Origin of the sequence: Xenorhabdus thailandensis (assembly GCF_037996785.1) — a bacterium.
In the GTDB taxonomy this organism is placed as follows: domain Bacteria; phylum Pseudomonadota; class Gammaproteobacteria; order Enterobacterales; family Enterobacteriaceae; genus Xenorhabdus; species Xenorhabdus griffiniae.
This window is the reverse complement of sequence record NZ_JBBMXF010000008.1, coordinates 1-57,531: the sequence shown is the minus strand read 5'-3', so window position 1 is coordinate 57,531 and position 57,531 is coordinate 1. Positions and strand designations below refer to the sequence as shown.

58 protein-coding genes, 9 tRNA genes and 5 pseudogenes (1 of these 72 only partly in view) are annotated in these 57,531 nt (G+C 41.4%); 35 read left to right on the top strand and 37 right to left on the bottom strand.

The features are described 5' to 3' along the window. The 7 genes and pseudogenes from AAC853_RS08115 to AAC853_RS08085 all read left to right on the top strand — a co-directional run. Positions 1–120, top strand: partial view of a hypothetical protein gene (locus tag AAC853_RS08115; RefSeq protein WP_340614223.1) — the final stretch only. It extends 597 nt beyond the left edge of the window; only the last 120 of its 717 coding nucleotides appear in the window; its start codon lies off the left edge, out of view; it ends in the stop codon at positions 118–120. Between the two features lie 11 nt (positions 121–131). Then, positions 132–737, top strand: coding sequence for a hypothetical protein (locus tag AAC853_RS08110; protein ID WP_340614222.1), 606 nt, complete (start codon positions 132–134; stop codon positions 735–737). Positions 738–1,128: 391 nt separating this feature from the next. Beyond that, entirely contained in the window at positions 1,129–1,686 is a 558-nt protein-coding gene (locus AAC853_RS08105; RefSeq protein WP_340614221.1) for a hypothetical protein, read from the top strand. A gap of 140 nt (positions 1,687–1,826) precedes the next feature. Further along, a pseudogene (locus tag AAC853_RS08100) lies at positions 1,827–1,973 on the top strand (ClpX C4-type zinc finger protein); the annotation flags it as partial. A 799-nt stretch (positions 1,974–2,772) separates the two neighbouring features. Continuing rightward, the gene (locus tag AAC853_RS08095; protein WP_340614220.1) at positions 2,773–2,985 is read left to right on the top strand and encodes a hypothetical protein; all 213 of its coding nucleotides are present in this window, start codon (positions 2,773–2,775) and stop codon (positions 2,983–2,985) included. A gap of 293 nt (positions 2,986–3,278) precedes the next feature. Further along, positions 3,279–3,527 (top strand): annotated as a pseudogene (locus AAC853_RS08090) (tyrosine-type recombinase/integrase); the annotation flags it as partial. A 452-nt stretch (positions 3,528–3,979) separates the two neighbouring features. Beyond that, on the top strand, positions 3,980–4,858 hold the full coding sequence (locus AAC853_RS08085) for a phage tail protein (protein ID WP_340614219.1): 879 nt from the start codon (positions 3,980–3,982) through the stop codon (positions 4,856–4,858). An 89-nt stretch (positions 4,859–4,947) separates the two neighbouring features. On the opposite strand, the gene AAC853_RS08080 is transcribed toward AAC853_RS08085, so the two are convergent. Then, a complete protein-coding gene (locus AAC853_RS08080; protein ID WP_340614218.1) occupies positions 4,948–5,241 on the bottom strand; it encodes a phage tail fiber protein in 294 nt (97 codons plus the stop codon). Positions 5,242–5,324: 83 nt separating this feature from the next. Here AAC853_RS08080 and AAC853_RS08075 point away from each other — a divergent pair, with 83 nt between their 5' ends. Next, a complete protein-coding gene (locus AAC853_RS08075) occupies positions 5,325–6,707 on the top strand; it encodes an MFS transporter (RefSeq protein WP_340614217.1) in 1,383 nt (460 codons plus the stop codon). 189 nt (positions 6,708–6,896) lie between these two features. Here AAC853_RS08075 and AAC853_RS08070 read toward each other — a convergent pair whose 3' ends face one another. The 8 genes and pseudogenes from AAC853_RS08070 to AAC853_RS08035 all read right to left on the bottom strand — a co-directional run bounded on the left by AAC853_RS08070 (position 6,897) and on the right by AAC853_RS08035 (position 14,358). Further along, on the bottom strand, positions 6,897–7,751 hold the full coding sequence (locus AAC853_RS08070; protein WP_338884991.1) for a tagatose bisphosphate family class II aldolase: 855 nt from the start codon (positions 7,749–7,751) through the stop codon (positions 6,897–6,899). A 9-nt stretch (positions 7,752–7,760) separates the two neighbouring features. Then, positions 7,761–8,195, bottom strand: coding sequence for a PTS galactosamine/N-acetylgalactosamine transporter subunit IIA (gene agaF / locus AAC853_RS08065; protein WP_340614216.1), 435 nt, complete (start codon positions 8,193–8,195; stop codon positions 7,761–7,763). Positions 8,196–8,204: 9 nt separating this feature from the next. Further along, positions 8,205–9,047, bottom strand: coding sequence for a PTS system mannose/fructose/sorbose family transporter subunit IID (locus AAC853_RS08060; RefSeq protein WP_340614215.1), 843 nt, complete (start codon positions 9,045–9,047; stop codon positions 8,205–8,207). After that, positions 9,037–9,825: a PTS N-acetylgalactosamine transporter subunit IIC gene (gene agaW, locus AAC853_RS08055; protein WP_273571926.1), complete on the bottom strand. Its 789-nt coding sequence runs from the start codon at positions 9,823–9,825 to the stop codon at positions 9,037–9,039. Before agaW ends, AAC853_RS08060 begins: the two co-directional genes overlap by 11 nt. Before the next feature lie 10 nt (positions 9,826–9,835). Beyond that, a complete protein-coding gene (gene agaV / locus AAC853_RS08050; RefSeq protein WP_273571924.1) occupies positions 9,836–10,318 on the bottom strand; it encodes a PTS N-acetylgalactosamine transporter subunit IIB in 483 nt (160 codons plus the stop codon). A 25-nt stretch (positions 10,319–10,343) separates the two neighbouring features. Further along, positions 10,344–11,501, bottom strand: coding sequence for an SIS domain-containing protein (locus tag AAC853_RS08045; RefSeq protein ID WP_340614214.1), 1,158 nt, complete (start codon positions 11,499–11,501; stop codon positions 10,344–10,346). Further along, on the bottom strand, positions 11,498–12,781 hold the full coding sequence (locus AAC853_RS08040; protein ID WP_340614212.1) for a D-tagatose-bisphosphate aldolase, class II, non-catalytic subunit: 1,284 nt from the start codon (positions 12,779–12,781) through the stop codon (positions 11,498–11,500). The genes AAC853_RS08045 and AAC853_RS08040 overlap by 4 nt, the downstream gene beginning before the upstream one ends. A 608-nt stretch (positions 12,782–13,389) precedes the next feature. Then, positions 13,390–14,358 (bottom strand): annotated as a pseudogene (locus tag AAC853_RS08035) (IS30 family transposase). A gap of 773 nt (positions 14,359–15,131) precedes the next feature. Between AAC853_RS08035 and AAC853_RS08030 the strand changes: the two are divergent. The 8 genes from AAC853_RS08030 to AAC853_RS07995 all read left to right on the top strand — a co-directional run bounded on the left by AAC853_RS08030 (position 15,132) and on the right by AAC853_RS07995 (position 20,160). After that, complete coding sequence (locus AAC853_RS08030) at positions 15,132–15,293, top strand: hypothetical protein (protein ID WP_340614211.1); 162 nt, start codon at positions 15,132–15,134, stop codon at positions 15,291–15,293. An 11-nt stretch (positions 15,294–15,304) separates the two neighbouring features. Then, positions 15,305–15,925, top strand: a complete 621-nt coding sequence (locus tag AAC853_RS08025) for an amino acid--tRNA ligase-related protein (protein WP_340614210.1) — start codon at positions 15,305–15,307, stop codon at positions 15,923–15,925. A 158-nt stretch (positions 15,926–16,083) separates the two neighbouring features. After that, positions 16,084–16,503 (top strand): hypothetical protein, encoded by a 420-nt coding sequence (locus tag AAC853_RS08020; protein ID WP_340614209.1) that lies wholly within the window; start codon positions 16,084–16,086, stop codon positions 16,501–16,503. After that, on the top strand, positions 16,473–17,024 hold the full coding sequence (locus AAC853_RS08015; RefSeq protein ID WP_340614263.1) for a TauD/TfdA family dioxygenase: 552 nt from the start codon (positions 16,473–16,475) through the stop codon (positions 17,022–17,024). The genes AAC853_RS08020 and AAC853_RS08015 overlap by 31 nt, the downstream gene beginning before the upstream one ends. Beyond that, a complete protein-coding gene (locus AAC853_RS08010; RefSeq protein ID WP_340614208.1) occupies positions 17,021–17,215 on the top strand; it encodes a hypothetical protein in 195 nt (64 codons plus the stop codon). Before AAC853_RS08015 ends, AAC853_RS08010 begins: the two co-directional genes overlap by 4 nt. A gap of 518 nt (positions 17,216–17,733) precedes the next feature. Further along, on the top strand, positions 17,734–18,258 hold the full coding sequence (locus AAC853_RS08005; protein ID WP_340614207.1) for an ATP-grasp domain-containing protein: 525 nt from the start codon (positions 17,734–17,736) through the stop codon (positions 18,256–18,258). Next, a complete protein-coding gene (locus tag AAC853_RS08000; protein WP_340614206.1) occupies positions 18,239–19,456 on the top strand; it encodes an MFS transporter in 1,218 nt (405 codons plus the stop codon). Before AAC853_RS08005 ends, AAC853_RS08000 begins: the two co-directional genes overlap by 20 nt. Beyond that, a complete protein-coding gene (locus AAC853_RS07995) occupies positions 19,456–20,160 on the top strand; it encodes an aspartate/glutamate racemase family protein (protein ID WP_340614205.1) in 705 nt (234 codons plus the stop codon). Before AAC853_RS08000 ends, AAC853_RS07995 begins: the two co-directional genes overlap by 1 nt. A 16-nt stretch (positions 20,161–20,176) precedes the next feature. On the opposite strand, the pseudogene AAC853_RS07990 reads toward AAC853_RS07995, so the two are convergent. After that, a pseudogene (locus AAC853_RS07990) lies at positions 20,177–21,013 on the bottom strand (IS5 family transposase). Here AAC853_RS07990 and AAC853_RS07985 point away from each other — a divergent pair. From AAC853_RS07985 to AAC853_RS07970, 4 genes are all read left to right on the top strand, one after another. Further along, on the top strand, positions 20,972–21,565 hold the full coding sequence (locus AAC853_RS07985; protein ID WP_340614262.1) for a glycosyltransferase family 9 protein: 594 nt from the start codon (positions 20,972–20,974) through the stop codon (positions 21,563–21,565). The pseudogene AAC853_RS07990 and the gene AAC853_RS07985 sit on opposite strands and share 42 nt — an antisense overlap. A gap of 273 nt (positions 21,566–21,838) precedes the next feature. Then, entirely contained in the window at positions 21,839–22,738 is a 900-nt protein-coding gene (locus AAC853_RS07980) for an IS982 family transposase (protein WP_340614201.1), read from the top strand. 124 nt (positions 22,739–22,862) lie between these two features. Continuing rightward, positions 22,863–23,228, top strand: a complete 366-nt coding sequence (locus AAC853_RS07975; RefSeq protein ID WP_338884985.1) for a YkgJ family cysteine cluster protein — start codon at positions 22,863–22,865, stop codon at positions 23,226–23,228. Positions 23,229–23,315: 87 nt separating this feature from the next. Next, positions 23,316–23,477: a class II aldolase/adducin head domain-containing protein gene (locus AAC853_RS07970; protein WP_338884984.1), complete on the top strand. Its 162-nt coding sequence runs from the start codon at positions 23,316–23,318 to the stop codon at positions 23,475–23,477. A gap of 88 nt (positions 23,478–23,565) precedes the next feature. Here AAC853_RS07970 and AAC853_RS07965 read toward each other — a convergent pair. The 7 genes from AAC853_RS07965 to AAC853_RS07935 all read right to left on the bottom strand — a co-directional run bounded on the left by AAC853_RS07965 (position 23,566) and on the right by AAC853_RS07935 (position 24,303). Continuing rightward, positions 23,566–23,641 (bottom strand) — tRNA-Val (locus AAC853_RS07965). Positions 23,642–23,663: 22 nt separating this feature from the next. Continuing rightward, positions 23,664–23,739: transfer RNA gene (locus AAC853_RS07960), tRNA-Lys, on the bottom strand. Positions 23,740–23,769: 30 nt separating this feature from the next. Beyond that, positions 23,770–23,845 (bottom strand) — tRNA-Lys (locus AAC853_RS07955). A gap of 30 nt (positions 23,846–23,875) precedes the next feature. Beyond that, positions 23,876–23,951: transfer RNA gene (locus AAC853_RS07950), tRNA-Lys, on the bottom strand. A 46-nt stretch (positions 23,952–23,997) separates the two neighbouring features. Further along, a tRNA-Val gene (locus AAC853_RS07945) sits at positions 23,998–24,073 on the bottom strand. Between the two features lie 45 nt (positions 24,074–24,118). After that, positions 24,119–24,194 (bottom strand) — tRNA-Val (locus AAC853_RS07940). Between the two features lie 33 nt (positions 24,195–24,227). Continuing rightward, positions 24,228–24,303: transfer RNA gene (locus tag AAC853_RS07935), tRNA-Val, on the bottom strand. Positions 24,304–24,572: 269 nt separating this feature from the next. Between AAC853_RS07935 and gltX the strand changes: the two genes are divergently transcribed. The 3 genes from gltX (at position 24,573) to AAC853_RS07920 (ending at position 26,404) form a co-directional block, all read left to right on the top strand. Then, a complete protein-coding gene (gene gltX, locus AAC853_RS07930) occupies positions 24,573–25,988 on the top strand; it encodes a glutamate--tRNA ligase (RefSeq protein ID WP_340614203.1) in 1,416 nt (471 codons plus the stop codon). Positions 25,989–26,190: 202 nt separating this feature from the next. Further along, positions 26,191–26,266: transfer RNA gene (locus tag AAC853_RS07925), tRNA-Ala, on the top strand. Between the two features lie 62 nt (positions 26,267–26,328). Then, positions 26,329–26,404 (top strand) — tRNA-Ala (locus AAC853_RS07920). Between the two features lie 130 nt (positions 26,405–26,534). Here the strand turns inward: AAC853_RS07920 and AAC853_RS07915 are convergent. The 3 genes and pseudogenes from AAC853_RS07915 to AAC853_RS07905 all read right to left on the bottom strand — a co-directional run bounded on the left by AAC853_RS07915 (position 26,535) and on the right by AAC853_RS07905 (position 28,547). After that, positions 26,535–27,287 (bottom strand): SDR family NAD(P)-dependent oxidoreductase, encoded by a 753-nt coding sequence (locus AAC853_RS07915; protein ID WP_340614202.1) that lies wholly within the window; start codon positions 27,285–27,287, stop codon positions 26,535–26,537. A gap of 158 nt (positions 27,288–27,445) precedes the next feature. Next, a pseudogene (locus AAC853_RS07910) lies at positions 27,446–27,631 on the bottom strand (DUF3820 family protein); the annotation flags it as partial. A 16-nt stretch (positions 27,632–27,647) separates the two neighbouring features. Continuing rightward, complete coding sequence (locus AAC853_RS07905; protein ID WP_340614201.1) at positions 27,648–28,547, bottom strand: IS982 family transposase; 900 nt, start codon at positions 28,545–28,547, stop codon at positions 27,648–27,650. Positions 28,548–28,604: 57 nt separating this feature from the next. Here AAC853_RS07905 and AAC853_RS07900 point away from each other — a divergent pair, with 57 nt between their 5' ends. Next, positions 28,605–28,766 (top strand): hypothetical protein, encoded by a 162-nt coding sequence (locus AAC853_RS07900; RefSeq protein WP_340614200.1) that lies wholly within the window; start codon positions 28,605–28,607, stop codon positions 28,764–28,766. 6 nt (positions 28,767–28,772) lie between these two features. Here AAC853_RS07900 and AAC853_RS07895 read toward each other — a convergent pair whose 3' ends face one another. The 3 genes from AAC853_RS07895 to zipA form a co-directional block, all read right to left on the bottom strand. Continuing rightward, the gene (locus AAC853_RS07895) at positions 28,773–29,963 is read right to left on the bottom strand and encodes a NupC/NupG family nucleoside CNT transporter (protein WP_338885539.1); all 1,191 of its coding nucleotides are present in this window, start codon (positions 29,961–29,963) and stop codon (positions 28,773–28,775) included. 176 nt (positions 29,964–30,139) lie between these two features. After that, entirely contained in the window at positions 30,140–32,158 is a 2,019-nt protein-coding gene (gene ligA / locus AAC853_RS07890; RefSeq protein WP_340614199.1) for an NAD-dependent DNA ligase LigA, read from the bottom strand. 63 nt (positions 32,159–32,221) lie between these two features. Further along, positions 32,222–33,157, bottom strand: coding sequence for a cell division protein ZipA (zipA, locus tag AAC853_RS07885; RefSeq protein WP_340614198.1), 936 nt, complete (start codon positions 33,155–33,157; stop codon positions 32,222–32,224). 220 nt (positions 33,158–33,377) lie between these two features. On the opposite strand from zipA, the gene cysZ reads away from it, so the two are divergent. The 5 genes from cysZ (at position 33,378) to crr (ending at position 38,435) form a co-directional block, all read left to right on the top strand. Further along, a complete protein-coding gene (cysZ, locus tag AAC853_RS07880) occupies positions 33,378–34,154 on the top strand; it encodes a sulfate transporter CysZ (protein ID WP_338884976.1) in 777 nt (258 codons plus the stop codon). Between the two features lie 220 nt (positions 34,155–34,374). Then, on the top strand, positions 34,375–35,328 hold the full coding sequence (cysK, locus tag AAC853_RS07875; RefSeq protein WP_340614197.1) for a cysteine synthase A: 954 nt from the start codon (positions 34,375–34,377) through the stop codon (positions 35,326–35,328). Positions 35,329–35,769: 441 nt separating this feature from the next. Continuing rightward, positions 35,770–36,027, top strand: a complete 258-nt coding sequence (gene ptsH / locus AAC853_RS07870) for a phosphocarrier protein Hpr (protein ID WP_047767271.1) — start codon at positions 35,770–35,772, stop codon at positions 36,025–36,027. Positions 36,028–36,152: 125 nt separating this feature from the next. Further along, the gene (gene ptsI, locus AAC853_RS07865; protein WP_340614196.1) at positions 36,153–37,880 is read left to right on the top strand and encodes a phosphoenolpyruvate-protein phosphotransferase PtsI; all 1,728 of its coding nucleotides are present in this window, start codon (positions 36,153–36,155) and stop codon (positions 37,878–37,880) included. Between the two features lie 45 nt (positions 37,881–37,925). After that, the gene (gene crr / locus AAC853_RS07860; RefSeq protein WP_047767273.1) at positions 37,926–38,435 is read left to right on the top strand and encodes a PTS glucose transporter subunit IIA; all 510 of its coding nucleotides are present in this window, start codon (positions 37,926–37,928) and stop codon (positions 38,433–38,435) included. A 148-nt stretch (positions 38,436–38,583) separates the two neighbouring features. On the opposite strand, the gene cysM is transcribed toward crr, so the two are convergent. The 9 genes from cysM to AAC853_RS07815 form a co-directional block, all read right to left on the bottom strand. Then, positions 38,584–39,465: a cysteine synthase CysM gene (cysM, locus tag AAC853_RS07855; RefSeq protein ID WP_340614195.1), complete on the bottom strand. Its 882-nt coding sequence runs from the start codon at positions 39,463–39,465 to the stop codon at positions 38,584–38,586. A 132-nt stretch (positions 39,466–39,597) separates the two neighbouring features. Beyond that, positions 39,598–40,686 carry a sulfate/thiosulfate ABC transporter ATP-binding protein CysA gene (gene cysA / locus AAC853_RS07850; protein ID WP_340614194.1) on the bottom strand — a complete coding sequence of 363 codons (1,089 nt, stop codon included), beginning with the start codon at positions 40,684–40,686 and terminating at the stop codon, positions 39,598–39,600. A gap of 14 nt (positions 40,687–40,700) precedes the next feature. Then, complete coding sequence (cysW, locus tag AAC853_RS07845; protein ID WP_338804790.1) at positions 40,701–41,534, bottom strand: sulfate/thiosulfate ABC transporter permease CysW; 834 nt, start codon at positions 41,532–41,534, stop codon at positions 40,701–40,703. Further along, positions 41,534–42,364, bottom strand: coding sequence for a sulfate/thiosulfate ABC transporter permease CysT (gene cysT, locus AAC853_RS07840; protein ID WP_422824196.1), 831 nt, complete (start codon positions 42,362–42,364; stop codon positions 41,534–41,536). Before cysT ends, cysW begins: the two co-directional genes overlap by 1 nt. Continuing rightward, a complete protein-coding gene (locus tag AAC853_RS07835; RefSeq protein WP_340614193.1) occupies positions 42,364–43,401 on the bottom strand; it encodes a sulfate ABC transporter substrate-binding protein in 1,038 nt (345 codons plus the stop codon). The genes cysT and AAC853_RS07835 overlap by 1 nt, the downstream gene beginning before the upstream one ends. A 267-nt stretch (positions 43,402–43,668) precedes the next feature. Then, positions 43,669–43,992 carry a DUF1131 family protein gene (locus AAC853_RS07830; RefSeq protein WP_340614260.1) on the bottom strand — a complete coding sequence of 108 codons (324 nt, stop codon included), beginning with the start codon at positions 43,990–43,992 and terminating at the stop codon, positions 43,669–43,671. Next, on the bottom strand, positions 43,943–44,065 hold the full coding sequence (locus tag AAC853_RS07825; RefSeq protein ID WP_340614192.1) for a DUF1131 family protein: 123 nt from the start codon (positions 44,063–44,065) through the stop codon (positions 43,943–43,945). Before AAC853_RS07825 ends, AAC853_RS07830 begins: the two co-directional genes overlap by 50 nt. Then, positions 44,040–44,435: a DUF1131 family protein gene (locus AAC853_RS07820; RefSeq protein WP_340614191.1), complete on the bottom strand. Its 396-nt coding sequence runs from the start codon at positions 44,433–44,435 to the stop codon at positions 44,040–44,042. Before AAC853_RS07820 ends, AAC853_RS07825 begins: the two co-directional genes overlap by 26 nt. Positions 44,436–44,913: 478 nt before the next feature. Continuing rightward, positions 44,914–45,336 carry a GNAT family acetyltransferase gene (locus AAC853_RS07815; RefSeq protein WP_340614190.1) on the bottom strand — a complete coding sequence of 141 codons (423 nt, stop codon included), beginning with the start codon at positions 45,334–45,336 and terminating at the stop codon, positions 44,914–44,916. A 140-nt stretch (positions 45,337–45,476) separates the two neighbouring features. On the opposite strand from AAC853_RS07815, the gene hemF reads away from it, so the two are divergent. The 6 genes from hemF to AAC853_RS07785 all read left to right on the top strand — a co-directional run bounded on the left by hemF (position 45,477) and on the right by AAC853_RS07785 (position 51,389). Then, entirely contained in the window at positions 45,477–46,385 is a 909-nt protein-coding gene (gene hemF, locus AAC853_RS07810) for an oxygen-dependent coproporphyrinogen oxidase (RefSeq protein ID WP_340614259.1), read from the top strand. Positions 46,386–46,637: 252 nt separating this feature from the next. After that, a complete protein-coding gene (locus tag AAC853_RS07805) occupies positions 46,638–47,708 on the top strand; it encodes a M4 family metallopeptidase (RefSeq protein WP_340614189.1) in 1,071 nt (356 codons plus the stop codon). Between the two features lie 439 nt (positions 47,709–48,147). Beyond that, positions 48,148–49,062 carry a M4 family metallopeptidase gene (locus AAC853_RS07800; RefSeq protein ID WP_340614188.1) on the top strand — a complete coding sequence of 305 codons (915 nt, stop codon included), beginning with the start codon at positions 48,148–48,150 and terminating at the stop codon, positions 49,060–49,062. Between the two features lie 7 nt (positions 49,063–49,069). Continuing rightward, positions 49,070–49,207 (top strand): hypothetical protein, encoded by a 138-nt coding sequence (locus AAC853_RS07795; RefSeq protein WP_340614187.1) that lies wholly within the window; start codon positions 49,070–49,072, stop codon positions 49,205–49,207. Between the two features lie 229 nt (positions 49,208–49,436). Continuing rightward, positions 49,437–49,658 (top strand): protealysin propeptide domain-containing protein, encoded by a 222-nt coding sequence (locus AAC853_RS07790; RefSeq protein WP_340614186.1) that lies wholly within the window; start codon positions 49,437–49,439, stop codon positions 49,656–49,658. Between the two features lie 270 nt (positions 49,659–49,928). Continuing rightward, a complete protein-coding gene (locus tag AAC853_RS07785) occupies positions 49,929–51,389 on the top strand; it encodes an amidase (protein WP_340614185.1) in 1,461 nt (486 codons plus the stop codon). A 306-nt stretch (positions 51,390–51,695) separates the two neighbouring features. Here the strand turns inward: AAC853_RS07785 and der are convergent, their stop codons facing one another. The 5 genes from der to ispG all read right to left on the bottom strand — a co-directional run. After that, on the bottom strand, positions 51,696–53,189 hold the full coding sequence (gene der, locus AAC853_RS07780) for a ribosome biogenesis GTPase Der (protein ID WP_338884955.1): 1,494 nt from the start codon (positions 53,187–53,189) through the stop codon (positions 51,696–51,698). A gap of 150 nt (positions 53,190–53,339) precedes the next feature. Then, positions 53,340–54,512, bottom strand: a complete 1,173-nt coding sequence (bamB, locus tag AAC853_RS07775; protein ID WP_338884954.1) for an outer membrane protein assembly factor BamB — start codon at positions 54,510–54,512, stop codon at positions 53,340–53,342. Positions 54,513–54,528: 16 nt separating this feature from the next. Then, positions 54,529–55,149, bottom strand: a complete 621-nt coding sequence (locus AAC853_RS07770) for a YfgM family protein (protein WP_338884952.1) — start codon at positions 55,147–55,149, stop codon at positions 54,529–54,531. A 14-nt stretch (positions 55,150–55,163) separates the two neighbouring features. Continuing rightward, complete coding sequence (hisS, locus tag AAC853_RS07765; RefSeq protein ID WP_340614184.1) at positions 55,164–56,441, bottom strand: histidine--tRNA ligase; 1,278 nt, start codon at positions 56,439–56,441, stop codon at positions 55,164–55,166. Positions 56,442–56,544: 103 nt separating this feature from the next. Next, positions 56,545–57,531, bottom strand: a 987-nt coding sequence (gene ispG / locus AAC853_RS07760) for a flavodoxin-dependent (E)-4-hydroxy-3-methylbut-2-enyl-diphosphate synthase (protein ID WP_340614183.1), incomplete at its 5' end; no start/stop codon positions are given.

The following is a 57,531-nucleotide window of genomic DNA, read 5'->3' as shown; positions in this document are numbered from 1 at the left end:
GAGCAAGCTCGCAAGCAGGCCGATCAGGAATATCAGGAAGCCATCGCAAAAGCGGCTGAGAAATTACGTGCAGCCTATTCTAAAACAGGTATCAGACAGGCGGATTACGGCACCTACTGACAGGGGGGAGTATGAAGTCTGACTTATACGGCTTTAGTCATTTATGCCCTGATGCTAACTGTGCCCGTGGTTATACCGGGCGTTATGCGTTAAGACGCTCACCGAATGCAGAGCAGCAGGAAGAACACACCACTGACACACACAGTCATGCTCACTGGATAGCCAGCAGTCAGGAGGCCAAGAACAATCCTGTTTATGCACTGCACCTTATTGATAATCACACATCACACCAACACGCAATCACCATGCTCAGTGAGAGTTATCGCCACCTCAGTCAATACACCACACGCAAGATGGAAGCAGTCTGTTCAGGCTGGGAGCTGCTAGACGAGGAAGATAAGAATCTGGAAACCTTCAACTACAGTCTGAGAACCAATGATGCGAATGGATATCATGCCTCACTGAAAGCCGCTTGTGAGAAGCTGGAAAGCTATATCGAACCCATGACAGAGGACGAGATACAGGCATTAATCCAACGGACGAGTGACGTTATGCGCCGTAACAATCCTCACTCACCTGAGAGCACTGCAGAGCGTCAACGGCAAGAGGAAGCGGAGAAGCGCAAGGTTGATGAAGAACGGGAACGGCAGAGACAGGCATTCAGGCGGCTACATTGAGGCTAAAACTTTCTGGGTCCTTCCTAACTAATTGATATTGAAGGGGCATTGCGCACCCTGATATTTCACTAGTTTTGAGATTTGAAATTTGTTTTACACATTTGACACTTTTCCCCCGCAAACCCGCACTCCACCGTGGGATCACTTGACAAAAAAGTGTCAAGTCAGTGTCAAGTGTAAAGCTCCATTTGACACTTTACAGTTTGCTCCGGCACTCAGGAAGTAAAACGATGATAAATAGACAGGACATTACAATGTTATCGCAGACACAAAAATCAAACCCATGTTGTCCAATGGTTGCGGAATTAGCCACAAGGGTTCGGCTTCGTTCTGAGCAAACGAAAGCTCTGTTTCGTCAGCAATTAATAAAAACAGCCGGAGTACTCAAGCCATGAAAACCCTGAGCATCTCAAAGTATGCAGAACATGCCGGTGTCACTCGCCAGACTATTTACGACTGGGCTAAACACGAAACCTTTCCACCGAGGGTAGGTAAGTACATTAATGTCGAAGCGGCTGACGCATGGCGCAGGCAATATATTGATAGCACCGATCCCCGGGCAGAGAACGCGAAGAAAGACAGCTACTCAGAGGCTGAGTCTCTGGAGGTGCGTGCAAAGGCAGTTTATGACGAATTGCACGATGGTAGTGTTCAGGTTCGCCCCATAGAAGAATCCAAAGCCATCAAAGAGCACTATCTGGCAGAATTGGTCAAACTGGAACACAGTATCAAATCTAGTGAGGTTTTGCCTTGGCGGGATATGGTGAACAAGGTCGGTGAAGAGTACGCCCGGATACGCACCCGACTGATCGCGATTGCCCCCGAACATGGCCCACGGCTCAAGGCTACGGCGTTCAGCTCAACCGATGCTGAATTTGTGGCAGCGTTGCAGGAGATTATCTATGAGGCCATGTATGAGCTGAGCCTTGATGAGGTCGCTACGGTGTGATAAGGGTAGTATGCCTGCCAGTAAGAAACAGTTCATACACACCACACAACCAATAAGAGAGCGTAAAATTAAGCTATCCCTTTTACCTTCTGCGCTTGTCTTTTAGAATAGTGGAAACCATTAACTATCAAGGTGTTGTTATGGCAGTAGAGCTACATTGTTCTTTTTGTGGCAAATCAAACAGTGATGCCACGGTATTAGTAGCTGGCCCGAGTGTTTATATTTGTGATCAGTGTATCGATATGTGTCAGGAAATCTCGTTAGAGCATAAAAAAGTCAAAGAGCTGGAAACAGTAGATAAAAGTGCCGCTGACCTGTACCGCTTTATCTATGGCTCTTCCTCTGGGGCATTTGATCGGGCGGTAGTATGTCCTCATGCGCTATTACAAGAACAAACTGGTCTTGATAACGCGCAAATAAACGCCGCTATAACCCTGCTGACTGAGCGACATATGTTACAGGTTATTCCCTATGGCAACGATTGCTCGCTTTATCTGGTGGGCGGTCTTCCCGCTGAAACTCAGTTTAACGATCTGAGTCAATCATACACTGTAAAAGCTAATGTATTGGTAAAACCGAACCCAGATATCAAACTGTTCTCATAGACGGTATTTAGCTAACTAATTGATATTACTGATAAACTGCATGGAGAGGGAATTTAGTATAATCAATTGGTTACGTGAGATATTGTTATAACTTATTGATTTTACTTATTTCAGGCACAGGAGCGGAAATTAAGGAAATCAAAGGGTTAATCAACTATAACGAAAATCGTTATAGTTGCGAGTAACTAATAGTTACGCTCAGATTTTGCCCGACGAACTTTATTGTCCGAACTAAACCTCTTAAAGAGGTGAGCCTATCAGGTGAAAAATATTTTTCAATTGCTTTTGGTCAATCTGACGGTCAGCGGACAAATCAATGAGTTAATCAACTATGGCGGAAATCACCATAGCAGGAGAGCTTGAGTTTAAGCCGTCCTGCTATGGGTTACTAAATGTGACTGAGTACGTATTACGTTCGCAGTGATTTAACTTATTGATTATTATCATGGTTGAAAAACCAACCATCTACAGGTGGTGGAACATGGCACGAAAACAGAAGAAGAATGCACCTTCAATAGTCGCCACGGTCACAGGGAAGATTACCGTTTCTCCCAAACGTATCAAGTGTCAGATAGGTAAAGTGATGGCAGTTGCTACGATGCAGGTACAGAGCGATAAGCGCAGTGGTTATCCTTTGTGTGTCGTGGGCTTTGATGAGATGGCGCTATCGGTGATGTTATTACAGAAAGGTTAGGTGATTACTGTTAGGGAAAGGCTTCTTACTGGCAGGGCTATCAGTTGGCTGTCAGTGCTATCGCTTAATAGCTTCCGACGAAATACGTCGCAACCTCTTCACAAGGTTGGTACGTTTAACGTACTGACCTCGTTTTATTGAGTATGGAGATACCAGACCGCGGCTACAAACATATCAGCTATACAATGAAGCTGGTGAGATGCCTTAGTATAATGTAAGTTGTATAGAAATTTGTATATATTTTAATATATAACAAATATTTTTATTTAAAATCAATTAATTAATAATCAAGTTCTATTCCTGCAGGCCTAATGAAAGAACGTCGATTATACATAGTCCCGATGTCCAATCAGGTTGTTAAATTGCTCCAGTTACTGAATGAACATGAATTTAATCATGATGTGATCGAGAAACAGCTAGCTCATGTTGTTGGTAATAAAACGAGAGGAGTGTATAACCATGCACAGTATTTAGATCAACGCCGCGAAATAATGCAATGGTTCGCTGACTACATTGATAAGATATCGGGAGTAAAGTGGTAACCACCTAGATTAGTAAAACCACTATCGATTTCAACCAACCTGCTAATAGGTAGGAAGGCTTCTGGGTGAGATTGAGGACCTCCTTGCTGACGAAAATTATAACCCACAAAATTTTCGTATTTTAACCTCTAAGATTGATGATTCCTTAACCTCAAAGGATTCCTAGAGTAACTCACTGAATCTGTTTCAAACAGAAGTGTGTTGAATTAAAGACGGGAAACCCTAATCTTACTGTACTAAGTTTCATCAGCTACCTGATAAATTTAATTAATTCCACACCTGTTATTTTATGTCATTCTGCCATCAAAACATGCATCTCACCCATTGAAGTAAAATCAAGATGTACTCTCCAGTATTGATGAACCAATTTTATTGACGTTCACAGGCGGAGAAGTCCCCCACCGCCTTCATGTTACTTAGCAATGTATTGTTGATTAAATGAGGGAATAAACATGAGTACTCAAGATAAAAAATCTGAAACACAATTCTTGGAAAATGACGGTCTTGTTGTCGTTCCAACGCCGGAATATGTCAAAGATGCCATTGAGGAACACGCTCAAAGCCGCAATCATCCAGATGCAACACTGCAAGATAAAGGCTTTGTTGTCCTGAGCAATGATGCTGGTAGCGATAGCGAGACTATGGCAGCAACACCAAAAGCAGTAAAAGCGGCGTATGATTTAGCGAATACAGCTAATCAAAATGCTAATAATGCAACCAATCTTGCTAATGTTGCAAATGAAAATGCAAATTTAGCCTTGCCCGTTGGCGTTCCTGTCCCTTGGCCTACAGAAAACCCACCTGAAGGCTGGCTGATATGCAACGGTGATTCATTTGATAAAGAACGATATCCGAAACTTGCTCTGGCTTATCCGTCTGGTGTGTTGCCTGATTTAAGAGGGGAATTTATCCGTGGATGGGATAATAGCGGTAAAATTGATCCTGGTCGCTCCCTGCTTAGTGTTCAGGATTTTGCCTTCGAGGATCACGCCTTAACGCTGCCTACTTCTATGGGGTATGCAGGCGTAGAAAATGGCAGTATTGAAAGTGATATCTATGCTGTAATATCGGATGCTCTTGGTTATGTGGGGGAAATTAATAGTAACGCTCAATGGAAAGATATGCAACAATCGAAAATTTATTTACGCGCTGATGGTAAGCCAGTGGGAAATAACAAAGAACTTGTGAATAGTAATATTGCGGCACACTCGATACTTAGAACCTATAGGGCTAGCACAGGATGGAATAATCCCTACTATAACTCTCCGAAAACAGCAAATGAAACCCGTCCCCGCAATATAGCATTCAACTACATAGTCAGAGCAGCTTAGTAATTATGAGCCCTCCTCCACGAGGGCGTTTTCATATCATGAAGGCGCTGAATCACTCACCCCTTACCTCAAATTCCACACCGGATCTTTCAACATCTGGACTCGGACAGAAATAAATCGACCCACAGGAATATAATCAGATCAGCGTCTGCGTGTTCACTGTGGTACGTCATTAATTTAATGGCATCATTGGGTAACACGCGATAATCAACCCAAATCAGCAGCAATTTATTTTTACACAATGGTATCTCGATACCGCCATCAACACTGCCCCATGCTACATCGGTATTGAATCCCTGCACGTTTTTGATGAGATACATTCCCTCAGACAGACGCTCTACATTTTGGTCTTGAAATGACCCCCTAGTAGCAAAAACACTCATTGGCTACCAATTCATCGTATGGAAAAGCTATTAATTTGCAAAATCTACAGGATTTTTACGGGCGCGCTTTCCGGAAGCTCCTAATGATCATGGTGCTGAATGGCCTTCACTATATCCTTTCCTATCCTGATGCTGATATCGTGCGTGAGTGGAATATCGATGAAGTATTACACATTTCTGCAGATGTCTGTTATGCCCTATATAGGTACTGGTCTATAACTTACGATGATGCTTATATGAAAGAGAAACCAATGACTTCATTCGCTGAACGCTCATCGCCTTATTCTGAGGCGTTACGCTCCCCATCATTCCGGAACTTGCTGATTGGTCAAGGTTTGTCGATGATTGGTGATGCAGTCTGTTTAGCTGCCCTTCCTGTTGCGTTGATTCATGCCAAACTTAATGGAGAGGTTTTTGGCGTCGTCATGGCTGCAGTCGGATTAGGGACAGTTATTGGAGCCGTCACTGGAGGTTTGTTAGCAGATAGAAAATCACCAAAATACACTCTCATTGCGACAGATATTGCCAGAGGGTTGGCGCAAGTTGCTGCAACAATGTTACTTGTATTAAACGCCCCATGGTGGGGATTAGTTCTTGCTTATTTAATATTTGGTATTGGCATTGGTATTTCTCGTCCATGCGCTCAAGTTCTCCTTGTAAACTTGTTACCTAAGCAAGCCTTGGTTGCCGGAAATGGCGCCATGAATTTTGTCGATAACTTTGTGGCAGTAGTTTTCCCTGCCACAGTAGGAGTTATGATCATATTGTGGGAACCAGCATGGGGAATATTGATTGATGGTATTACATTTTTCGCGGCAGCTCTTTTTACTGCCCTGATACCCGATATAGGAACTCGTGACTTCGATGATAAATTTTCTATGCGTGAAGTATTGAATGGCATCACAGTCATTACCAGTAATTCTGTTTTGTTACTCGGATTTATCGCGACATTGATCTTGAATGTGTTGTGCTTTCCTATTTTCTTGGTCGTTGCTCCATACGCAATTAGTGATCGGTTCAGTGATACGATGTGGGGGTTTTGTCTGGCAGCTTCGGGAGCTGGCGCATGTATTGGGTCTGTTATCACGGTGCTTACTGCTGGTCATCAACACCTAATACGACTTGCTGTGATCTGTGGTGGCTTTCTCTGTAGAGCAATACTTTTATTGAGCATGGGGGGCTTCGTTTGGATGGTCATTCTGGGGGCGATGTTTGTTGGAATTGTTGAAGCATCTTGGCTTACTGGCTGGGCAACAGCGATACAAATTCTTTCTCCAGAAAAAAACCTTGGAAAAGTTGTCGCGGTAGATACTTTTGTTACCAGTGGTGCACACCCATTCATTTATCTTGGGGCAGGAGTCATCGGTGCAACGATGGGATATTCTGACACACTAACCTTGACTGCAATTGTCAGTGCCATTGGCATCATTGCCATCGCATTTACTGCTATCACTCGGAAAATCTAAAAGACAATAAGCAGGTTATTGATCTATCTGAACACGTTTTCCAACAATGGCAAAATGTTTTAACAATCGGTGATCTTATACTTGCATTACAAGCTCTAGGCATAGGTTCAGGTATTAAATAGATAAAACCAATGAGTTGATTAATTAAAATTTTGTCCGATAGATTGAGGGCGGCTATCCTATTTGTGGTTACATCATTCCTGCACTACCGCAAATGCGGATTTTAGTTTCGACCACCTTGCGCATTGCCTCTTTACCCGGTGTGATATATTTGCGCGGATCGTTTGCATCAGGGTGTTCAGCAAAATAGGCTTTGACCGCGTCAGCAAAAGCGATTTTCAGATCTGTCGCCACATTCACCTTGCAGATCCCAAAATTAATCGCACGCCGAACCATCTCTTCAGGGATACCCGATGCACCATGCAGTACCAGTGGAATATCAACCTGCTGCCTGATGGCGTCCAGGCGACCAAAATCAAGGTGCGGCTCCCCGTGATACAGGCCATGCGCTGAACCTATCGCAACCGCCAATGAATCAATACCTGTCCGAGCAACATACTCTTTCGCCGCTATAGGATCAGTATAGAAGCTATCTTTGCTATCGACGACTAAGTCATCCTCCTGCCCGCCAAGTCGACCTAATTCTGCCTCAACGCTGACATCATAATTCTGGCAAAATCGGACCACCCGGGATACTGCCTCAATATTCTGCTCAAAAGGCAGATGTGAACCATCAATCATCACAGAACGAATACCAGACTGCACTTTATGACAGATATCATCATACTCTTCATGGTGATCCAGATGCAGTGCCACTGGCAGGTGGTTGATATAGGCCGCTTCACGACAGATAGACACCATATATTCCAGCCCTGCGTAGGTAAAAGTGCCAGGTGTTCCCGCCAATATTACCGGCGATGATAGTGCGGCGGCGGTTTCTACCACCACCTGCACCGTTTCAAGGTTATGGACATTAAAAGCGGGTACAGCATATCCACCCCGTTGCGCTTTTTTTAGCATTTCTCGATTAGAAATCAGATACATGTGACCTCCTCAGATACCATCAATATCCTGTGATGACGGTTTTTCACGCTGTTGCTCATGCCACAGACTGGTCAGCCCACGATGTCCGCATTCCAGTGCCATGTCGCGGAACTCAAAGGCTGTTATACCGTCACGTTCAAGCATCATCTCCACAACCATCTGCATATTAGTACCGGTAATAACCTGATATGCAGGATGATTTAATGCCAGTTGCGCAGACTGTCTGAATGGAGAACCACCGAGTAAATCGGTGAGAAAAACCAGCCCATCCCCCTGATCACATTGACCGCACGCAGCCGCCAGTGCTTTTTTCAGTGTCTCAGTACACATTCCTTCTGGAAAATCCACGGCTACACACTGCGCCTGTGGGCCAATGACCTGCTCTACTGCCTGCAACAGGCCACTGGCAAAACTGCCATGTCCGGTTATCACTACACCTAACATCTGCACCCCTTATAGAAAACCAACTAATTTACCGACAACCCCAAACACTACTGTGATACCAATCAGTTTCACCGGTGAGCTTCCCTTCTTCATCAGCCAGTACACCAGTAGAGTAAAAGCCAGGGGCAGCAGATTAGGCATCAGTTTATCCAGTACATCCGTCTGTAGAGCGACCTTCGCCTCACCCGCCTTCATGACTAACGGTGTAGAAAGATGAACGTAAGAAGCCACCAGCGCGCCTATCACTGTCATACCGACAATTGAAGCCGCATGAGAGATGTTCCTGGTGTGCGTTTTCAGCATGGCAATCGCTTTGGTACCGGCCTGATAACCGTAATGCGCCAGCCCGAAACGCAGGGCAAAGTGCACAATATTAAACATTAGCAGAAAAATAACCGGTCCGAACAAACTGCCCTGAAGTGCCAAAGATGCCCCAATGCCGGCGCAAATAGGCAGTAGAGTCAACCAGAATAGAGCATCACCGATCCCGCCTAAAGGTCCCATTAATGCAACTTTCACAGCACGGATAGTAGATACCTTCTCTTTGCTCTTTTCCATCGCCAGTACAAGCCCAGACAGAAAAGTGACGTCAAAGGGATGAACATTGATAAACTCCATATGCATTTTCATGGAGTTGGATAAATCCTGTGGATTTTTATGGATCTTGCGCAGTGCTGGTATCAGGGTATATAACCAGCCTCCTGCCTGCATACGTTCATAGTTAAACGATGCTTGCAATAATAGTGAGCGCAGCGCCATTACGTTAATATCGCGGTTTGTCAGTTCGGGAGCAGGATCACTATCAATATAGTCGTCCCGATCAACCTGACTGGTTTCCATGTTAAATGCCATCGTTCATCTCCTGTGCGGTAGTCTGAGAACCAGCACCCTGATCGTCATTGCTGTCGTTACGGGTACGATTAAAGAAATCAATCAGTGCGATTGCGAATGCGCCGAGTGCGACTGCAATAATCGGCATGTTCAGGAAAGTTACGGAAATAAAACCCAGCATGAAGTAGGCCACATAGGTTTTTTTCATCATGAGTTTCATCAGTAATGAGAAACCAATCGCGGGCATCATTCCCCCTGCGACCGCAAGGCCATCAAGCAACCATTGTGGCGCTTTTCTAACTATGGCACTCGCCGCATCTGCACCGAAATAGATAGGCAGGAAAGCCACAATAAAGTAGAACAAGAACAGAATGAGAATACCGAAGTAGTTAACCCATTCAACACCACGCCAGTTCAGTTTTTTCACCATTTCATCGCACTTGTGCATCATCGGTGAATAGATAGTGAACAACAGTGTGATGCAACCCTGTACGGCTATCGAAAATGGCACAGCTATTCCTATCGCCACTTTCGGATCGGTATGGGCCATGATCGCAAACGTTGTCCCAATCACCCCACCAATCACCACATTAGGTGGCTGTGCTCCGGCCAGTGGCACCATCCCCATCCAGACCAGTTCCAGCGTTCCGCCAACCAGCAAACCCGTCTGTACATCCCCTAAAATCAGTCCAACCAAAGGGCCGATCACGATGGGACGGTGAATATGAGTCAGTCCGTTGAACAAATCAACACCGGCTATCCCTGCCAGTAAAGCGATAAGTAGTGCGCTAGTAAGCATACTGACCTCCTCAGCTAATCAGCTTAGAGACAGATTCACCTGCTTCATCCGGCACCCGACGGATTTCACAAGTGACTCCCAATTTATCCAACTCACGGAATGCATTGATATCAGCGTCATCAACAGAAACTGTTTTGTGGATCTGTTTTTTTCCTTCCGAGAAATGCATATTTCCGACATTGACAAATTTAATAGGAACACCTCCTTTAACCAGAGTAAGCACATCCTGAGGTGTTTTGCAGACAATAAAAATTTTCTGCCTGTCCGCCGCCTTGTGGATGACATCAATTGTTTTCTGCAATGTGAAATAACGGGTCTGCACATCGTCAGAAACCACCATATCCATTAGAGATTGCGCAACAGGGTCGGCTGATGCTTCATCATTTGCCACCACCACCAAATTCGCGCCCAGTGAATTTGTCCAGGTCACGCCAACCTGACCATGAATCAGACGGTTATCGATTCGGGTCATCAATATGTTTGGGGTAGACATACTCACTCCTGTTATTATTTTGTTGTTAATAAGGGTATAGCTGGACACCTTGTACAACCCGATTGACTTCCCCTGTTGGGCAAGGATTATCGGGTGATAAGCTATGTGACAGCGAGGTATTGAATGCCAACAACTGGAAAAAGATAAGATACGGAAACATTAACCAGACATCAGAAAGCTCGCTATTGAGTTCAACAGCTCCCGACAATGGCAGGCTGCTAAGCGGAATAATCTGTTTTGCCAGTTCATCATGTTTCAGTTCATGGAGCAGATCGATATCATAACGGCGGCAATACGCTTCAGCCGACAGCATCACGACAACTAAGGTATTTTCATCGATCATAAATTTAGGACCGTGACGTACACCAAGCGTAGAATCAAAACGGGTTGCTACTTTCCCTGCGGTCAGTTCAAGCATCTTCAGGGCACCTTCTTCCGCGATGCCGGTAAAACAGCCGGAACCCAACGCCACCATTCTATTGAAACCGGACTGTGATACTTTCTGAACCTGCGGCAACCATTCTGAAAAACACTTTTCACAGAGAGTGGCCATCTTTTCGACTGACTTATCTGCCCGTGCAAAATCCAGTTTGCCAAGCAGTAGCAATGTCGCCAACGTCATGCAGCTGAAGCTGGATGTCATTGCAAAACTACGATCATGGGAACCTTTAGGCATAATCAGCGAACAGACATTGTTCTTACCCTCTGCCCGCTTCTCCTTGACATAATGGGCAAGCGCGCCATCAGGATTACAGGTAAGTATCAAGTGATAAACATCACCTGCCAGCTGATCTGCCAGCGCAATTACACCAACACTTTCCGGGCTGTTACCCGAACGTGCATAGGAGACTAGTAAGGTCGGACGCTGTTTTTCAAGATATTGCCACGGTGTCGGCAGAATATCTGTCGATGCATAGGCGCAAACATCCAACCCGCAATGTTCACGTAACCACGGAGCCATCGCTTTACCGACAAAAGCGGAAGAACCGGCACCACAGAAGATAATCTGTAAATCAGGCTTAGCTAACAATGGAGACAAAAAAGGCTGCCACTGTGCCGCGCTGGACTCCAATTCACGATAGAGTTCACGCCATAAACGGGGTTGATGGGCTATCTCCTCTGCGGTAAACAGCGCATCGTGTTCTTCCAGCCATGACTGTGAATATGACAATATCGTCTTCATGCGACAGCTCCTTCACACGCGAGTGCGTACTGAAGTAAAACGGTTCTCACTTTATCCATCACCCACACTTTCGGATCATGTTCCAGCCGCCCTGCTTTTACTGCTTCGGCCTGCTCAGGCAGGTATTGACTTAACATCGACAGAGGTATTGGGTTATTACGCAGGTTATCCAACAGCTTATTGACTGCCGCTTCTGCCTTTGGATCTGCCCAGTAATAACGGATGCGGTCACTAAAACTGTATTGGCGGTCGATATATTGCTGATGTGCATTGCCTTGGTAATAAGGATGCCAGTGCTGAGGCTGCTCATGCATGATTTGCTCCAGCGTACTGTGCAGGTGAGCCGCATTCAGCTCACCGTTCCATTCACGATCTAGCTTATCGAGAGCAAACAAACCCTCGCGCAGGGCAAACGTCAGTGCAGGCCCCACCTTTAGAATGGCAAAATGGTCACGCACCAATTCACGGTAAGCACGCGGAGTTTGGTAATCCGTAGAATGCGCCTCATAAACCAAATGGGGGACTGTTTCGATAAACTGGCTTAGTGTTTGTGCTTTCGCTGACTTGTAATGTTCAACATTATGATGATCAAATTCGACGCCAGGCTGAACCACAAGGCCAATGACCCGCGGCCAGACATCTGCTAAACCATGCTCCTGCCATGCGTCTTGATGAATTTTCAGCGTCGTTTCTGCAGCCAGAGGCGAAGTGATCTGCATCCCTGCCATTGACACTTTAGCACCTCCCGGAACAGGAACTTCAGTGCCAATCACATAAACAGGGCGTTCACCGCCGTGCGCTTTCCAACTGCGCTCAGCAACCTGACACAGCCTCGCTGCACGGGATGCTACGATTTCATCACAGAGCGGCACCGGATCATCGGCACAGGACATTGAGCAATCGAGATGAATTTTCCTGAAACCTGCCGCAACATAATCGTAAATCAGTGTTTCAGAAAGCTGCATCGCCTCTTGTGCGCTACGGTTTTGCCATGCATTAGGCCCCAGATGATCACCGCCAAGCCAGACTTTTTCGCGAGGAAGCCCTATTTTGTCAGCAATGTTCCAGACCATTGCGCGGAAATCTATCGGTTGCATTCCGGTATATCCACCGAACTGATTAACCTGATTAGAAGTTGCCTCAATAAGTATCGAAGAGCCTCGCTCTTTGGCAAAACGAATAGCACTTTCCAGCACCCAGGGATGGGCCGAGCAAACTGAGTAAACTCCAACGTTCTCGCCTGATTTATGGCGGTGGATCAACTGCAATAATGGCTGCATAGTATCTCCAGACTATTCAGATATGTTTAAAAACATTACGTTTTTAATTAAAATAGATATTTCTTATTCATCAACCATAATGACGTCGGCAGCAAAAACAATCAGTGCCTGATGATAATTCTAACTTCAAGGCCAAAACCGTTCCCCCTAGAAACAATTACAGCAGAGTAGGTCAATCTAAAATGTGATCATTATTAAAGTTCATTTTTAGACCAAAAATACTTCCCAAAAATATTTCATTTTCATTCAAATAGAAAAAACCAGACTTTTTATCCAGCTTATTCGTTCTTCTACTTAAAGGTAGTCAGGAACTGTAATTAAAGGAATTAAAAAACTAGCAAACTTTAATATTTTTTATGGCAATATCATCGCGAATAAATTCAAAATCAATCACCGCATTGATTTTATGGAATAAATAGCCTTTAGTCTTGACTATATGTAAGGTATTTACTCAGTGGTGTTAAAGAACGGTCTTAATTTATCTATAATGGAATAATTTTTATTTAAACGACAAAGTTTTTAATATACTAATTAACAGACTTGCACTAAAAATAGAACAAACTAACTCAAGTGGCAATTCTTGCATTCACATAATAAGTGCAACACCGTTATGAACGAAGTAAACGAGTGGATATTCCTTTAAATAACTCATTCGGTGTTTTGTCATCTTGTGTCTTCCGAGGACGTTTATTTAATCGATTGGCGACGAGATTTATCTCTTTTTCTGATACTTTATTAAAATTGAACCCTTTTGGGAAGTAATCTCTGATTAGTCCATTGGTGTTCTCATTTATTCTTCTTTTCCAAGGTGAATAAGAGTGAAAAAATAAATATTTATCTCTAAATTTTTACTGATAAGTTCGTGTTAGACAAATTTCAATCCGTTATTAACAGTAATGGTTTTAATCTTTTGTTTTATATGTAATAAATTTCTTGTCGCCGCTTTTGCAACACCTTCCGCAATTTTATCTTCAAGTTTAATGATGACAGTAAATAGCGATTTTCTTTTAACTCATGTTAATAAGGCACTTTTATGCTCTTTACCAACGAGAGTATCCCCCTTCTTAATCACCAATACTCTGTTTTTTTATCAACAATTTTTGGACGATTATCAATACTGATCCTGTTTTTTATTTTTCCTCTTCGTTCACCACTTCCAAAACGTTTTCGATACGGTTTTTTAGTCATCCTGAGATGCTGCTATCAATCACCACCATTAATTTTATCTTTATAAATCAACCTATAAATCGTTTCATGATGTAAAAATATTTTCTTCTCCTTTTTGAGATAACTGGCTGCTTGTTCAGGATTTAAATCCTACCAAATTAATTGCTTAATCCACTGTGTTATTTCTGGCGTGATTTTGACTGCTTTTACGGAAGAATGATGGTGTTCTGAGGCTTTAAGTTGAGCCTGTTTAGGGCAGTTTTTGGTGCCGCCCAATTTCGTCTCAATTCCCGACTAATCGTTTCTGGATCTCGACTGAGAAATGTTACAATAAGAGGTTGTTTAAAGCCGGTTTCTTTTAAGCTGAAAATCTGATATCTTTCTATTTCGGTCAGTTGTGTATAGGCTATAGTACATTTTCTTTTGGCAAGAAAGATGCCTACTATAGCAACTGACTACCTTTCGCAGAAATTGCACTTATTAGTCGAATCCAAGATTTAAAGCTACTGGAGATATATATTTCCATAAATGGAAGAGTTATACTTCGTGAAGTTGTTGTAGAGAATACATTAATTAAGAGTATTGTAATTGGTGGCTTATATATCTTCATCGTTTACCTCATAAATATTTTCATCACTTAACTTATCTGTGCATTGGATGAAACATAGTTTTTATGAGAGAAAAAACAACCTCATTGATTCTGTTATACATTTAATATAAAAATCAAACAAGTAATGATTATTGGTTTAATTCCCTAATCAATGTAAACTACTGGAAATTTTTCGACACATTGGTACTTTTTCACATTCGTTTTATTACGGTTTATAAAAGTATTTGATATGGAGAATTCTTACCTAATGCATAAGGTAGAATAATTTAAATTTAGCACATTTATATTTCGCATCATTACAATAAGTTAGATTTTCAACCTAATTTAAAGCTTATTTGTGTGACAAATATCACAGATAAATATCTATGTAACTATTAGTTTAAATTATTACTTTTGAGTAAATAAATCATTAAAAATTTATTTTATTAACTCTGTTAACAATGAAAAAATGAATAACCTGATAAATTGAAGGAGAAAAAATGTTTAAACCTACTTTATCTTATCAAGATACTTATATTTGGAGTGGATCTGTTTTAAATGGCCTAAGAAAAAGGAGCTGAAGAAAATAACTTTATGGAGATATTACCATCTATTATCTCATCCAGCTATGAGCCAGGTGCAAGACATTCAATTGCTATTTTAGGCGATAAAGATCTACCGGAAATCATTTCTAATGAACCAGGGAATATACAAATAAAAGGAAAAAAAAATATTATCTACCAGTTAGTCATGTAGTCGAAAAGCAAATGTCACTTGAATTCCTTGATAAAGTGTACTGTGTTGCACCATGCTTGAGATTAGTTATGGATGGCGAGGAAAATTCAGGAAAGCATCTATATAACTTTTTTCAATTTGAGATTGAATGGCATACCAGCAACATGACTGATGTATTTGAACAAGGTGAAGCTATCCTCATATCTCTTGCAAAAAATATTTTAGAAAATAAATTGATCACACATTCAAAAATAGGCTTGCGTAATATTAAAGCTCTAACAAAACCTGGGTATCCAACTATTACATTTTCTGAAGGGCACAGTCTTATTGGTAATTCTCCAAATTTAAAAAGAGATTTTACACCGGAAGAGGATGAAAAATTAACTAAGCTTTTTGATACTCCATTCTGGATTTATGATTACCCTGAAGGTGTACGTGATTCAATTTATCACCAAAATAGTAAAGGTTCTTATGACACTTATGACCTAATGTTACCATTTGGTTATGGAGAGCTAACGACTGGTGGTATCCGACCAAAAACAGCAGAAGAAATCCTAACACAATCAAAAAGGCTAGGTAAATCATATAGTAATATATATGCAGAGTGGAAAAACAAATCTCAATCCAAACTGCAGGATTTGGTATTGGCTTAGAGAGAATCATTCGATACATGAGCGGTTGTACATCTATACTTGATATTGTGCAATACCATGATCTTGGTCCAAATAAAACTATAAATAAAAATTTCTTTATAGAAAAAGAGTCTATCTAATCATTTACTTTATTTAACATCAATATAAATGAGGTTAAAATGCAAATCAGTAATGTAAATACTAATTTTAGTGTAGGAGAGAATACTCTCCTGATTCCTGATGAAATTAAAATACGCATTGAAAATATATCTCAATGCTACGATTTAAGATCAAATAATGAGTTACTTAATTTAAACGCTAAAGTTCGTGAAATTATAGATCCTTATAATTTAATATCAGACTCTATACGTAAAAAAGTCATAGATAATGGCTACGTTGTAATTTCAGGATTTCCGATTGATATTGATAAACCTGACACTCCTATTGTTAAAATGAAAAAGAAACCATCTGGCAAATTTATAACAGAAAAAATTTTAATATACCTATCTTCTCTATTTGGCCGTCCTTATGCGTATCAAGCTGAAAATAATGGTGAGTTTATACATAAATTTATCCCATTAAAGGTAATGAGATTATAGCATCTAGTACAGGTTCTGAGGTAAATCTTGAGTTTCATACGGAAATAGCATTTGATATTAATAAACCAGATTACTTGCTATTGACAGCTGTAAGAAGCAGAAAAGAACAAAATGTACCCACAACACTTGTAAATATATCATCAGTGCTTGCACACTTATCAAAATCAGAACTCAGTTTACTTCAAGGTAAACATTATTTTATACGGGCACCTTATTCTTTTTCTAGTGGTGATGATATTTATTATCTTAGATCACTTATTGATTTGAATAATAAAAGAAAATATTCTTTTAATTTCAATCCAGGTGTAATCCATTGCAGCACTCAAGAATCTAAAATTCTATTTGAAAAAATCAGAAAACTATGCAATGAATATGCATTCGAAGTTTTACTATCTCCAGGATCTGCATTAGTTATAGATAATAATAAAATGCTCCATGGTCGTTCATTATTTAAGCCAAAATTTGATGGAAAAGATCGTTGGTTACAGCGCCTTTATGTGAAAAATAATGAGGTAATATGAAAAAATATATTATTGTATCTGAAGCATCATTTCTAGGTATTTCATACATTTCTAAAGCTATCAAAAATTTGGGCTATGAACCTATATTTATTACAAATTATCGTTCTCAAGAAGGTGATGCGCTAAGCCAGCTTGCTCAAGAAAGAGCTATTTTTGCGAAACAACAGAAAATGAAGATATTAAAGAAATAGAAATTCCTTGGGAAAAGGAAAATATTATAGGTCTAACAACTCTTTTAGACAGCCGCTTAGCTATTCTTGCAGAAGTTAACAAAGAATTAGGTCTTCCTGGAGTATCTCATAGTGTTATTAATTTAAAAGATAAATCTTATGTTAATAAAATAATTCCTGAATATGTTCCTAAGTCATTTTCTCTAGAGTGGGGAGTAACCTCAGAAATAAAAATTAGAGAATTTATTAACTCTTCATCTATAGAAAAATTTATTGCCAAACCAAGCTTAACTGCAGGAGCTATAGGTACTTTTACTTTTAAAAACTTTGAACAATTTAAATTTGAGATTCAAAAATCATTAAGTAAAATACCAAATTATCTCTCACCAAATAAATATGTCATTCAAGAATTTTACAATGGAGAACTGGTAAGTATTGAAGGACATATTTGTAATAACATTGTTGAATTTATTGGAGCCACAAAGCGTTTCAAGTACGGAAATACAGAGATAAAACATCAGTTTCCTTATCAATATGAAATGGGCAGTGATGTTTATGAAAAATGTAAAGAGATTACTAGGACTTTGATTTCCAGATCAAATTATGAGTATGGTTTTTTTCATATTGAATTTATTATAAATAAAAATAATATTAAGCTAATTGATGCTAATATGGGTAGGCCAGGAGGCACGAATGTTATGGAATTAATTGCATTCGCTTATGGCATTGATCCAGTAAAAATATTTGAGCATGCAATTAGTATTTCGATATTAAAAAAACCTGTGATAAAAAATCAGTTTTTTATCGAAACTCGTTGTCAAGATATAACAGGAATTTTATATGGGCAAAAAGAAACGGCAAGACTACTTAGATTTGAACTTCTAAATCCTAAATCTTCTCACCATTTAGCAGTCAATATGGGAACAACAGTTCCTGGGTTAGGCGAAAGTAACTGGTCTGCGATTGGAACATTAACAGGTAAACCAGAACACGTTTACGAAGATTTAAAAAAAATCAAGCTATTTACTGATAAAGGTGAATGTGGTGCAATACTTACCAAATAAAAATTTCAATAGTATTTTGATTGGTATTATTATTGTTTTATTAGTTGCTATGGGACAGTTTAATAATACATTATTTATTCCATCATTGCCGCATATGAGTGCCCCTTTGGGGGCATCTGATTCTTTTCTTCAACTTTCAGTAACTCTAACTTTATTTGCTTTTGGTATTTCTCAATTAATATATGGACCTTTATCAGATTATTATGGTCGGCGACCAATTGTTTTAATTGGTTTAATAATATTTTTATTCGGAAATTTTATTTGTTTTTTGGCTACTTCTGGAGTTGTTTTTTTAATTGGAAAAGTTATAACTGGACTTGGGGTTGGTTGTGTAGGGCCTATAGCTAGATCAATTGCCAGAGACCTTTCTAGTGGTAAAAATCTTTTAAAATTGATGGGGATATTGGTAATGTTTATGTCTATTTTTCCAGCAATTTCTCCTATGATTGGAGGAGCTATTCAAGGATACTTCGGATGGAAAATGAATTTTATTACATTATTTATAATATCTTCCATTTTTATTATTTTTTTATATTTAATGTTACCTGAAACTAATGAAAACATAAAATTAAAAGATAATATCTTTAATTTTTCCAAGATGATTAGAAATTATTGTGAATTGCTATTAAATGGTGAGTTTTTAAGAATGGCCCTTTTCAATATGTTTGGCTATGCAGCCGAACTGGTTTTTTTGTTATCTTCTTCTTATGTACTGCAAGAACATTTTCATATGTCACCACAGAAGTTTGGCCTTATTCCTATTATTATTGTTCCTTGTGTTATGGTGGGGAATTTTATTGTTACTAAGTTATCTTCACGTTTTAATGTATATACAATCTGTACTATTGGTATTTCTCTTATATTATTTGGTTCAGTTCTTATGTTTTTTTTCAGTGAGATTATGCCATCTAAAGTTATTTCGTTTATTATACCAATGATGGTTGTAGCTCTAGGCGAAGGTATTGTCACCCCCTGTTCTACAGCTAGATGTATGGATTTATATGGTAAAAAAGCAGGATATGCAGGTGCAGCAGTTGGTGCAATTGCAATGCTAGGTGCCGGAATCATCATTGGCATTTCATCTGTTAATCCTCTGAACAATCTATTCAATATTTCCATTGCTTTATTGTTAATTTCTTGTACATTAGTTATTTTATGTTTTATTAATTGGATTTTTCAAAAGAAAGAGATATTGTAATGTCTTATTCAATCGGTGTGCTTGCTGGAATGGGTCCAGAATCAACTGCTCCTTTTATTGATATGTTAGTAAACGTATCTCAGTACTTGTATGGAGCAAAATTTGATATGGATTTTCCCAAAATGCACATCATTTCTTTGCCAACCCCTTTTTATCCAGGGCAAATCATTGATGACCATAAAATGGTTCAGGTATTACAGCATGGTATTACTGATTTAGTTAAAGCTAAAGTAAATCTAATAGCTATTCCCTGCAATATTGCTCATCGATATTACTCTGAAATGCAAAATGTAAGTGCTGGTATACCAATTTTACATATCGCTGATTGTGCACTTAACAAAATAACACCTGACGATAAAAAAATAGTTATTATTGGTACAGAACCAACTATTGAAGCAGGATTTTATCAAGAACGTATTTATGCAACTGGAAAGAAAGTTATTTCAACTCCAGAATTACGTAGACATACTACAGAATTGATCACACTAATTAAAGAAAAAGGATTTGAAGATAAAAATGTAATAACAACATGGAATACTATACTAGCCAATGTAGAATCTTTAAAAGCACATGCTTTACTCCTTGCCTGTACAGATATAAGCCCTATGATAAAAAACAATATAAACCAATCATTTAAAGTAATAGATACTGCTTTAAGCTTAGCTGAAGCAACCATTCACTCATTCTATAAATTAAAAACATGAAATTAGACTGTGTCTCTTAATTATATAATCTCCGACAAAAGAGTTGAATACAGTCTAGTTTCACCATAGACAGGTAGTTTCGTACAGTCTTTTCGTAACGTTTTGCAATACGTCGGTTCTCTTTGAGAAAACTAAAACAACGTTCGACAACATGACAGTGAGATAAGCCTACTTATCAAATTGAACACCATTACTACTGCCTTTTTCATTGACTTTATAAGGAATAATGTGCTTTATCCTCAATTTGCGCAGGTCACCTCGGAGTTTCCCTTTATCTGCCGGCACGGCCTTACCACGCCGTTTCATGAAGCCATTTTTGCGTTGTACGCCAACGCCGTCGAGCAAAGGGAGCGCGGTTTGATTTTCATGGGCCTGACCAACCGTCAACGTCAGGTGGAGCGGGCATCCCTTTCTGCCAGTGGCCAAGTGAATTTTGGTATCATAACCGCCGTGCGCGCGACCCAACAATGATCGGCAGTGATATCGGGAAGTGTTTTTCGCCCCAGCAGATCTTTGCTGGCACGCACATGGTTGCCATACAGGCAAATTTTAGACCCATCTATCAAGCCTTTTTCATCCAGAATGGATAGTAATCGGTTAAATATCTATTGATAATGCCTAATTTTGACCAACAGTTAAATCGGTTATAAACCATTTTCTAGGAACCGTAGCATTCAGACAATCATACCAGGGTACTCCTGAACATAACACCCAAAACATCCCATTCATCACACAACGATGTTCAACATGTGGACTCTGCCCGCCCTGAACGGACAGGAGGTAAACAGGGTTCTATCATTATCCAAGCGTCATCAGGAATGTCGTTAGCCAAGAACAAGTCGATGGCTATCATCAAGCATTAAAGGTACTACGTATTTTTTCACCTGATGAGAATAAATTATCTCCTAAGCTTTTTCCTTGTATCAAATTTAAAAATACCCTTCAGTCTATTGAACAGCAATCACCTATGATTTTATTTTCTGTCTCTAACAATAGAAAATACAGTCTCATTAATAATGAACGCCTCACTTTGATAGCAAATAAAATCCTAGAAAATCACCCAGATACAAAATTTTTTATTTCTTCATATAAGCATGACATTCCCTTAGCTGAGGATTTAAAGTCACGTATAGGAAAAAATAGTGAAGTCGTCGTATCTTATTCTCTGAATTCTTTTTTAGCCCTATTGAACAGCATGACACTCATTGTTGTCGGTGATGGTGGTATTTGTCATTTAGCTGCCGCATTACAGAAAAAGATTGTTGCCTTTTATGGTGTAACAAGACCTGAAAATTGGGCACCAATGGCTAAAAAAGATACATTCATCACATTATATGACCCTAAAAATGTCAACAATATTGATTTAGATAAAGTTTATTCAGCGATATTTTCTTTTCTAAAATAATAAGTTATTAAATAATTTCAATTACATCCAAAATATATACCAATCTAACTTCAAGTTGCAGCTTGAAAATCAATGTGATTATTTCTATCTTCCCGCGTAGCGGGGAGATAGAAGACGCATATTGAAAGGCGATTGGTATATAAATTTATCTTGAAAATAGATCTAATTTGGTAACATAACGCGATGCTCGACTTTTATGGTGAGTTGAAATGACATAGCCGCTCCTTTATAACTTTAAGTCGCCAAACTGAGAGAAATAAAGGAACAAAGGCTATGTCACAGCAAGATTTTATCATTTGGGTGTTTTGTTGGGTAGACGATAATTTAACGGCGTTACAGCAAAGCTCTCGATTCAGAAGCCGGGGATACCCACCTAAGCTGAGCGATGCGGAAGCCATCACGATGGAAGTGGTAGGTGAATTCTTAGGCTTTTCAACGGATAAAGGAATTTGGACGTACTTTCGTGATCACTGGTGCGAGTGGTTTCCGGGACTGGGTTCACGCGCCAATTTTGCTAAACAGGTTGCGAATCTTTGGGCTGTTAAACAAAAGCTGCAAGAAAAGCTGGCGAGGTTATTGGGTGCGTTCGATAGGCCGGTACATATTGTCGACGGATTTCCGTTGCCCATCTGTGGATTCAAAAGAGCGAAAGGCAGTGCCAGCTTTAAAGGACAAGCTGATTATGGGTACTGCGCCGCCAAAAACGAAACTTACTACGGCTTTAAAGGGCATCTCATGATAGATGAAACTGGCGTAGTAACGGGATTCACATTGACGCCCGCCAATGTCAGTGAGCGTGAAGCGGTCTGGGACTTGACTAGCCCAATAAAAGGCTGTTTGCTCGGCGATAAAGGTTATTTAGGTTTTGAATTTCAAGAGGAAATGAAGCAGTCGGGTATTGAAATGATAGCCCCGGTGCGTGCCAATATGGATGACCCAGTCCCCAGAGAAACAAGAAAGCGCATTAATGCCAAACGGCGCTTAATTGAAACCGTCATTGGTCAACTCGCTGGGCAATTTGCTATCGAGAAGTGCTGGGCACGGGATTTGTGGCATTTGAGTAATCGAATAGCCAGAAAACTGCTTTCTCATACACTGGGTATTTTTGCCAATTTTAAACAAGGTAAAAGTCAACGCGACTGGCTTCAACAAGCCCATGTTATAGGGAGCTAAAGTTGAGCATCGCGTTAACATAATTTATTTTTAAGAAGGCTTGATTTCCATTGGAAAACGGGCATTTTGAGGAAAGGTTATTTTACCTAAGTATGGATTTAAACATCAGATAGTGACATCTGGTATGAGTAAAACATTAATTTCTCAATCTAAGTTACAAGACAATCCCTGTATTAGTTGCGGTGCTTGCTGTGCATATTTTCGTGTTTCATTTTATTGGGCGGAAGCTGAGGATGGTGGCGGCACAGTTCCCGTATCCATGACCGAAAAATTAAATGATTTCATGCGCTGTATGAAAGGCACCAATAAACCCCACCCTCGATGTATCAATTTATATGGTGAAATTGGTAAATCGGTTTCCTGTTCTATCTATGATAAAAGGCCCTCTCCTTGCAGAGAATTTACCCAAGCCTGGGAAACGGAAGATTATAATGAAAGTTGTGATCGTGCCAGAGCTGCTTATGGTCTTCCCCCTCTAGCAAAACCTTAAACATAATTGATACTCGTTTGATATTAGTCGAATAAAAAACAGAATATTTCATAGTTGCTGGTAACGCCGGCAGGCACTTAATGCAACGTGGCAAAGTGGATCTCTGCATTGTTGGCCAATGAAATTGAGGTATTGGCACATCTTTATTTAAAAGTACTGCCAATTATGAAAACAGCTCCAATACTTTCTCCGGCAGAAAGGCTGCAAGTACTGGAAAAATTCAAAAGTTATGAGCTAAAGATAAAATAACGGCAATATTCTGTATATTAGAGAAAAAGTATCAAGGGGATATGACTTTAAGGTAAGCAAGTGACTGATAAGAAATGATGGCATGAAGTGGTGGGCGATACCAGATTCGAACTGATGACCCCCTCCTTGTAAGGGAGATGCTCTACCAACTGAGCTAATCGCCCACTTCATATCTTGATACCTAAATGGTGGGTCGTGCAGGATTCGAACCTGCGACCAATTGATTAAAAGTCAACTGCTCTACCGACTGAGCTAACGACCCAATTAGGTAATTCTGATTTTGATATCTAAATGGTGGGTCGTGCAGGATTCGAACCTGCGACCAATTGATTAAAAGTCAACTGCTCTACCGACTGAGCTAACGACCCAATTAGATAATTTTGATTTTGATATTTAAATGGTGGGTCGTGCAGGATTCGAACCTGCGACCAATTGATTAAAAGTCAACTGCTCTACCGACTGAGCTAACGACCCATTCTAAATATCAATGTGATACTGGAGACGAAACAACCCGATGAAGTGGTGGGCGATACCAGATTCGAACTGATGACCCCCTCCTTGTAAGGGAGATGCTCTACCAACTGAGCTAATCGCCCACTTCACGATGACTATTACCGACATCAATACCACTGATTCATGATTGGTGGGCGATACCAGATTCGAACTGATGACCCCCTCCTTGTAAGGGAGATGCTCTACCAACTGAGCTAATCGCCCAATCATAAATCATTTTTATCACTACGAGAAAAATGGTGGGCGATACCAGATTCGAACTGATGACCCCCTCCTTGTAAGGGAGATGCTCTACCAACTGAGCTAATCGCCCGTCGTGATGGAGTCGCATTATAGGGATAGTTCGAAGTGAGTCAACGCTTTTTATCACTAAAACAATCGTTCGTCGTAAAATTAAACAGAATGAAACAATTATAATCACCATATGGTATCATTTAGACACGTTATTTTAGCTTTTCTCAATAACCTGCTGTTAACGCCATTGAGGAATTGAAGTGCAGTGATAAAATAACTCCCACTGTTGTTACTTCAATCATCCAACACGCTCTCTAATAAAGAGAAACGTAATTAAGGCAATTCCTGATGAGTAAAATTAAAACCCGTTTTGCGCCAAGTCCTACTGGCTATCTGCATGTTGGTGGTGCGCGTACTGCTCTTTATTCCTGGTTATACAGTCGCCACAATCAAGGTGAATTTGTTCTTCGCATCGAAGATACCGATCTGGAACGTTCTACCCAAGACGCCATCGATGCAATTATGGACGGGATGAACTGGTTAAATCTGAATTGGGATGAAGGTCCTTATTATCAGACCAAACGTTTCGACCGTTACAACCGGGTTATTGATGAAATGTTAGAGCAAGGTACGGCTTACCGCTGCTATTGCTCTAAAGAGCGTTTGGAACAATTGCGTGAAACTCAGATGGCTAATGGTGAGAAACCACGTTATGACGGGAAATGCCGTGATAGCGAGTGCAAGCATAGTCATGATGAGCCACATGTTGTGCGTTTCCGCAACCCACAAGAAGGTTCTGTCGTTTTTAACGACAGTATCCGTGGCCCGATTGAATTCAGTAACCAAGAGCTGGACGATTTGATCATTCGCCGTACCGACGGCTCACCAACTTATAATTTCTGTGTGGTCATTGATGATTGGGATATGGAAATCACCCATGTTATTCGTGGTGAAGACCATATCAACAATACCCCACGTCAGATCAATATACTAAAAGCACTTGGGGCACCTGTCCCAGAATATGCCCATGTTTCAATGATCCTCGGCGACGATGGTAAAAAACTGTCCAAGCGCCATGGGGCAGTCAGCGTAATGCAATACCGTGATGATGGTTATCTGCCAGAAGCACTGTTGAACTATCTGGTTCGTCTGGGTTGGTCACATGGCGATCAGGAGATTTTCAGCGTTGAAGAAATGACTGAGCTGTTTAGTCTCGATGCCATCAGCAAATCGGCCAGTGCATTCAATACAGAAAAACTGCAATGGCTGAACCATCATTACATTAATACCCTGCCAGCAGAAAAAGTTGCTGTACATTTAGCATGGCATATTGAACAACAAGGTCTTGATACTCGCACGGGACCAGAACTGGTTGATTTGATAAAACTGTTAGGTGAACGCTGCAAGACGCTGAAAGAAATGGCTGAATCTTGTCGTTATTTCTATGAAGAATTTGCCGAATTTGATGCAGATGCGGCGAAAAAACATCTGCGTCCTGTTGCTCACCAGCCATTAGAAGTTGCCCGTGCGAAACTGGCAGCCATTACTGAATGGACACCTGAAAATATCCATCACGCCATTCAGGCAACGGCTGACGAACTGGAAGTTGGGATGGGCAAGGTAGGTATGCCACTGCGTGTTGCGGTAACAGGTGCGGGCCAGTCTCCAAGTGTTGATGTAACGATCCATGCTATTAACCAAGCTCGTTCATTAGCTCGTATTGATAAAGCCCTGGCTTATATTGCTCAACGTGAAGCGCAATAAATCGTCATCTATCGATGTTACGTCATAACATGGCGTAAATAATGAAATGAAAGGCACTCAATTATTGCAGTGCCTTTATTTTTTGCCTTCCCAATGGGTCATTGATGGCTTTTTCAGCGTTTACACGGGGAATATTAATGAATTCATTGACAGAATTCTCCGGTTTTCATATGATTCGCCCCGTTCTACAGGATTTTGATTTGGGGCTATAGCTCAGCTGGGAGAGCGCTTGCATGGCATGCAAGAGGTCAGCGGTTCGATCCCGCTTAGCTCCACCAAATACTTATTTACTCATCAGAGATAAACCGTATCTGGCATTCAAAATCCGAACCACATTCGTGGGGCTATAGCTCAGCTGGGAGAGCGCTTGCATGGCATGCAAGAGGTCAGCGGTTCGATCCCGCTTAGCTCCACCAAAATTCTGAAACCCCTGAAAACGCAAGTTTTTAGGGGTTTTTCTGTCTAGTCTGTATTAGCCATCCAATCAAGATATAAAGTCAATTATTAAAAAATTGGTGTAACTGTCATCACTTTATTGTATTTACCCTATTGTGCCGTATAGCCCCCATCAATCGCGTAAAATGCGCCAGTCGTAAATGAGCTTTCATCAGACAATAGAAATGCTACCGCTTTTGCCACTTCTTCTCTGGTTGCCATGCGTTTCATTGGGTGACTATTTGCCATCCATTCCCTGATGTCTGTAGGCAGAGTTTGCATATACGGAGTATCAACATAACCCGGTCCAACTGCATTGATGCGAACGCCTTTATCTGCAAACTCCAGGGCAACCGAACGCGTTAAACCAAGCACACCATGTTTAGCCGTTGTATAAGGTGCAATGCCAGGAATGCCCACAATGCCGTTAGAGGAAGAAAGATTAACAATAGCTCCGCCTCCACTTTGAAGGATAGCCGGAATACCATATTTCAAGCCAAAAAATGTTCCGCTGAGATCGGTATTAATCACATCATTCCAATCATCAATGGAATAATCACAAATAGTGATACCATGCGGCCCAGTAATACCCGCATTATTGACCAACATATGCAATCCACCAAATTGCTTTACTGTGTTGTCAATCAATGCCTTGACTGAAAGATGATCCCTGATATCTGCTTCCATTGGGATCACATATTGTCCTGTGGGATCAAGCTGTCTTGCTGTCTGTTTAGCACGGGAAAATTGACGCCCAGTAATAATTACCGTCGCTCCGCGCTGGAATAGTTCTTCTGCAATGCCCTCGCCAACTCCCGTTGTCGCACCTGTAACAATCGCAATTTTTCCGTCAAAATAGTTCATCATAATCCTCCGTATGGATGTGGCTCTCCATATAGATGCATGTGATTGGAAACCACCCAATATTTCAATTAATCACGCAGGATATTAGTGCTATCAGGGATATGGTTAAGCGATTTATGTCACTGATTTGATAATAATGAACAAAGAAACGTTATCCATCAGGCTCCTTTCAACGGTTTTACCAGAGAGTCCAATCCTTCAATTTTTATTGCAAGCGTCATTTCCATCAACTCGCCCAGTTTTCCTTGTGGGAACTCTCCTTTGCGAGCAAACCAAAGTAAATACTCTTCCGGCAAATCAATCAACATTCGTCCTTGATATTTACCAAATGGCATAGCTGTATTAACGCGATGCTCAACTTTAGCTCCCTATAACATGGGCTTGTTGAAGCCAGTCGCGTTGACTTTTACCTTGTTTAAAATTGGCAAAAATACCCAGTGTATGAGAAAGCAGTTTTCTGGCTATTCGATTACTCAAATGCCACAAATCCCGTGCCCAGCACTTCTCGATAGCAAATTGCCCAGCGAGTTGACCAATGACGGTTTCAATTAAGCGCCGTTTGGCATTAATGCGCTTTCTTGTTTCTCTGGGGACTGGGTCATCCATATTGGCACGCACCGGGGCTATCATTTCAATACCCGACTGCTTCATTTCCTCTTGAAATTCAAAACCTAAATAACCTTTATCGCCGAGCAAACAGCCTTTTATTGGGCTAGTCAAGTCCCAGACCGCTTCACGCTCACTGACATTGGCGGGCGTCAATGTGAATCCCGTTACTACGCCAGTTTCATCTATCATGAGATGCCCTTTAAAGCCGTAGTAAGTTTCGTTTTTGGCGGCGCAGTACCCATAATCAGCTTGTCCTTTAAAGCTGGCACTGCCTTTCGCTCTTTTGAATCCACAGATGGGCAACGGAAATCCGTCGACAATATGTACCGGCCTATCGAACGCACCCAATAACCTCGCCAGCTTTTCTTGCAGCTTTTGTTTAACAGCCCAAAGATTCGCAACCTGTTTAGCAAAATTGGCGCGTGAACCCAGTCCCGGAAACCACTCGCACCAGTGATCACGAAAGTACGTCCAAATTCCTTTATCCGTTGAAAAGCCTAAGAATTCACCTACCACTTCCATCGTGATGGCTTCCGCATCGCTCAGCTTAGGTGGGTATCCCCGGCTTCTGAATCGAGAGCTTTGCTGTAACGCCGTTAAATTATCGTCTACCCAACAAAACACCCAAATGATAAAATCTTGCTGTGACATAGCCTTTGTTCCTTTATTTCTCTCAGTTTGGCGACTTAAAGTTATAAAGGAGCGGCTATGTCATTTCAACTCACCATAAAAGTCGAGCATCGCGTTGTATTAGCTATTTTCAACAAATCTTCTTTGTTCATTAAATCAACCTCATTATTTCGCCACGAATACAAAAAAGTGGCATCTGCCAGGATGCCACTTTTGGTTGTTTTCTATCAAATCCAATGAAACAGATTAGATGCTCAAAATCAGCCCGGTAATTGCTGCGGACAGGAAACTCACCAGCGTTGAACCAAACAGCAATTTCAAGCCAAAGCGCGCAACAGCATTACCCTGTTGTTCATCAAGACCTTTAACAGCACCAGAAATAATCCCAATGGAGCCAAAGTTAGCGAAAGAAACCAAAAATACGGACAGAATACCTTTCGAATGTTCACTTAGTTGAGCAGATATCTCTTGCAGGCTCTGCATCGCCACAAATTCGTTGGAAACCAACTTAGTTGCCATGATACTGCCGACTTTCAATGCTTCATCACTTGGAATACCAATGATCCATGCAAACGGATAAAACACATATCCCATACATTCCTGGAAAGTAATACCAAATACCAGATGGAAAATTGCGTTAATTCCTGCAATCAGGGCAATAAAACCGATCAACATCGCAGTGACAATCAAAGCAACTTTAAAGCCCGCCAGAATATAATCGCCCAGCATTTCAAAGAAACTTTGTCCCTCGTGGATGTTGCTCATATGGATATCTTCTTCATTCTCAACAGAGTAAGGATTGATGAGAGATAAGATGATAAAAGTGCTGAACATATTCAGTATCAGTGCCGCGACCACATATTTTGCATCCAGCATCGTCATGTAGGCACCAACAATCGCCATAGATACAGTAGACATTGCCGTCGCCGCCATCGTATACATCCGGCGTTCAGACATTTTGCCCAACACATTTTTATACGCAATAAAATTCTCTGATTGCCCCAAAATCAATGAACTCACCGCATTAAACGATTCCAGTTTACCCATGCCGTTGATTTTAGACAGTACTGTACCTATCACACGAATGATGATAGGTAGTACTTTGATGTGCTGCAAGATACCAATCAGGGCGGAGATAAAGATGATAGGACACAATACATTCAGGAAGAAAAAGGCTAAATTCGCTTCTATCATGCCACCAAAAACAAAGCTAGTGCCTTTTGCTGCATAAGACAATAGATGGACAAATAAATCGTCAAATCCTTTAACCACCCCTAAACCCACGTTAGAGTTTAGGAAGAACCATGCTAGCAAGAGTTCGATTATAAGCAACTGAAAAATATAACGAACCTTAATATCCTTCCGGTTGTTACTTGCCAAAACCGCCAGGCCGCCAATGACGACCAATGAGAGGAAAAAGTGCAAAATATGAGACATAGACATAAAGAAAGGCTCCAAACACGATTCTGTGCAAACTTATATCTGTATTTTATGTAACATATAATAGTAAAGTTTGATTATTATCACAATAATTTACTATTTGAGTGGTTACAAATCTCTATTTAGCCAACTCGATCACACTTTAATAATCCTCCCTCTAAATGGAAGAAACATTATTCACCCAATAAACGGAGCATTTCCTCTTCATCAATCACAGCAATTCCCAGTTCATTGGCCTTAGCTAACTTGGAACCCGCAGCTTCACCAGCAATAACCAGATCTGTTTTCTTAGATACACTTCCTGTCACTTTTGCGCCTAACGCTACCAGCTTATCTTTAGCTTCGTCTCGGGATAAACGGCTCAATGAGCCTGTCAATACGACTGTCTTACCAGAAAATGGACTGTCAATTTCATCAAAGTTCAGGCTTTCAGTCGATTCCCAATGGATACCAATCTTGTTAACTAGATCATCAATCACCACCTGATTATGTGGCTCATTAAAGAAATTGACAACATGGCGGGCAACAACACTTCCTACATCCTGCACCGCAATCAAGGTTTCAATATCCGCTGCACGCAATTTTTCTAACGAGCCAAAATGGGCAACCAAGTTGGCAGCGGTCGCTTCCCCGACTTCACGAATACCCAAAGAGTAAATAAAGCGCGCAAAAGTGGTTTTTTTCGCTTTCTCCAAGGCATTAATGACATTTTGCGCAGACTTAGGCCCCATTCGCTCAAGACCTGTTAATTTTCCGGCTGTCAGTCGGAAAAGATCTGCCGGCGTTTTGACATACTCTTTATCTACAAGCTGCTCAATAATTTTTTCACCCATGCCATCAACATCCATAGCACGGCGGGAAACAAAATGTTTCAGTGCCTCTTTACGCTGCGCTCCACAAAACAAACCTCCGGTACAACGAGCGACAGCTTCACCTTCGACACGCTCTATATCTGAGCCACAAACCGGACAATGTGCAGGAAAAATCACTTCCTGAGTTTCTGCAGGCCTGTTTTCATGAACAACACCCACGACTTGCGGGATAACATCTCCGGCACGACGAATAATCACCGTATCACCAATACGTAACCCCAGACGTTCAATTTCATCTGCATTATGCAGTGTCGCATTACTCACCGTAACACCGGCCACCAATACCGGTTCCAGACGAGCAACCGGAGTAATGGCTCCAGTACGCCCTACCTGAAACTCGACATCACGGATGATAGTCATCTGCTCTTGAGCCGGAAACTTGAAAGCCGTCGCCCAACGTGGTGCTCGGGCAACAAAACCCAACCTTTCTTGTAATTCAAGAGAATCGACCTTGACGACAATGCCATCAATGTCAAAACCTAGTGTCGGCCGCTTCAGCTCAATGTCACGGTAAAAATCTATCACCCGTTGAGTGCCCTGGCATAACTTCACGTTATCATTGACAGGTAACCCCCACTGTTTGAATTGCATCAGGCGTTCATAGTGACTCGCTGGTAACTCTCCGCCTTCCAGCACACCAACCCCATAACAATAGAAAGTCAGTGGACGCCTGGCAGTAATACGTGGATCAAGCTGACGCAATGATCCCGCCGCCGCATTACGGGGATTAGCGAAGACTTTATTGCCTGTGCGACGCGCTTCTTCGTTGAATTTTTCAAACCCGGCTTGCTTCATAAAAACTTCACCACGGATTTCGACGCGAGCAGGAATGTTGTCCCCTTTCAAACGTAAAGGAATGGCACGAATGGTACGGACGTTGGCGGTAATATTCTCCCCCGTTGTCCCATCGCCACGCGTCGCAGCCTGTACCAATTCCCCATTTTCATACAGTAAACTGACTGCCAAACCATCAAGTTTTAGTTCACAACAAAACACCAAATCCTGGCCGTTTTTCAGACGATCACGAACGCGTTTGTCAAACGCCAGATAGCTCTCTTCATCAAATACGTTATCCAAAGACAACATCGGGATCTCATGGCGTACCTGCTCAAATACTGTTAACGGCGCTGCACCCACACGTTGGGTAGGCGAATCCACAGTAACCAGTTCTGGATACTGCTCTTCCAGTGCTTTTAATTCTCGCATCAAGCGATCATATTCTGCATCAGGGATCTCTGGTGCATCCATAACATGATACAAATATTCGTGATGACGTAATGTTTCTCTTAATTCTTTGATTTTTTGGATGATATTTTCCATGACTTCTCACCAGAGATGAAAAACCCCCGACTAGCGGGGGCTTGATACTAATAAAAAGAGGGGTTATTCACTGACATTGAGCGTATCACGGATACGCGCCTTATAGAGTTCGATCATCTGTGGTGTCAGCAACTTGCGCTCACCATCCAGAACAACGCCTCCCACATCAGCAGCGATGCGCTGCGCCGCCTGTAGCATCAGTTTAAAATTCTGATTGGAATCACCATATGAAGGCACAAGCATAAATATGGAAACGCCAGGCGTAGTAAAATCGACCATTTGGTCTGGATCAAACGAACCCGGTTTTACCATGTTAGCTAAACTGAACAACACAGCACCGCTACCCGATGGGTTTAGATGGCGATGAAAAATGTTCATTTCACCAAACCGGAAGCCCGCCTGTAAAATGCTTTGGAACAGCACTTCACCATTCAGTTCTTGCCCATGATGAGCGGCCACATGCAACACTAACACTGTCTCTTTTTTAGTCTGTTCAGGTTTAGACTGTGCTTCATTTTTCGCTGCCTTTGACTGCCCTTCCACAATGTCAGAGTCTGACTCTGCGACCCTGGCTTCTTTCGACTCAGCGGGTTCAATCGGATCAAACAAGCCAAGTTGTGGTTCTTCCTGTTGATCATCGACACCTTTCATCTTGACTGTAGGAGCATCAGATTGATGCCTTGTAAGTAAAGGATCTGTGCCATCATCAGGCAATATAGCTGACGATTCAGACGCATGATGTTCAATAACCGGCTCTGCACGATGTTCAGTCTGCCGTTTCGCCGACTCCTGAACATTCGATTTTGGCGTATTATCAAACGGTTCATCGCCATCATCATTCTTTGGCTCTTCCTGACGCCCCTGTTTATGACGTTTAACTGGGCGATCACGAAAGAGTGATGAACGCTCTTTACGGCTGGTCCACAACCCATGTAATAGCAAAGCTATTATGGCTATCGCACCAACAACGATTAATATCAGACGCAAATCCTGCATCATTGCTATCTCTGTTGTTTAAATTAATTGCCACCACGGCGGAATATTCTTTAGATAAGAGTATTTGTCAAATAGGACAAGTGCAAGTCTCTACCTACTTTTCTTATCATAATGAGAGATTTTCTCTGTTTTTTCGGATGCTTTTTACTCATAAAACGACTGGTCAGTAGAAAACCCTGCCTATATCATACCGCCTCAATCATCTAAGAGAGAATAAGAAAATATGACGAATTCGACAAGGGTGCCAAAACATGCGAATGGATTTCACTATATTGTCCAAGGTTGGCAACTAATAATCCGTCCTGGCATTAAGAGGTTCGTTTTATTACCTTTATTGGCTAATATCTTATTGCTAGGTGGTTCATTTTGGTGGCTATACCATAAACTGGGGAGCTGGATACAATGGACTCTCGATAAAATACCAGATTGGATGCAATGGTTAAGCTATTTAATTTGGCCACTTGCGGTTATCTCTATCTTGCTCGTTTTTACTTATTTTTTCAGCACACTGGCTAATTTTATCGCTTCACCATTCAATGGCCTGCTGGCAGAAAAATTAGAGGCTGACTTAACAGGCATTCCGGCACCCGATACTGGCGTTATCGACTTACTCAAAGATACACCCCGTATTCTGAAACGCGAAGTAGTAAAAATTCTTTACTATATTCCGCGTGCAGTTGTTCTATTGTTACTTTATTTCATTCCAGGAATAGGCCAAACCGTCGCGCCTCTCCTTTGGTTTATTTTCAGTGCCTGGATGCTGACAATCCAATATTGTGATTATCCGTTTGACAACCATAAAGTCAGTTTTACCACGATGCGCAATACATTACGCCAAAATAAAATAGATAACCTGCAATTCGGTGCAGCAGTAAACATTCTGACCCTGATCCCGATTGTGAACCTGTTTATCATGCCCGTTGCGGTTTGTGGCGCGACTGCGATGTGGGTTGATCGCTACCGTGCTCAGCATGCCCTGAATCGCACATCATTAAATTAATTTATACTCCCTCTTGCCTATTACAAGCCTCCTGACAGGTGACAAGCATGTCAGGGGACTTTGTTTAAAAATTCATGCCAATCTTAAATAATCAGAAGAATATAAAATGTCCATCAATTATTCTTTTATATAATAAGAATAGACTGAAACCTTATTTCCATAAATATGATGTTAGCGTATGGTTAATCAGTATTTACGGTATGTTAGGGGCAATCGAACAATGAGCAAAATTTATGAAGATAATTCGTTGACTATTGGTCACACTCCGCTAGTACGTTTGAAAAACTTTGCGAATGGCCGTATCTTGGCGAAAATAGAATCCCGTAACCCTAGCTTCAGTGTAAAATGCCGCATTGGTGCTAATATGATTTGGGATGCTGAAAAACGTGGCATTCTGACCAAAGATAAAGAACTTATTGAGCCAACCAGTGGTAATACAGGGATTGCACTTGCCTATGTTGCCGCTGCCCGTGGTTATAAACTGACATTGACCATGCCTGAAACAATGAGCCTTGAACGGCGTAAGCTGCTGAAAGCACTCGGTGCAAATTTGGTGCTGACCGAAGGTGCAAAAGGCATGAAAGGCGCGATTGAGAAAGCCAACGAAATCCGTGACAGTAATCCTGACCGTTATATACTTCTGCAACAATTCAGCAATCCTGCCAACCCTGAAATTCATGAAAAAACCACTGGTCCTGAAATTTGGGAAGATACTGACGGTAATGTAGATGTTTTTGTTGCTGGAGTAGGTACTGGTGGCACAATTACGGGTGTTGGCCGTTACTTAAAAAATACGCGGGGTAAACAAGTTACCATCGTTGCGGTAGAACCAGAAGATTCACCTGTTATCAGCCAAAAATTAGCGGGTGAAGAACTTAAACCAGGTCCACATAAAATTCAGGGAATTGGCGCTGGTTTCATTCCTGATAACTTAGATTTAACATTAGTTGACCGCGTATTTAAAATCAGCAATGAAGAAGCGATGCAGATTGCACGTGAACTCTCTGAAAAAGAAGGCATTCTTTCTGGTATTTCTTCAGGAGCTGCGGTTGCCGCGGCTATCAAAATAGCGCAAGAAGATGCATACAACGATAAGAATATCGTGGTAATTTTACCTTCGTCGGCGGAACGTTATCTCAGTACAGCGCTGTTTGCTGACTTACTCAGTGAGTAAAAATCACTCGATAGAACGTTTCACTACATGCACAAAAAGGCACCTTCAGGGTGCTTTTTTGTGCATTAGATCAAAGTTTAAAACTTTCCTAGATGATTTATTCAAGTAGCTTTAGTATTTAACCAGTAATTATTTTGATGCACGAAATTAATCGCCAACGAGATGGCAATAAAGGTTATTCAATTAATCCATTCGTCGGATAACGTGTATTAACACCAAATCAACAATTGAGTGCATCAAGTATGTTAATTTTTTGATAATGATTATTATAATTCCACTGAATTTCAAGTTAAAACTAACAGAGCAATAACTTGAAAGATAAAAGGATTACGCTTTACTTCATTATCATTTTAACGGCTGTATAAGTCGCAGGGAATTCAGCTATATTCAATGGAATTCTCTTAGCTTATCAACGAATATTTAAGTTATTAAGGAAATACTATGTTCCAGCAAGAAGTTACTATTACTGCACCAAACGGCCTCCACACTCGCCCTGCGGCACAATTTGTCAAAGAAGCAAAAGGCTTCGCTTCTGACATTACCCTGACTTCTGGAGGCAAGTCTGCCAGCGCAAAAAGCCTGTTCAAATTACAAACGCTGGGATTAACTCAAGGTACAGTCGTAACGATTTCTGCTGAAGGCGAAGATGAACAACAAGCTGTTGAACATTTAGTTAAATTGATGGGTGAATTGGAATAATTATCCGTTCAACCAAGCCAATCTATTTCATTCAGCTTATCCCCAGGCCAATAAAATCTGGGGATAGTTAAGGTTTTCTCCTAAGTCTTAATGAAAGATAATTACCCGCAGTAAGGTCATATAATATGATTTCAGGCATCTTAGTATCACCAGGAATTGCTTTCGGTAAGGCATTATTACTGAAAGAAGATCCCATCATTATCAATCATAAAAAAATTATTCCTGAACAAGTCGAACAAGAAATCTCCCGTTTTAAGCAAGGCCGCGACAAATCTTCCGCACAATTAGAGATAATTAGAGAAACAGCCGAAAAAAATCTGGGTGCAGAAAAAGCCGAAATCTTCGAAGGCCATATTATGTTGCTGGAAGATGAAGAGCTAGAACAGGAAATTATCACTCTTATTAAAAAAAACCAGTTAACAGCAGATGCCGCCGTTCATTCCGTTATTGAAGATCAGGCCAATGCGCTGGAAGAGTTGGATGATGAATATTTGAAAGAGCGAGCCGCCGATGTCCGTGATATTGGTAAGCGCTTACTGAAAAATATTCTGGATATGCCAATTATCGACTTAGGTTCCATTGAAGAAGAAGTTATCCTGGTTGCCAGTGACCTGACCCCATCAGAAACCGCACAACTCAATCTGGACAAGGTATTAGGTTTCATCACCGATCTTGGTGGCCGAACTTCTCACACTTCCATTATGGCCCGTTCACTGGAATTACCAGCGATTGTTGGCACAACCAACGCGACCAGGCAAATCCAAAATGGCAGTTATCTGATTCTAGATGCCGTCAATAATCACATTTATGTGAACCCATCTAATACTGAAATTGAGAAACTGAAAACAGCGAAAAGTGAGTACCTGACAGAAAAAACCGAACTGGCGAAGCTGAAAGACTTACCTGCCATTACATTGGATGGCCACCAAGTTGAGGTTTGCGCTAATATCGGTACAGTACGTGACATCGCTGGCGCTGAACGTAATGGTGCCGAAGGTATTGGTTTATACCGTACTGAATTTCTGTTTATGGATCGTGATTCTCTGCCAACCGAAGATGAACAGTTTGAGGCCTATAAAGCAGTTGCAGAAGCAGTTGGTAATCAGGCCGTCATTATTCGTACAATGGACATTGGTGGCGATAAAGATTTACCTTACATGAACTTGCCAAAAGAAGAGAACCCATTCCTTGGCTGGCGTGCGATCCGAATTTGCCTTGACCGTAAAGAGATCTTACATTCTCAATTACGTGCTATCCTGAGAGCTTCTGCATTTGGTAACCTTCGCATTATGTTCCCAATGATTATTTCAGTTGAAGAAATTCGGGAATTGAAAGCTGAGATTGCGTTACTCAAAGAGCAGTTACGCAATGAAAACAAAGCATTTGATGAATCGATTGAAGTTGGCATCATGGTAGAAACGCCAGCTGCTGCAACCATTGCTCATCATCTTGCAAAAGAAGTTGACTTTTTTAGTATTGGGACAAACGATCTAACTCAGTATACTCTTGCGGTAGACCGTGGTAATGAACTGATTTCTCATCTCTACAACCCAATGTCACCAGCAGTGTTGAGCTTAATCAAGCAGGTTATTGATGCTTCACACGCAGAAGGTAAATGGACTGGTATGTGTGGAGAGCTTGCCGGTGATGAACGTGCCACGTTGTTGCTCCTGGGCATGGGGTTGGATGAGTTCAGCATGAGTGCAATATCAATTCCACGCATTAAAAAGATCATCCGTAATACTAATTATGATGATGCAAAAGCACTGGCAGAGCAGGCCTTGACTCAGCCAACAGCAAAGGAATTGATGGATTTGGTTGACACCTTTACCAGAGAAAAAACACTCTGCTAAAAATTAGCCAGAATACGGTCCCATTAAACAATTAGGAGAAGATTCATGGGTCTGCTTGATAAATTGAAGTCTCTGGTTTCAGACGATAAAAAAAATAGTGGCAGTATTGAAATTATCGCACCATTGTCAGGTGAAATAGTCAACATCGAGGATGTTCCGGATGTTGTTTTTGCCGAAAAAATCGTTGGTGATGGTATCGCGATTAAACCAACCGGTAACAAAATTGTCGCTCCTGTTGATGGCACCATTGGTAAGATCTTTGAAACTAATCATGCTTTTTCTATCGAATCTGATAGTGGCATTGAGCTATTCGTCCATTTTGGTATTGATACCGTTGAATTGAAAGGTGAAGGTTTTAAACGCATTGCCGAAGAAGGTCAGCGGGTACAAAAAGGTGATTTGGTTTTAGAGTTTGATCTGGCATTTTTGGAAGAAAGAGCTAAATCAACCTTAACTCCTGTTGTAATTTCTAACATGGATGAAATTAAAGAGTTAACGAAAGTCAATGGCTCTGTAGTTGTAGGTGAGTCGGTCATCATGCGAATCAAAAAGTAACAGAAAAATCACTAAGGGATATTTCCCTCTTTTTCTGTTAACCGGTTCATTTTCATTGATGACCTGTTCGTGAATCGCCACTGTTTTATCAGGCTAGTCAGTAAAATGCTCGATAAAACAGGGCGATTTTTTTATGGATGATAAAAAGTTAATTAAATACCCCTGTAGACAAGTACCTGTCACCACGATCACAAATAATTGCGACAATGACTGAGCCCGGGTTTTCAGCTGCGATGCGTAACGCGCCAGAAACAGCGCCACCAGAGCTGACGCCACAGAAAATGCCTTCCTTTTTGGCCAACAAACGCATGGTATTTTCCGCTTCTGTTTGGGTGATATCCAGGATCTGATCCACCAGCTCTTCCTGATAGATTCCGGGCATATAAGCCGGAGCCCAACGACGAATACCAGGAATATGGCTATCTTTCGCCGGTTGTAATCCGGTCACCTTCACTCTGTCAGACTGAGATTTCAGATAACGGCTCACTCCCGTAATCGTGCCTGTCGTTCCCATACTGGAAACAAAGTGCGTGATCCGTCCCTGTGTTTGCTGCCAAATTTCAGGACCAGTGGTATTAAAATGTGCCAGTGAATTATCCGTATTATTAAACTGATCCAGGACTTTTCCTTCCCCCCTCTTCTCCATTTCTTGCGCTAAATCTCGCGCACCTTCCATTCCCAATTCTTTATTGACTAAAATTAATTCAGCACCGTAAGCCCGCATTGATGCCTGCCTCTCGAGGCTCATATTTTCAGGCATCAATAATTTTAAGTGATATCCTTTTACCGCCGCGATCATCGCCAGTGCAATACCGGTATTACCACTCGTTGCTTCAATCAAAACATCGCCCGGAGCAATTTCCCCACGCAATTCTGCTTGCAGGATCATCGAAAGTGCAGCTCTGTCTTTGACTGAACCCGCTGGATTATTGCCTTCCAGCTTCACCCAAATTTCAGCATCAACACCTTCTGTAATTCGTTGTAATTTTACTAGTGGTGTATTACCTATAAATTCTTCCAAACTTGCCACAGTGTTACCTAGTTCGTATGAGAATGGATAAACAAATAATCATATTAAGGAAACTGTAGCAAGACATTAAGCAAAAAATCCCTACTCCTCCGCATAGCGGGAAATAGGGATTGAATATAAAGATGCATTAAATTAGGCAGATTCAGCAAATCTCAACACTTTTAATGACAAATCCCCCGCATACAAGCGAGCGCCTGTACCACCAATAAAATAATCACTTCCTCTAACTGGTATAGATGAATCATCCCGCCAAATCACAGTCAGGTATTCATCGCCCCATCCTAGCGGTTGAACAGATAAGAGGAAAAAATGACCGCGTGGACTCACTTCTACAACTTGCACTGGCAAAGGACAAATGGGTGTTTGCCTAGCACTAAGCATCATATCCCAAGGCCGGAAAAATACATCAACATTTCCTTGATGTAACGGTGTGATATTCAATGGAAAAATTTTCCCACCAATCCAAAGTTGGGAACCTTTAATTTCACCGCTCAGTTTGTTTATTTCTCCCATAAATTCAAGAACAAAACGGCTCTCTGGCTCATGCCATACTTGCTGAGGAGTGCCGACCTGTTCAATGCGTCCTTGATTCATAAGTACCACCCTGTCAGCCACCTCCATTGCCTCTTCCTGATCATGGGTGACAAATACGCTGGTAAACTTCAATTCTTCATGCAGCTGACGCAACCAACGACGTAACTCCATGCGAACTTGAGCATCTAATGCACCAAAAGGTTCATCTAATAAGAGGATCTGTGGCTCAACCGCCAATGCTCTCGCTAATGCCACACGCTGTTTTTGTCCACCAGAAAGCTGCGATGGATAACGTTCTGCCAAATGGGCAAGTTGCACCATATCCAGCAATGCCATGACCTTACTACGCAATGCCTCAGTACTGGGACGCTGACGACGAGGAAGAACCGTCAAGCCAAAAGCCACGTTATCAAATACTGTCATATGGCGAAATAAGGCATAGTGCTGGAATACAAACCCAACATGCCGATCTTTTGCATGTAATCGGCTGACATCCTGGCCGTGAAATTTCAATTGGCCGGCACTCTGCTGCTCAAGCCCGGCGATAATCCTCAGTAATGTCGTCTTGCCAGAACCCGATGGACCAAGCAGAGCTACCATCTCACCAGATTCAATATCCAGTGAAATGTCATTCAGTATCTGAGATCGACCAAAAGATTTACTGATTTTACTGATTTCAATACTCATATCCCGCTCCTAACCTAGCCTTGCTGGCGGCTTAAACGCCATTGCAATGCACTTTTGACAATCAGAGTAATAATCGCCATCACCGCCAATAAAGCCGCAGCCGTAAATGCGCCAACCGTATTATAATCTTGATACAACAACTCAACCTGCAAAGGCAGCGTATAGGTTTCACCACGAATTGCCCCCGATACCACAGACACAGCACCAAATTCCCCAATCGCCCGCGCATTGGTCAAAACGACGCCATATAACAATGCCCAACGAATATTTGGCAATGTCACACGCCAGAACATCGTCCAGCCAGAGGCACCCAACAATATGGCCGCTTCATCCTCCTGATTGCCCTGACTCAACATCACCGGCACCAATTCACGGACAACAAACGGACATGTCACAAACACAGTCACCAAGACCATACCAGGCCATGAGAACATCAATTGGATGTCATAACTTCCTAACCAGCCATTTGCACCATAAAACAGCAGATAAAGTAATCCAGCTACAACCGGCGAAATAGCAAACGGAATATCAATTAATGTCAGTAATAATTGTCTGCCTGGGAATTGGAAACGCGTCACTAACCATGCCGTCATCACACCAAAAACCAAATTAAGAGGAACAGTGATAAGCGCAATCATCACTGTTAGCCAGATAGCGTGCAGCATATCGGGATCGAAAAGGTTCTGGACAACCATGTCGATTCCTTTGGAAAAAGCGGTCAAGAAAATCCATGCTACCGGTATAACCAACAGCAAAAGGGAAAAAAGTACACCCGTGCCGATCAGTAACCATTTTCCCCAATTTATAGTGGGACGTTGTGCCACTGTGTGTGCTGAAAATTCAGTCATTACTGTCCCCCTATCCGTTTACCAAAGCGGCTTTGCAATATATTGACGCTAAACAGCAGTAATAACGACGCTGCGAGAATAACTGAAGCAATTGCACTAGCCGCCGGATAATCAAACTCTTGCAGGCGGACAAAGATCATCAGAGAGGCGACTTCGGTTTGCCAGGCAATATTGCCTGCAATGAAAATCACGGCACCAAATTCCCCCAGGCTACGCGTAAAAGAGAGCACAGTTCCGGCAATCAATGCCGGCGAAACTTCTGGTAATATAACCCGCCGAAAAGTTTGCCAACGGCTGGCTCCCAATGTCTGTGCCGCTTCCTCATATTCAGGCCCCAATTCTTCAAGCACAGGCTGAACAGTACGCACAACAAACGGCAAACTTGTGAATGCCATTGCAACCGCAATCCCCAGCCAGGTATTGGCGACTTTGATATCGAAATGACCAAGCCAAGCCCCATACCACCCAGTTGCAGAAAAGAGTGTCGCTAGCGTGAGACCAGCAACTGCCGTCGGTAAAGCAAAGGGCAAATCCATCAAACCATCTAATAAACTACGCCCAGGAAATTGATAGCGCGTTAATATCCAAGCCATCAACATGCCAAAAACCATATTGAACAAACTGGCAATCGCTGCGGCCAATAATGTCACCTTATAAGCGGCAACAACCTGAGGATTAGCGATGACCTGCCAATATTGTTCCCATGTCATACTCGAAAGCTGTACTACCAGAGCACTTAATGGCAATAACAGGATAAGGCAGACATAAAACAGGCTACAGCCTAAACTCAGCCCAAATCCGGGCAAGACACGTTTGCTAAATATCCACATTATTTGCGCCCTTCTTCCAATAACTGATCAAGCATACCGCCAGTATTGAAGTGAATTTTCATCACTTGGGGCCAGCTACCGAATTGTTCTTCGAGGCGAAACAGTTTGGTGACAGGAAAATGGGATTGCTGTGCGTTCATCACATTTTGATCAATCACACGATAATGAAAACTGGCTATGATTTGCTGTGCTGACGGACTATACAAATAATTTAAATATGCTCTGGCAACCGCTTCCGTACCATTTTCCTGAACACGCTTATCCACCCAGGTCACAGGGAATTCAGCCAAAATATTTACCGGAGGTACAATGACTTGGTAATTATCTTCCCCATACTGTTTGCGAATGTTATTGACCTCAGATTCGAAACTAATCAGTACATCCCCTATACCCCGTTCAATAAAGGAAGTTGTTGCGCCACGACCTCCGGTATCAAACACCGCTACATTCTGTAAAAAGTGCTGCATCAGTTGGCGAACCTTAGCAGGCTCATGCGGATTTTTTTGCTGAAAAGCGCCCCATGCAGCCAAATAGGTATAGCGTCCATTACCTGATGTTTTTGGGTTTGGGAAAACTAATTTCACATCATTTCGCGCCAAATCTTCCCAAGATTGGATATTCTTAGGGTTATCTTTGCGTACCAAAAACGCCATAGTGGAATAATATGGAGAACTATTATTCGGCAAACGCTGCTGCCAATTAGCAGGAATGAGATTGCCGCGATCGTGCAAGATCTGAATATCTGTGACTTGGTTATAAGTGACAACATCCGCCCGCAATCCATGCAAAATGGCCAATGCTTGTTTCGATGAACCGGCATGGGACTGCTTGATGGTTAATTTGTCCTGCGGATTCTGTTCATTCCATTGTTTTTCAAATTCCGGGTTCAAGCGCAAGAATAATTCTCGCCCAATATCGTAAGAACTATTCAGCAACTCAACAGCTAAGGCGCTAGAGCTATAAACGTTGAGACAGGCCAAAAACAACAGGCTAGTCACTCCGTTTAATAATTTATTTTTTATTGCCACTATTTTCATCCAACACCTTATTCTTCACACTATAATTGACGACAATTTCTCTACTGTATCCAGAATCTTTATAACAGGGTAGTTTACTACCTGCTGTTTTATATACCGAATTTTTATGAGAAATGATGAAAAACGATAAGATGTAGAAAATATCAGGTTACAGGTGCCAGCCGCTTTTCAAGTAACTGAAATGGGTTGAATTCTGGCACCCTGCCCTTATCATGTAAGTGGATTAAAAAATTTTTGACTTGATATAAAGCGATTTGCAGGCGTTTATCAGGCTTTCCAAATAATGCGCGAAACTTTCCAGCCTTTCAAAACATCATCAGAAGGCATTAATCCTTCAGGGCCTTCCCAAGCTCCGGTGAAAACATAGCTGACATGCTGACTTTGCGGAGAAGTACAAATAACTGTAGGTGATGATACAGTGAGCTCATGGGAGCGCTGACATTTTCCAAATGCCTGATTATAGAGATTGGAGAAAGGTGTCCCTATTTTCGTTCCCCAAACGGTTTTAACCTCATCATCCAACACGTCAATACGATTGACTTTACCATTGACCAGACCGTGAAATTCTAGTTTTACCTGACCTTCTTCCATGCCCTGAATCACACTCACTAACTTGGCCATTTTTTGTTTCCATACCGCTACGTAAGTGGTACTTTCCATCCAATCCCTTCTCTATTGCCTCTTTTATTCATTGCTGTCAGACTATTTATTTCTCCTACACCCTGATCTGAGATTTTTAAGGAACTGCCAAACCAGCTAAAAGGTGATAAAGCAGGCCATGACATTCTTAAAGTCCCGGCGCAAGCCGTCAATAAGAATGAGCATCCACTTATTGTGATAAAACGCATAACCCTCTTCTGTTTAGAACAGACATTAAATGCAAAAAATTTACCCATCACTGTTTTCTTACCGATAGGCACTGAGACATCACATCTGATTGTTAGTTTCAGAGAATTCTTAAAAAAACATTCAATTCGTAAATATACAAACCATTCATCAACAAAAACATCAAAATCATGTTTAAAAGATGTCATTTATCAAGTATTGCACATCTATTTATAAAATAAACTGTATGATTAAACGAGTATTATATATCCTTCATCTGCCGTCAATAGCTCAAACCTCACAGATTCCCTGTTATGGTTCATTGGTTAGATGAGATAACTCAGGAAAGAAATGATGGATACTCCTTATCAATATCATATTAATTTTCAACAGCTTTCTGACTCAACTGCATCAAGGAAAGTCCACATACTCTATACCTGAACATTATTTTCTATCTAAGGATGAGAATGGGAATATTAAAGTGACACTTTATATTGACAATGAAAAGCCAATAATGTCAAAATATTTTCTTGTTATAAAAAACAAATATATGAGAAGTTGGGTACACTCTATTCACACTTCATCAAAAAAGTAATGACCGAAGATAATGGCTAAATAGAAAGGTATATAAATAGCATAATTGATTCAACCATTTTCATGGCTTTGCATATTTGATCAAAGATTCATTTAATCGATGATTAATCGCTTGCTAAACATGACATTTTCTTGGCCCAAATAATCATATTCCATTTTTTCACACATACAAATTGTGGCATCATTCTCTTCTGGAACCATGATTAGAATACTGGGGCAACCTCTAGCCAATAATTTCTTTTCCAAGCGGGAGATCAATGCATTAGCTATTCCCCGGCCCCTGAATTCAGGATGCACCCCCAGATAATAAGCATGACCACGGTGTCCATCATAACCGCCCATAACTGTACCAACCACTTCTCCCGCAACTTCAGCAACCAGAAATAAACCAGCGTCATGAGTGAGTTTACGCTCAATATCTATTTCTGGATCATCACCAGAGTTAATCAAATCACAACGTTCCCAAAGTGTGATAACGGCTTCAAAGTCGTCTTGCCGAAATACCCGAATTTCCATAGTTAGTAGGCCTATTTAATAAGCAGTTGAATCAATGTTAATTATCACTGCTTTTATTTTGAAATCAATCTGAAAATGCGTTTATTGATACTAACAGGTATACTGCATATCATTATAAACTAGCCAAAATGAAAGCAGAAATGAATACACCTAATCTATATCAAGTTAAGAATTTTTTTCTCTCCTTACAAGATCACCTTTGCAAGCAGCTAGAACAACTTGATGGTCAATCAACCTTCATAGAAGATTGCTGGCAACGAGAAGAAGGCGGTGGTGGAAGAAGCCGAGTACTGACGGAAGGTAAAGTTTTTGAAAGAGCCGGTGTGAATTTTTCACATATTTCTGGCGCTTCAATGCCCACTTCTGCTACAGCTCATCGTCCTGAATTAGCAGGTCGCAGTTATCAGGCAATGGGCGTTTCTCTTGTCATCCATCCTCTTAATCCCTATGTCCCAACCAGCCATGCAAATGTGCGTTTCTTTATTGCTGAAAAAGAAGGGGAGTTTCCTGTATGGTGGTTTGGCGGTGGCTTTGATCTCACACCTTATTATGGTTTCGAAGAAGATGCTATTCATTGGCACACCGTTGCCAAAAATTTATGTCAACCGTTTGGCGATGATATTTATCCCAAATATAAAAAATGGTGTGATGATTACTTTTTTATTAAACACCGCAATGAACCACGTGGCATTGGTGGCTTGTTTTATGACGATCTAAATACGCCTGATTTTGATTCCTGCTTTAATTTCACGCAAGCTGTCGGAAATGGATTTTTATCCGCCTATTTACCAATTGTAGAGAGAAGAAAAGATATCACCTGGGGTGAGCGTGAAAGGCAATTCCAATTATATCGTCGTAGCCGCTATGTTGAATTCAATCTTGTTTGGGATAGAGGAACACTGTTTGGCCTGCAAAGCGGTGGAAGAACTGAATCTATATTAATGTCAATGCCCCCATTAGTACGTTGGGAATATAGCTATTCTCCAGAAGCTAACTCTCCTGAATCTGAATTATATACTTCATTTCTGATAAAAAAAGATTGGGTATAACAATTCAAAACAGGAATACAAGACAATTTCTTTATTCCTGTTTTTACTCCTTGTTTATAAAAAATTTAACCTAAAAAAGATGAGTTATTTATCATAATACTGATAAAAATATTTATTATTTTTCATTAGTAATACCCTGCTATAAAAAGTCAATGCTTACACTAATGACTCGACTATTAATTACAGCTAGTATTCAATCAGGGCCAGAAAAAAGAATACAACGTCTAACATAACAAAAAACAGGGTATTATTATGAGCAATAATCAAACCAATATATACAGCTTAATTCCTCCATTTGTTCTGGAATATATCTCTAATGATTGTGATACATATACTAATCAATATGTATTAAAGACATTAGGTCATGTTTATCAATTGATGAATGCGCCTGTTGAAGAAATTATCTCTCAAGAGGATAAGCAGGAAACTAAAAAAGAGGCGAATGATAAACTGCATCGCACTATCTACGATGCTAAAAATAAAGAGGATTTCCCAGGGGAAGAATTATCTCGTAGCGAAGGTATGCCAGAGAGTTCAGATGATTCAGTTAATGAATCTTATGAACATCTTGGTAAGACTCATGAATTCTATAAAAAAGTTTTCGGCCGCAATTCTCTTGATAATAAAGGAATCAAATTAGTTGCTACAGTACATTATGGAAAAAATTATCTGAATGCATTCTGGACCAGAAAACAAATGGTATTTGGTGATGGTGATGGAAAATACTTCAATCGTTTTACCTCTGCCATTGATATTATAGCTCACGAGTTAACCCATGGTGTCATCGAAAGCGAAGCTGGACTAGATTATATCTATCAGTCTGGTGCACTTAATGAATCCATCGCAGACGTATTTGGCATTATGGTAAAACAATATGTTAATAACCAAAAAGTCGATGAGTCCAATTGGCTATTAGGCCAAGGTTTACTAGGGCCAAAATTTAACCCAGAAAATAAATCCGATGTTAGCTTACGCTCCTTTATTAACCCCGGAAGTGCATTTTCTGGAGATAGGCAAGTTGGTCATATGGATTTATATGAAGACCTTCCCTTCATAATTGATAATGGAGGTGTTCACATACACTCAGGCATTCCTAACAGAGCATTTTATTTAGTGGCGATGGAGTTAGGAGGTTATGCCTGGGAAAAAGCAGGAAAGATTTGGTATGAAACGCTACTGGATAAACGTCTATCTTCAGATGCAGATTTCGAGGATTTTGCCAAACTGACGGTTGATAATGCTGAAAAATTATTCAATAAGAAAACGTCAAAGATTGTTAGTCATGGTTGGAAAAAAGTTGGTGTTCTACTTTCTGAAGAATAATGAAATTACTATACTCGATAAACTTCAAGTTGCAACCCGCAAGACGAGGCGAGACCTTATATTTCCCCGCTACGCGAGGAAATATAACACGCATCTTGAAGTTGGATTGGTATATACGCATTAAACTTCAAGTTACAATTTACAACACGATATGAAACCTGATTTTTCCCCGCTTCGCGGGGAGAAATCAAACGCATCTTGAAGTTAGATTGGTATATTAATAAAATACCAATTCATATTTTAATATGTAACATTAAGATAATCATAAAATAAATAATAAAGAGTTAAGGATAACCCTTTATCATATTTATAAATTAACATTTTAGAACCCAACAAAAACACTTTCCATTAGTAGAAAATGCCATCACTTAGATTAATAATTAATTAAAGTCCCTAGAGATAAAAATATGCATAGCACTTAAAAAGCGGGGGTATCATTATGCAAAATCATCAAGATAAATTAAATAAATCCGGTATCATCCCACCATCCTTATTGGAATACGTTGTTAAAATTTGCGGCCAAATCGACAAAGCGCACATATTAAAAACATTAGATCATGTTTACAATCTAATGAATAGCTCTGCTGAAATGGATATGCTAATTCATGGATATCAGCCAGGTTTTGACAATAAATTAAATAGGACCATTTACAATGCCGAATATAATGATCAATACCCGGGGGATAAATTAATTTTATGCGAGGGCATGGCTATGATTGATGATATTGCAGCCACTAAGGCTTATAATTATCTTGGTAAAACATATGAGTTTTATCAGAAAATTTTTAGCCGTAACTCAATTGATAACAAGGGTCTTAAATTAGTTGCTACTGTGCATTACCAAAAAAACTATATGAATGCATTTTGGGATAATAATCAAATGATCTTCGGTGATGGTTATGCCCCTTATTTTAACTGTTTTACTTCCTGCATTGATATTACTGCGCATGAATTAACTCATGGGGTAACTGAAAGTGAAGCAAATCTTGATTATGCCTATCAATCGGGTGCATTAAACGAATCGATCTCAGATGTATTTGGTATTATGGTAAAACAATATGCAAATAACCAAAAGGCTAATGAATCTGATTGGTTGATAGGTCAGGGAATATTTGGCCCTGCACTTAACCCAGACAACGATCCTAATGTTGCCTTGCGCTCATTTAAAAACCCTGGATCAGCAAACCCGAAAGATAATCAAGTTGGTCATATGGACCAATATCAGGATTTATCTGTCAGAGATGATAACGGGGGTGTCCACAAATATTCTGGTATTCCTAATAAAGCATTCTATTTATTGGCAACAGAGTTAGGAGGGTACTCTTGGGAACAAGCTGGAAATATTTTGGTATAATACATTATTGGACAAACGATTATCCCACAAAGCCAGTTTTAATGATTTTGCACAGCTAACCGTTGATAATGCTAACCATTTATTTGGCAAGGAAATTTCAGATATTGTGACTCATTCATGGAAACAAGTCGGAACTTTACTCTAAAAGTTGTAGTATCTCTCTAATTATTCAGGACCAGGGAAGGTCTTGATTACATTTATATATTTATCTTTAATTTAATTAATCATCTTATCCCTTCATGCCATATCATAAAAAGTCATATCATAAAAAATTTACATTTTTAGTAGTGACTAACATGGTTAGTTTAGCTACTATTCAGATTAGACAAAATATACACCACCACCACAACATACATATAAAATAGGGTATTATCATGATTGACAATAGAGCAAGAAAACAAAATATAATCCCTCCTTATTTATTAGAATATATTGCAAAAAACTGTGATGTTAATGATAAAAAGTATGTTTTGAAAACTTTGGAGCATGTTAATAAACTCATGAAGCAATCAACCAAAGAAGGCGCCTTAGACTCTGAAAATAATCTTTTATTATATAAAAATAGTAAAAACCCTAAATCAGAAGATAGTTATTAATTAAAAAAAACAGTCTTACCCTCTGATTTACATAATTTTTAAGATAATATTATAAAAACTAAATTTACAATAAACCCATTAATAAGTTTGACAGATTTTCAAAGCTAATTAATGTGAGCTTCGCTTAAGAAAGGAACTCAATGTCTAAGGCACGATCAAAGTTTTTATCAAAGAAAACACCAGAGTGAAGATGTCATTTTCAAAAAGCGCTTGCACCGACTTGCACCGACTTGCACCGATTAGCAGAGCAGAATCGGGGGGGGGGATTTCATGAAGCATGAAGACTATATTCAGCATGACGGTTTGAGTCTTGGAGAACTTGTACGAAAGGGCAAAATAACCCCGGAAGAACTGTTGGATGCCGCCATTACCCAGATGGAACGGATCCAGCCTACGATCAATGCCGTATGCTGGTCTGAACTCGACTTGGCGCGCGATCAGGCAAAGCAAATGCACCAAACCCTGCAATCGAACAAGGAAACACTCAAAGGTCAGTTCCTTGGCGTTCCAATGCTGCTGAAAGACCTCGGCATAACGGCAAAAGGATTTACCCTCACCAATGGATCACGCCTTTTTAAAGGCGATAAAAGCAGTCAAGATAATGAATTGGCCTTGCGTCTTCGCAAAGCTGGGTTTAATTTTTTCGGGCGATCTAAGACACCTGAATTTGGTGCGAACTGCACGACTGAAGCTCTTTTTTATGGAGAACCAACGCGCAATCCTTGGAATACCGCTCTTTCTTCAGGCGGATCTTCAGGCGGGGCGGCAGCAGCAGTCGCGGCCGGTATCTTGCCAGTCGCCCATGCTTCTGATGATGGCGGTTCCATCCGAATTCCCGCCTCATGCTGTGGTCTCTTCGGTCTTAAACCAACCCGAATGCGCAATCCAACAGGACCGATTGCAGGTGAAGGCTGGGGCAGTCTTGGCGTGGAACACGTCATTTCAAGGTCAGTACGTGACAGTGCAGCTGTTCTGGATGCGACACATGGTAGGGACATCGGGGCTCCCTACTGTGCACCTATTTTTACAGGTCGCTATCAGGATTTAAATAAGACAGAACTTCAGCCATTACGCATAGGTCTGGTGACGAAATCCCCTTCCGGATTACCCGTTCACACCGATTGCCTTGCAGCCGTTGAAGATGCTGCGAAATTGTGTGAAACATTGGGTCATCATATCATGCCGACAGAATTGCCTGATATTAATTATGCGGACTTTGGCCATGCCATGCGCCTGATCGTTGCGGCAAGCATTGCACAAGCCGTGCGGGCAGGTTGCGCCATGCATAATACGGCACCTAATCTTGACCTTCTGGAAATATCCATTTTCACTGCAATTGATTTTGCAAAAAAACATTCAGCTGTAGATTACACCGATGCTGTTGCACTGATACATCAAATTGGCCGCAAACTTGGATTTTTCATGCAAAATTATGATGTACTTCTAACCCCTACACTTACCTCTCCTCCCGTTGAAATCGGTCGCTATGCGGCAAATCGGGACTATGTGACTCATCGTTCCGATACACTGCAATTTACGGCATTCTTGCCATATTTTAACGCTAGCGGGCAACCCGCCATGTCAGTCCCCTTGTACTGGAACAGAGATAACTTACCTATTGGCGTACAATTTGCAGCCGATGCAGGGCGTGAAGATGTGTTATTCCGGCTAGCCTTTCAATTGGAGCAAGCAAAGCCATGGTTTGACAAGTTAAGTCCTTTGGCTTTTTAACAAAAGGACTAGCCGATGCAGACGGGCAAAAACTCGCGATCACAGACAGCACGATACAATGCATGCCTGAGATACTTTAGTTCCCTTTTTAAGCAAAGCTCAGATACCGTCTCAGTCATTAAGCTGCAAGCGGTATTTCTACGTTTAATGTGCCTGATTTCTCCCCGCTCCGCGGGGAGAAATCACACGCATCTTGAAGTTAGGCTGGTATATTCTGTTTTTATGATGGTTAAGCTATTCTTTAAATACAGAAAATAATAAAGGGCTAAGAATAGCCCTTTCATTTATATCAATATTTTTAAACAATTACCGCTTTTTCAGATGTTCCATTAAACGCTTACGTTTACGGAGCTGAGATGCTGTTAATGTATTTTTCTTATCCGCATAAGGGTTAGCCCCTTCTTTAAATTGGATGCGGATAGGTGTTCCCATCACCTTCAAAGAGCGGCGGAAATAATTCATCAAATAACGCTTATAGGAATCAGGTAAATCTGTGACCTGATTACCGTGGATAACCACAATAGGTGGGTTATATCCACCGGCATGGGCATATTTCATTTTCACCCTACGACCACGGATCATTGGCGGCTGGTGATCATCTTCTGCCATACGCATGATACGGGTCAATAAGGACGTGCTAACGCGACGGGTGGCACTTTCATAGGCTTCCAGAATTGATTCAAATAAATTCCCAACACCACTGCCATGCAGCGCAGAAATAAAGTGAATACGGGCAAAATCAACAAACCCCAAACGCAACTCAAGTATATCCTTAACGTGATCTTTATCTTCCTGACTCATGCCATCCCATTTATTGATGGCGATAACCAGGGAACGGCCACTGTTAAGGATAAAACCAAGTAGAGAGAGATCTTGATCAGAAATGCCTTCGCGGGCATCCACTACCAGCAATACAACATTGGCATCTTCAATCGCCTGGAGCGTTTTAATCACAGAGAATTTTTCAACCGTTTCAGTGACTTTTCCACGCTTACGCACACCCGCTGTATCAATCAAAATATATTCACGGCCATCACGCTCCATAGGAATATAAATGCTGTCACGGGTTGTACCTGGCATATCATAAACAACAACACGCTCTTCACCGAGGATACGGTTGGTTAATGTGGATTTACCCACATTGGGGCGGCCAACAATCGCAAGTTTCAAAGGCAATGTTGTAGGATCAAATGCCTCCTCCTCTTTTTCCTGTTCAACAGAAGCATCCAATTCGGCTTGCTCCATTTCGGCCCAATAAGCCGCGTTAGCTTCTTCCTCAGTTAACTCAACTTGTTCCGTTTCTTCTTTATCAGAATATGGCAACAACACACGTTCAATCAGTTGGGTCACCCCACGACCATGGGAAGCCGCGATGGAATAAACATCCCCTAAACCGAGTGAATAAAACTCAGCTATCGAGGTATCAATATCGATACCATCGGTTTTATTCGCCACCAGAAAGGTTGCTTTTTCACGGCTACGCAAATGCTTGGCAATCGCATGGTCAGCAGGCATCAATCCCGATCTGGCGTCAACCATAAACAGAACAATGTCTGCCTCTTCTATGGCCATCAGAGATTGCGTAGCCATATGCGTTTCTACGCCTTCTTCTGTACCATCGATACCACCCGTATCAATGATGATGAATTCCTGCCCTTCAACCTCTGCCCGTCCATACTTACGATCACGGGTTAAGCCAGGGAAATCCGCTACCAGCGCATCTCTGGTTCGGGTTAATCGGTTAAATAAGGTGGATTTTCCAACATTGGGGCGCCCAACCAGCGCAACGACAGGTATCATTTTCTTGATGCCTCATGACTAGATTTAAATCGATATCCTGCAGAAAGCAACTTTCACCACTGCAAGATACAAGATACTAAAAAGACGAAACGGCCCCTGTTTATTGTCCAGGAGCCGTATAATTCCGTGTTATTTAAAACACGTTCAAAGTTAACGGGTATACAGATAAACTGTCCCATCCTTCGCTTGTAACATCAGTTTATCGCTGGCAACTACCGGACGACTCAACAGACCAGAACTATCAACCTTATTCTGCGCTACAAATTTGCCATCAGCCATATTCAACCAATGCAAGTAACCTTCAGCATCACCAACAACCAGATAACCATTGTACATTTCTGGGGCTGTCAGGTTACGGTGCAAGAGATCATTTTGCGACCATAATGTCACACCATCACTCTTGCGCAAGGACAAAATATGATCATCTTGATCAACAATGAAAATGTTGCTGTCAGTGACCACCATATCATGCACTGAGCCAAGATCACGTTTCCAGATGATCTGGCCTGAACGCATATCCATTGCCACCAAATTGCCGTTATAAGCAATCGCGTAAATAACATTGTCAGAAATAACCGGGGTCATATCGACATCATTCAGGCGATCTATTTCGGTAGAACCTGTGACTTGAGAAATACGTTGTTGCCAAATCAGTTGCCCTTCAGACAACAACACCGCACTAATACGGCCATTGTCACCACCGACAATAGCTGCACCATAAGCTACGGCAGGAGCGGATTCACCACGAACGGATAACGAAGGTGTATCCAGGTTAACTGACCAGGCAATATGACCATCCGTTTCGTTTAATGCCTGCAACATACCATTACCGGTATGGATCAAGACAAAACCATCACTCACTACCGGACGGGATAACGCCTCGCCAGCGACCGTTGACTCCCATTCAACCTTACCATTCGTTGTATCCAGTGCGATGACTTTTGCTTTTTCTGTTCCGACATACAGGCGATTACCGGATACAGTCAAACCACCAGAAAGCATCGCTGGCAAACGGGATGACAATAAACCTGCTTTTTCTGACAGATCCGTTGCCCATATCTCTTTGCCGCTGTCTATATCAAATGCTTTAACAACACCATTACGGTCAGCAAAATAAGCTGTTGAACCCTGCCAGGTTGGTGATAAATGAGAGTAATACTCTCCCGTACCACTCCCAACGGACTTATCCCAAACGATGCGAGGTTTGAATTGATTTTCAACCTTCGGTAACGGTGACATTGTTACCGTATCCTGCTCACTTGAACAACCTGCCAGCAGAACAGAAGCAACCAGCCCAACCAAGAGTGTTTTTCGCAGCTGCATTATGAAGTTGGCTCCCTTAGTTGGATAAATTATTAAGTTTGATTTTCATAAAATCCTTAATTACCTGCGGGCCATCAAGTCCAAGCCCTGTGGAATAGGCTGCACGTGCGCCAGCAATATCCCCTTTTTTAGCCAGGATATCCCCACGAATATCCTCAACCATAACTTGCCAGCCTTTGCCTTTGACCAAATCCAGCGTTTTCAATGCAACATCTGTTTTGTCTTCTGCCAATTGAATCCGAGCCAGACGAAGGTTAGACAATGCTTGCATATTCCCATCTTTGGCTTTACCGGATGCCGCTAGCAAATTTTTCTCTGCCTGAGCCAGATCATTCTGAGCAATAGCCTGTTTTGCCAGTTCCAGATCAGCCATAACACCGTAAACATTGTTCGTCTCATCAGCGAACTTTTCTACGGCAACAACATTTTCTTTCGACCCCGACGCCAGTGATTTGTTCAACTCTTCAAATACTACTGCCGTATTATGTAATTGGTTGGTTTGATGAGTCTGCCAGTAACGCCAACCCAACAAAGCACCAATGCCCAGCACCAGACCAATAGCAAGGTATTTACCATTGGTAGAGAAAAAACGCTTCATTGCGTCAACTTGTTCAGTTTCTGTGGAATAGACTTGCATTAGAGTTTATCTCCTTAGCCTAACAGTTCGCTCAGACGCACTGTGATCGCTTGTTGTGACAAGGTTTCTTGTTCGCCGTTGCGTAAATCTTTCACTGTAATATTGCCTGCCTGAATTTCATCTTCTCCCAGAATCAAGGCAACTTTGGCACCATGTTTACTCGCACGTGTCAACTGTTTCTTAAAGTTACCGCCGCCATGATTGGTCATCAGACGTAATTCTGGCAGTTGATCACGAATTTTTTCGGCCAATATCAATGCCGCTTGCTGGCTACCTTCACCAAAGGAAGAAAAATAAACATCAGCAACGGCCAAATCAGCAACAAAGTCAGGATTGACCTCTTGCACCAACAGGACCATACGCTCCATGCCCATGGCAAAACCAACCGCTGGTGTTGCCTTACCCCCCAATTGTTCAACCAAACCATCGTAGCGACCACCAGCACAGACGGTTCCTTGCGCACCCAACGCGGATGTCACCCACTCAAAAACTGTACGGTTATAATAATCAAGGCCGCGAACCAGACGCTGGTTGATGCGGTATTTGATCCCGGCGCTGTCAAGTAGCTGACACAGTCCATCAAAGTGCTGTTTTGATTCGCTATCAAGATAATCAAACAGCGCCGGTGCATCATTCAGAAGTTGCTGAATTTCAGGGTTCTTAGAGTCCAATACACGCAGGGGATTGGTATACATGCGGCGTTGACAATCCTCGTCCAATTTCTCTTTATGTTGTTCAAGGAATGCCACCAGCGCCTCACGATAATTGGCACGGGCTTCTAATGAGCCTATTGAGTTCAATTCAAGTGTAACGTGATCAGCAATGCCAAGCTCGCGCCACCAACGTGCTGTCATTAAAATAAGTTCAGCATCAATATCTGGCCCTTGTAAGCCAAACACTTCAGCGCCTAATTGATGGAATTGACGGTAACGGCCTTTTTGTGGACGTTCATAACGGAACATAGGTCCGATATACCATAAGCGCTGTTCCTGATTGTACAGCAGACCATGCTGAATACCGGCACGAACACATCCTGCGGTATTTTCTGGGCGCAGGGTCAAGCTTTCACCATTGCGATCGTCAAAGGTATACATCTCTTTTTCGACAACATCAGTGACTTCCCCAATTGCACGTTTGAATAACGGGGTCTGCTCTACAATCGGTGTCCGAATTTCGCTAAAACCGTAACCTGACAGCACACGCTTTACCGTAGATTCAACTCGTTGCCAGATGGCTGTTTCAGCAGGAAGGCAGTCGTTCATGCCACGAATAGCTGGGATATTTTTTGCCACGTTTTATCTCTTATTAATATTTATACAATGCCACCGATTATAAAAGCGAATACTTGCAAGGTTCAATCTGCAAGCAAATCTATATGCTTATATCCCCAATAACTTACTCATCAAGCTGATTGATGCTGATTCGGTTTTTAGCATCAAGAATAGCTGCCTTCGCCCGAATTTTCGCCTCAAGTTGATCAATCAAATTGTTATTGTCAAAACGCTCTTTTTGACGAATACCATCTTCATAAAAGCCGCTTTTTGTTTTAGCACCCGTTACGCCAAGCGTTGAAACCTCTGCTTCCCCAGGACCATTCACGACACACCCAATGATGGAAACATCCATCGGGGTGATTAAGTCTTCAAGACGCTGCTCAAGCGCGTTAACCGTACCGATAACGTCAAATTCCTGGCGCGAACAAGTTGGACAGGCAATGAAATTAATGCCCCGTGAACGGATCCGCAATGCTTTCAGAATATCAAAACCGACTTTAACTTCTTCCACTGGATCTGCGGCCAACGAAATACGTAACGTATCGCCAATTCCTTCTGACAACAAAATGCCAAGGCCAATCGAAGATTTCACCGCACCAGCACGGGCTCCGCCTGCTTCCGTAATTCCCAAATGCAGCGGTTGATCAATTTGTTGCGCCAGTAAACGGTATGCACCAACCGCCAGAAAAACGTCAGAGGCCTTGACGCTGACCTTAAATTGGTCGAAGTTTAGGCGATCAAGAATATCCACATGACGCATTGCTGATTCAACTAACGCTTCTGGTGTGGGTTCACCATATTTTTCCTGTAGATCTTTTTCCAGTGATCCACCATTAACCCCAATGCGAATCGGAATGTTGTTGTGGCGGGCACAATCCACAACTTGACGAATACGCTCTTCGTTACCAATATTGCCAGGATTGATGCGCAGACAGTCAACACCATATTCTGCAACTTTCAATGCAATGCGGTAATCGAAATGAATATCGGCAACAAGAGGGACATTGACTTGTTGTTTGATGGACTTGAATGCTTCGGCTGCATCCATTGTTGGAACAGACACCCGAACGATATCAACACCCACACGCTCTAACGCTTTAATTTGGTT

What these genes read in the sequence shown, in the direction of transcription:
- AAC853_RS08110 (WP_340614222.1), top strand. Translation starts at nt 132, where the DNA reads ATGAAGTCTGACTTATACGGCTTTAGTCATTTATGCCCTGATGCTAAC.
- AAC853_RS08105 (WP_340614221.1), top strand. Translation starts at nt 1,129, where the DNA reads ATGAAAACCCTGAGCATCTCAAAGTATGCAGAACATGCCGGTGTCACT.
- AAC853_RS08095 (WP_340614220.1), top strand. Translation starts at nt 2,773, where the DNA reads ATGGCACGAAAACAGAAGAAGAATGCACCTTCAATAGTCGCCACGGTC.
- AAC853_RS08085 (WP_340614219.1), top strand. Translation starts at nt 3,980, where the DNA reads ATGAGTACTCAAGATAAAAAATCTGAAACACAATTCTTGGAAAATGAC.
- AAC853_RS08080 (WP_340614218.1), bottom strand. Translation starts at nt 5,241, where the DNA reads ATGAGTGTTTTTGCTACTAGGGGGTCATTTCAAGACCAAAATGTAGAG.
- AAC853_RS08075 (WP_340614217.1), top strand. Translation starts at nt 5,325, where the DNA reads ATGATCATGGTGCTGAATGGCCTTCACTATATCCTTTCCTATCCTGAT.
- AAC853_RS08070 (WP_338884991.1), bottom strand. Translation starts at nt 7,751, where the DNA reads ATGTATCTGATTTCTAATCGAGAAATGCTAAAAAAAGCGCAACGGGGT.
- agaF (WP_340614216.1), bottom strand. Translation starts at nt 8,195, where the DNA reads ATGTTAGGTGTAGTGATAACCGGACATGGCAGTTTTGCCAGTGGCCTG.
- AAC853_RS08060 (WP_340614215.1), bottom strand. Translation starts at nt 9,047, where the DNA reads ATGGCATTTAACATGGAAACCAGTCAGGTTGATCGGGACGACTATATT.
- agaW (WP_273571926.1), bottom strand. Translation starts at nt 9,825, where the DNA reads ATGCTTACTAGCGCACTACTTATCGCTTTACTGGCAGGGATAGCCGGT.
- agaV (WP_273571924.1), bottom strand. Translation starts at nt 10,318, where the DNA reads ATGTCTACCCCAAACATATTGATGACCCGAATCGATAACCGTCTGATT.
- AAC853_RS08045 (WP_340614214.1), bottom strand. Translation starts at nt 11,501, where the DNA reads ATGAAGACGATATTGTCATATTCACAGTCATGGCTGGAAGAACACGAT.
- AAC853_RS08040 (WP_340614212.1), bottom strand. Translation starts at nt 12,781, where the DNA reads ATGCAGCCATTATTGCAGTTGATCCACCGCCATAAATCAGGCGAGAAC.
- AAC853_RS08030 (WP_340614211.1), top strand. Translation starts at nt 15,132, where the DNA reads ATGGAGATATTACCATCTATTATCTCATCCAGCTATGAGCCAGGTGCA.
- AAC853_RS08025 (WP_340614210.1), top strand. Translation starts at nt 15,305, where the DNA reads ATGTCACTTGAATTCCTTGATAAAGTGTACTGTGTTGCACCATGCTTG.
- AAC853_RS08020 (WP_340614209.1), top strand. Translation starts at nt 16,084, where the DNA reads ATGCAAATCAGTAATGTAAATACTAATTTTAGTGTAGGAGAGAATACT.
- AAC853_RS08010 (WP_340614208.1), top strand. Translation starts at nt 17,021, where the DNA reads ATGAAAAAATATATTATTGTATCTGAAGCATCATTTCTAGGTATTTCA.
- AAC853_RS08005 (WP_340614207.1), top strand. Translation starts at nt 17,734, where the DNA reads ATGGGCAGTGATGTTTATGAAAAATGTAAAGAGATTACTAGGACTTTG.
- AAC853_RS07995 (WP_340614205.1), top strand. Translation starts at nt 19,456, where the DNA reads ATGTCTTATTCAATCGGTGTGCTTGCTGGAATGGGTCCAGAATCAACT.
- AAC853_RS07980 (WP_340614201.1), top strand. Translation starts at nt 21,839, where the DNA reads ATGTCACAGCAAGATTTTATCATTTGGGTGTTTTGTTGGGTAGACGAT.
- AAC853_RS07975 (WP_338884985.1), top strand. Translation starts at nt 22,863, where the DNA reads ATGAGTAAAACATTAATTTCTCAATCTAAGTTACAAGACAATCCCTGT.
- gltX (WP_340614203.1), top strand. Translation starts at nt 24,573, where the DNA reads ATGAGTAAAATTAAAACCCGTTTTGCGCCAAGTCCTACTGGCTATCTG.
- AAC853_RS07915 (WP_340614202.1), bottom strand. Translation starts at nt 27,287, where the DNA reads ATGAACTATTTTGACGGAAAAATTGCGATTGTTACAGGTGCGACAACG.
- AAC853_RS07905 (WP_340614201.1), bottom strand. Translation starts at nt 28,547, where the DNA reads ATGTCACAGCAAGATTTTATCATTTGGGTGTTTTGTTGGGTAGACGAT.
- AAC853_RS07900 (WP_340614200.1), top strand. Translation starts at nt 28,605, where the DNA reads ATGTCATTTCAACTCACCATAAAAGTCGAGCATCGCGTTGTATTAGCT.
- AAC853_RS07895 (WP_338885539.1), bottom strand. Translation starts at nt 29,963, where the DNA reads ATGTCTCATATTTTGCACTTTTTCCTCTCATTGGTCGTCATTGGCGGC.
- ligA (WP_340614199.1), bottom strand. Translation starts at nt 32,158, where the DNA reads ATGGAAAATATCATCCAAAAAATCAAAGAATTAAGAGAAACATTACGT.
- zipA (WP_340614198.1), bottom strand. Translation starts at nt 33,157, where the DNA reads ATGATGCAGGATTTGCGTCTGATATTAATCGTTGTTGGTGCGATAGCC.
- cysZ (WP_338884976.1), top strand. Translation starts at nt 33,378, where the DNA reads ATGACGAATTCGACAAGGGTGCCAAAACATGCGAATGGATTTCACTAT.
- cysK (WP_340614197.1), top strand. Translation starts at nt 34,375, where the DNA reads ATGAGCAAAATTTATGAAGATAATTCGTTGACTATTGGTCACACTCCG.
- ptsH (WP_047767271.1), top strand. Translation starts at nt 35,770, where the DNA reads ATGTTCCAGCAAGAAGTTACTATTACTGCACCAAACGGCCTCCACACT.
- ptsI (WP_340614196.1), top strand. Translation starts at nt 36,153, where the DNA reads ATGATTTCAGGCATCTTAGTATCACCAGGAATTGCTTTCGGTAAGGCA.
- crr (WP_047767273.1), top strand. Translation starts at nt 37,926, where the DNA reads ATGGGTCTGCTTGATAAATTGAAGTCTCTGGTTTCAGACGATAAAAAA.
- cysA (WP_340614194.1), bottom strand. Translation starts at nt 40,686, where the DNA reads ATGAGTATTGAAATCAGTAAAATCAGTAAATCTTTTGGTCGATCTCAG.
- cysW (WP_338804790.1), bottom strand. Translation starts at nt 41,534, where the DNA reads ATGACTGAATTTTCAGCACACACAGTGGCACAACGTCCCACTATAAAT.
- cysT (WP_422824196.1), bottom strand. Translation starts at nt 42,364, where the DNA reads ATGTGGATATTTAGCAAACGTGTCTTGCCCGGATTTGGGCTGAGTTTA.
- AAC853_RS07835 (WP_340614193.1), bottom strand. Translation starts at nt 43,401, where the DNA reads ATGAAAATAGTGGCAATAAAAAATAAATTATTAAACGGAGTGACTAGC.
- AAC853_RS07830 (WP_340614260.1), bottom strand. Translation starts at nt 43,992, where the DNA reads ATGGAAGAAGGTCAGGTAAAACTAGAATTTCACGGTCTGGTCAATGGT.
- AAC853_RS07820 (WP_340614191.1), bottom strand. Translation starts at nt 44,435, where the DNA reads ATGACATCTTTTAAACATGATTTTGATGTTTTTGTTGATGAATGGTTT.
- AAC853_RS07815 (WP_340614190.1), bottom strand. Translation starts at nt 45,336, where the DNA reads ATGGAAATTCGGGTATTTCGGCAAGACGACTTTGAAGCCGTTATCACA.
- hemF (WP_340614259.1), top strand. Translation starts at nt 45,477, where the DNA reads ATGAATACACCTAATCTATATCAAGTTAAGAATTTTTTTCTCTCCTTA.
- AAC853_RS07805 (WP_340614189.1), top strand. Translation starts at nt 46,638, where the DNA reads ATGAGCAATAATCAAACCAATATATACAGCTTAATTCCTCCATTTGTT.
- AAC853_RS07800 (WP_340614188.1), top strand. Translation starts at nt 48,148, where the DNA reads ATGCAAAATCATCAAGATAAATTAAATAAATCCGGTATCATCCCACCA.
- AAC853_RS07790 (WP_340614186.1), top strand. Translation starts at nt 49,437, where the DNA reads ATGATTGACAATAGAGCAAGAAAACAAAATATAATCCCTCCTTATTTA.
- AAC853_RS07785 (WP_340614185.1), top strand. Translation starts at nt 49,929, where the DNA reads ATGAAGCATGAAGACTATATTCAGCATGACGGTTTGAGTCTTGGAGAA.
- der (WP_338884955.1), bottom strand. Translation starts at nt 53,189, where the DNA reads ATGATACCTGTCGTTGCGCTGGTTGGGCGCCCCAATGTTGGAAAATCC.
- bamB (WP_338884954.1), bottom strand. Translation starts at nt 54,512, where the DNA reads ATGCAGCTGCGAAAAACACTCTTGGTTGGGCTGGTTGCTTCTGTTCTG.
- AAC853_RS07770 (WP_338884952.1), bottom strand. Translation starts at nt 55,149, where the DNA reads ATGCAAGTCTATTCCACAGAAACTGAACAAGTTGACGCAATGAAGCGT.